52 protein-coding genes (1 of these 52 running past the window's edge) are annotated in these 56,117 nt (G+C 71.4%); 17 read left to right on the top strand and 35 right to left on the bottom strand.

The genetic code is table 11. The annotated features are described in order from the left end of the window. Positions 1-539 carry the 3' portion of a TetR/AcrR family transcriptional regulator gene (locus ACIA8K_RS37035; protein ID WP_396068080.1) on the top strand. It extends 79 nt beyond the left edge of the window, so 539 of the gene's 618 nt are visible here — the last part of the coding sequence; its start codon lies beyond the left edge, outside the window; it ends in the stop codon at positions 537-539. A gap of 7 nt (positions 540-546) precedes the next feature. Here ACIA8K_RS37035 and ACIA8K_RS37030 read toward each other — a convergent pair whose 3' ends face one another. Genes ACIA8K_RS37030 through ACIA8K_RS37005 form a run of 6 tightly spaced genes read right to left on the bottom strand, consistent with a single transcriptional unit; the run spans position 547 to position 7,068 of the window. After that, positions 547-1,863: a glutamate mutase L gene (locus tag ACIA8K_RS37030; protein WP_396068115.1), complete on the bottom strand. Its 1,317-nt coding sequence runs from the start codon at positions 1,861-1,863 to the stop codon at positions 547-549. After that, positions 1,863-2,234 (bottom strand): hotdog domain-containing protein, encoded by a 372-nt coding sequence (locus ACIA8K_RS37025; protein ID WP_396068078.1) that lies wholly within the window; start codon positions 2,232-2,234, stop codon positions 1,863-1,865. The genes ACIA8K_RS37030 and ACIA8K_RS37025 overlap by 1 nt, the downstream gene beginning before the upstream one ends. Then, positions 2,231-2,962 carry an OAM dimerization domain-containing protein gene (locus tag ACIA8K_RS37020; RefSeq protein ID WP_396068076.1) on the bottom strand — a complete coding sequence of 244 codons (732 nt, stop codon included), beginning with the start codon at positions 2,960-2,962 and terminating at the stop codon, positions 2,231-2,233. The genes ACIA8K_RS37025 and ACIA8K_RS37020 overlap by 4 nt, the downstream gene beginning before the upstream one ends. Continuing rightward, positions 2,959-4,527: a lysine 5,6-aminomutase subunit alpha gene (locus ACIA8K_RS37015; protein ID WP_396068074.1), complete on the bottom strand. Its 1,569-nt coding sequence runs from the start codon at positions 4,525-4,527 to the stop codon at positions 2,959-2,961. The genes ACIA8K_RS37020 and ACIA8K_RS37015 overlap by 4 nt, the downstream gene beginning before the upstream one ends. Positions 4,528-4,546: 19 nt before the next feature. Further along, entirely contained in the window at positions 4,547-6,064 is a 1,518-nt protein-coding gene (locus ACIA8K_RS37010) for an amidohydrolase (RefSeq protein WP_396068072.1), read from the bottom strand. Between the two features lie 5 nt (positions 6,065-6,069). Further along, entirely contained in the window at positions 6,070-7,068 is a 999-nt protein-coding gene (locus ACIA8K_RS37005; protein ID WP_396068070.1) for an L-erythro-3,5-diaminohexanoate dehydrogenase, read from the bottom strand. A 64-nt stretch (positions 7,069-7,132) separates the two neighbouring features. On the opposite strand from ACIA8K_RS37005, the gene ACIA8K_RS37000 reads away from it, so the two are divergent. Together ACIA8K_RS37000 and ACIA8K_RS36995 are read left to right on the top strand one after the other, a co-directional pair. Continuing rightward, entirely contained in the window at positions 7,133-8,500 is a 1,368-nt protein-coding gene (locus tag ACIA8K_RS37000; RefSeq protein WP_396068113.1) for a KamA family radical SAM protein, read from the top strand. Between the two features lie 26 nt (positions 8,501-8,526). Beyond that, complete coding sequence (locus tag ACIA8K_RS36995; protein WP_396068068.1) at positions 8,527-9,510, top strand: flavin monoamine oxidase family protein; 984 nt, start codon at positions 8,527-8,529, stop codon at positions 9,508-9,510. A gap of 135 nt (positions 9,511-9,645) precedes the next feature. Here the strand turns inward: ACIA8K_RS36995 and ACIA8K_RS36990 are convergent, their stop codons facing one another. Then, complete coding sequence (locus tag ACIA8K_RS36990; RefSeq protein ID WP_396068066.1) at positions 9,646-9,843, bottom strand: CsbD family protein; 198 nt, start codon at positions 9,841-9,843, stop codon at positions 9,646-9,648. 150 nt (positions 9,844-9,993) lie between these two features. Then, complete coding sequence (locus ACIA8K_RS36985; protein WP_396068064.1) at positions 9,994-10,347, bottom strand: nuclear transport factor 2 family protein; 354 nt, start codon at positions 10,345-10,347, stop codon at positions 9,994-9,996. Between the two features lie 295 nt (positions 10,348-10,642). Between ACIA8K_RS36985 and ACIA8K_RS36980 the strand changes: the two genes are divergently transcribed. Beyond that, a complete protein-coding gene (locus tag ACIA8K_RS36980) occupies positions 10,643-11,209 on the top strand; it encodes a histidine phosphatase family protein (RefSeq protein ID WP_396068062.1) in 567 nt (188 codons plus the stop codon). Here ACIA8K_RS36980 and ACIA8K_RS36975 read toward each other — a convergent pair. From ACIA8K_RS36975 to ACIA8K_RS36965, 3 genes are read right to left on the bottom strand one after another with little or no spacing between them, the layout of a single operon-like run. Beyond that, positions 11,184-11,645, bottom strand: coding sequence for an Lrp/AsnC family transcriptional regulator (locus ACIA8K_RS36975; RefSeq protein WP_396068060.1), 462 nt, complete (start codon positions 11,643-11,645; stop codon positions 11,184-11,186). The two genes, ACIA8K_RS36980 and ACIA8K_RS36975, sit on opposite strands and share 26 nt — an antisense overlap. 10 nt (positions 11,646-11,655) lie before the next feature. Then, on the bottom strand, positions 11,656-13,941 hold the full coding sequence (locus ACIA8K_RS36970; RefSeq protein WP_396068058.1) for a hypothetical protein: 2,286 nt from the start codon (positions 13,939-13,941) through the stop codon (positions 11,656-11,658). A gap of 51 nt (positions 13,942-13,992) precedes the next feature. Beyond that, complete coding sequence (locus ACIA8K_RS36965) at positions 13,993-14,970, bottom strand: aldo/keto reductase (protein ID WP_396068056.1); 978 nt, start codon at positions 14,968-14,970, stop codon at positions 13,993-13,995. Between the two features lie 52 nt (positions 14,971-15,022). Here ACIA8K_RS36965 and ACIA8K_RS36960 point away from each other — a divergent pair, with 52 nt between their 5' ends. Then, complete coding sequence (locus ACIA8K_RS36960) at positions 15,023-16,156, top strand: acyl-CoA dehydrogenase family protein (protein WP_396068054.1); 1,134 nt, start codon at positions 15,023-15,025, stop codon at positions 16,154-16,156. Positions 16,157-17,424: 1,268 nt separating this feature from the next. Here ACIA8K_RS36960 and ACIA8K_RS36955 read toward each other — a convergent pair. The 4 genes from ACIA8K_RS36955 to ACIA8K_RS36940 form a co-directional block, all read right to left on the bottom strand. Continuing rightward, on the bottom strand, positions 17,425-18,183 hold the full coding sequence (locus tag ACIA8K_RS36955) for a DUF4253 domain-containing protein (RefSeq protein WP_396068052.1): 759 nt from the start codon (positions 18,181-18,183) through the stop codon (positions 17,425-17,427). Positions 18,184-18,263: 80 nt separating this feature from the next. Beyond that, positions 18,264-19,277: a methyltransferase domain-containing protein gene (locus tag ACIA8K_RS36950; protein WP_396068050.1), complete on the bottom strand. Its 1,014-nt coding sequence runs from the start codon at positions 19,275-19,277 to the stop codon at positions 18,264-18,266. Between the two features lie 45 nt (positions 19,278-19,322). Then, a complete protein-coding gene (locus ACIA8K_RS36945; protein WP_396068048.1) occupies positions 19,323-19,853 on the bottom strand; it encodes an RNA 2'-phosphotransferase in 531 nt (176 codons plus the stop codon). A gap of 89 nt (positions 19,854-19,942) precedes the next feature. After that, positions 19,943-23,410, bottom strand: coding sequence for a PA14 domain-containing protein (locus ACIA8K_RS36940; protein WP_396068046.1), 3,468 nt, complete (start codon positions 23,408-23,410; stop codon positions 19,943-19,945). A gap of 201 nt (positions 23,411-23,611) precedes the next feature. On the opposite strand from ACIA8K_RS36940, the gene ACIA8K_RS36935 reads away from it, so the two are divergent. Continuing rightward, a complete protein-coding gene (locus ACIA8K_RS36935; RefSeq protein WP_396068044.1) occupies positions 23,612-24,817 on the top strand; it encodes an MFS transporter in 1,206 nt (401 codons plus the stop codon). Here the strand turns inward: ACIA8K_RS36935 and ACIA8K_RS36930 are convergent. From ACIA8K_RS36930 to ACIA8K_RS36895, 8 genes are all read right to left on the bottom strand, one after another. Beyond that, positions 24,810-25,988, bottom strand: coding sequence for an alpha/beta hydrolase (locus tag ACIA8K_RS36930; protein WP_396068042.1), 1,179 nt, complete (start codon positions 25,986-25,988; stop codon positions 24,810-24,812). The genes ACIA8K_RS36935 and ACIA8K_RS36930 overlap by 8 nt on opposite strands. Positions 25,989-26,283: 295 nt before the next feature. Then, entirely contained in the window at positions 26,284-26,949 is a 666-nt protein-coding gene (locus ACIA8K_RS36925) for a hypothetical protein (protein WP_396068040.1), read from the bottom strand. 69 nt (positions 26,950-27,018) lie between these two features. Next, the gene (gene sodN / locus ACIA8K_RS36920) at positions 27,019-27,423 is read right to left on the bottom strand and encodes a superoxide dismutase, Ni (RefSeq protein ID WP_396068038.1); all 405 of its coding nucleotides are present in this window, start codon (positions 27,421-27,423) and stop codon (positions 27,019-27,021) included. Between the two features lies 1 nt (position 27,424). Beyond that, on the bottom strand, positions 27,425-27,910 hold the full coding sequence (locus ACIA8K_RS36915) for a flavin reductase (protein WP_396068036.1): 486 nt from the start codon (positions 27,908-27,910) through the stop codon (positions 27,425-27,427). A gap of 80 nt (positions 27,911-27,990) precedes the next feature. After that, the gene (locus ACIA8K_RS36910) at positions 27,991-28,167 is read right to left on the bottom strand and encodes an Imm1 family immunity protein (RefSeq protein ID WP_396068034.1); all 177 of its coding nucleotides are present in this window, start codon (positions 28,165-28,167) and stop codon (positions 27,991-27,993) included. After that, a complete protein-coding gene (locus ACIA8K_RS36905; RefSeq protein WP_396068032.1) occupies positions 28,164-28,583 on the bottom strand; it encodes a YbaB/EbfC family nucleoid-associated protein in 420 nt (139 codons plus the stop codon). Before ACIA8K_RS36905 ends, ACIA8K_RS36910 begins: the two co-directional genes overlap by 4 nt. A 63-nt stretch (positions 28,584-28,646) precedes the next feature. Next, on the bottom strand, positions 28,647-28,904 hold the full coding sequence (locus ACIA8K_RS36900; RefSeq protein ID WP_396068030.1) for a YbaB/EbfC family nucleoid-associated protein: 258 nt from the start codon (positions 28,902-28,904) through the stop codon (positions 28,647-28,649). A 47-nt stretch (positions 28,905-28,951) separates the two neighbouring features. Then, positions 28,952-29,710 carry a sulfite exporter TauE/SafE family protein gene (locus tag ACIA8K_RS36895; protein WP_396068028.1) on the bottom strand — a complete coding sequence of 253 codons (759 nt, stop codon included), beginning with the start codon at positions 29,708-29,710 and terminating at the stop codon, positions 28,952-28,954. Positions 29,711-29,798: 88 nt separating this feature from the next. On the opposite strand from ACIA8K_RS36895, the gene ACIA8K_RS36890 reads away from it, so the two are divergent. Continuing rightward, the gene (locus tag ACIA8K_RS36890; protein WP_396068026.1) at positions 29,799-31,364 is read left to right on the top strand and encodes a flavin monoamine oxidase family protein; all 1,566 of its coding nucleotides are present in this window, start codon (positions 29,799-29,801) and stop codon (positions 31,362-31,364) included. On the opposite strand, the gene ACIA8K_RS36885 is transcribed toward ACIA8K_RS36890, so the two are convergent. Together ACIA8K_RS36885 and ACIA8K_RS36880 are read right to left on the bottom strand one after the other, a co-directional pair. Beyond that, a complete protein-coding gene (locus ACIA8K_RS36885) occupies positions 31,351-32,529 on the bottom strand; it encodes an EAL and HDOD domain-containing protein (RefSeq protein ID WP_396068024.1) in 1,179 nt (392 codons plus the stop codon). The two genes, ACIA8K_RS36890 and ACIA8K_RS36885, sit on opposite strands and share 14 nt — an antisense overlap. 206 nt (positions 32,530-32,735) lie before the next feature. Next, entirely contained in the window at positions 32,736-33,974 is a 1,239-nt protein-coding gene (locus ACIA8K_RS36880) for a saccharopine dehydrogenase family protein (protein ID WP_396068022.1), read from the bottom strand. Between the two features lie 113 nt (positions 33,975-34,087). Between ACIA8K_RS36880 and ACIA8K_RS36875 the strand changes: the two genes are divergently transcribed. After that, positions 34,088-34,789: a TetR/AcrR family transcriptional regulator gene (locus tag ACIA8K_RS36875; protein ID WP_396068020.1), complete on the top strand. Its 702-nt coding sequence runs from the start codon at positions 34,088-34,090 to the stop codon at positions 34,787-34,789. Between the two features lie 14 nt (positions 34,790-34,803). Here the strand turns inward: ACIA8K_RS36875 and ACIA8K_RS36870 are convergent, their stop codons facing one another. The 3 genes from ACIA8K_RS36870 to ACIA8K_RS36860 form a co-directional block, all read right to left on the bottom strand. Then, positions 34,804-36,501 (bottom strand): DUF4331 domain-containing protein, encoded by a 1,698-nt coding sequence (locus tag ACIA8K_RS36870; RefSeq protein WP_396068018.1) that lies wholly within the window; start codon positions 36,499-36,501, stop codon positions 34,804-34,806. 177 nt (positions 36,502-36,678) lie between these two features. After that, on the bottom strand, positions 36,679-37,701 hold the full coding sequence (locus ACIA8K_RS36865; RefSeq protein ID WP_396068016.1) for a BadF/BadG/BcrA/BcrD ATPase family protein: 1,023 nt from the start codon (positions 37,699-37,701) through the stop codon (positions 36,679-36,681). 5 nt (positions 37,702-37,706) lie between these two features. Beyond that, positions 37,707-38,612, bottom strand: coding sequence for an N-acetylmuramic acid 6-phosphate etherase (locus tag ACIA8K_RS36860; RefSeq protein WP_396068014.1), 906 nt, complete (start codon positions 38,610-38,612; stop codon positions 37,707-37,709). Positions 38,613-38,784: 172 nt separating this feature from the next. On the opposite strand from ACIA8K_RS36860, the gene ACIA8K_RS36855 reads away from it, so the two are divergent. Genes ACIA8K_RS36855 through ACIA8K_RS36845 form a run of 3 tightly spaced genes read left to right on the top strand, consistent with a single transcriptional unit; the run spans position 38,785 to position 41,554 of the window. Further along, positions 38,785-40,152 carry an L-serine ammonia-lyase gene (locus ACIA8K_RS36855; RefSeq protein WP_396068012.1) on the top strand — a complete coding sequence of 456 codons (1,368 nt, stop codon included), beginning with the start codon at positions 38,785-38,787 and terminating at the stop codon, positions 40,150-40,152. Beyond that, positions 40,146-41,147, top strand: a complete 1,002-nt coding sequence (locus ACIA8K_RS36850) for a 2-dehydropantoate 2-reductase (RefSeq protein WP_396068010.1) — start codon at positions 40,146-40,148, stop codon at positions 41,145-41,147. The genes ACIA8K_RS36855 and ACIA8K_RS36850 overlap by 7 nt, the downstream gene beginning before the upstream one ends. A gap of 32 nt (positions 41,148-41,179) precedes the next feature. Beyond that, the gene (locus tag ACIA8K_RS36845) at positions 41,180-41,554 is read left to right on the top strand and encodes a hypothetical protein (RefSeq protein ID WP_396068008.1); all 375 of its coding nucleotides are present in this window, start codon (positions 41,180-41,182) and stop codon (positions 41,552-41,554) included. Between the two features lie 145 nt (positions 41,555-41,699). Here the strand turns inward: ACIA8K_RS36845 and ACIA8K_RS36840 are convergent, their stop codons facing one another. Together ACIA8K_RS36840 and ACIA8K_RS36835 are read right to left on the bottom strand one after the other, a co-directional pair. Beyond that, complete coding sequence (locus ACIA8K_RS36840; RefSeq protein ID WP_396068006.1) at positions 41,700-42,335, bottom strand: SAM-dependent methyltransferase; 636 nt, start codon at positions 42,333-42,335, stop codon at positions 41,700-41,702. Positions 42,336-42,379: 44 nt separating this feature from the next. Then, positions 42,380-42,871, bottom strand: coding sequence for a hypothetical protein (locus ACIA8K_RS36835; protein ID WP_396068004.1), 492 nt, complete (start codon positions 42,869-42,871; stop codon positions 42,380-42,382). A 70-nt stretch (positions 42,872-42,941) separates the two neighbouring features. Here ACIA8K_RS36835 and ACIA8K_RS36830 point away from each other — a divergent pair, with 70 nt between their 5' ends. Continuing rightward, the gene (locus ACIA8K_RS36830; protein ID WP_396068002.1) at positions 42,942-43,238 is read left to right on the top strand and encodes a hypothetical protein; all 297 of its coding nucleotides are present in this window, start codon (positions 42,942-42,944) and stop codon (positions 43,236-43,238) included. Here the strand turns inward: ACIA8K_RS36830 and ACIA8K_RS36825 are convergent. Beyond that, the gene (locus tag ACIA8K_RS36825; protein ID WP_396068000.1) at positions 43,222-43,518 is read right to left on the bottom strand and encodes a metal-sensitive transcriptional regulator; all 297 of its coding nucleotides are present in this window, start codon (positions 43,516-43,518) and stop codon (positions 43,222-43,224) included. The genes ACIA8K_RS36830 and ACIA8K_RS36825 overlap by 17 nt on opposite strands. A gap of 104 nt (positions 43,519-43,622) precedes the next feature. Here ACIA8K_RS36825 and ACIA8K_RS36820 point away from each other — a divergent pair, with 104 nt between their 5' ends. From ACIA8K_RS36820 to ACIA8K_RS36810, 3 genes are read left to right on the top strand one after another with little or no spacing between them, the layout of a single operon-like run. Continuing rightward, positions 43,623-44,510, top strand: coding sequence for a hypothetical protein (locus tag ACIA8K_RS36820; RefSeq protein WP_396067998.1), 888 nt, complete (start codon positions 43,623-43,625; stop codon positions 44,508-44,510). Beyond that, positions 44,503-46,713, top strand: coding sequence for a heavy metal translocating P-type ATPase (locus ACIA8K_RS36815; protein ID WP_396067996.1), 2,211 nt, complete (start codon positions 44,503-44,505; stop codon positions 46,711-46,713). Before ACIA8K_RS36820 ends, ACIA8K_RS36815 begins: the two co-directional genes overlap by 8 nt. A gap of 22 nt (positions 46,714-46,735) precedes the next feature. Continuing rightward, positions 46,736-47,179 carry an oxidoreductase gene (locus ACIA8K_RS36810; RefSeq protein ID WP_396067994.1) on the top strand — a complete coding sequence of 148 codons (444 nt, stop codon included), beginning with the start codon at positions 46,736-46,738 and terminating at the stop codon, positions 47,177-47,179. A gap of 41 nt (positions 47,180-47,220) precedes the next feature. On the opposite strand, the gene ACIA8K_RS36805 is transcribed toward ACIA8K_RS36810, so the two are convergent. The 3 genes from ACIA8K_RS36805 to ACIA8K_RS36795 form a co-directional block, all read right to left on the bottom strand. Further along, a complete protein-coding gene (locus ACIA8K_RS36805; RefSeq protein WP_396067992.1) occupies positions 47,221-48,666 on the bottom strand; it encodes a discoidin domain-containing protein in 1,446 nt (481 codons plus the stop codon). Positions 48,667-48,756: 90 nt separating this feature from the next. Then, positions 48,757-48,978 (bottom strand): hypothetical protein, encoded by a 222-nt coding sequence (locus tag ACIA8K_RS36800; protein ID WP_396067990.1) that lies wholly within the window; start codon positions 48,976-48,978, stop codon positions 48,757-48,759. Positions 48,979-49,128: 150 nt separating this feature from the next. Next, positions 49,129-49,779: a DUF998 domain-containing protein gene (locus ACIA8K_RS36795; protein WP_396067988.1), complete on the bottom strand. Its 651-nt coding sequence runs from the start codon at positions 49,777-49,779 to the stop codon at positions 49,129-49,131. A 392-nt stretch (positions 49,780-50,171) separates the two neighbouring features. Between ACIA8K_RS36795 and ACIA8K_RS36790 the strand changes: the two genes are divergently transcribed. After that, positions 50,172-53,699 carry an AfsR/SARP family transcriptional regulator gene (locus ACIA8K_RS36790; protein ID WP_396067986.1) on the top strand — a complete coding sequence of 1,176 codons (3,528 nt, stop codon included), beginning with the start codon at positions 50,172-50,174 and terminating at the stop codon, positions 53,697-53,699. Here ACIA8K_RS36790 and ACIA8K_RS36785 read toward each other — a convergent pair. Beyond that, complete coding sequence (locus ACIA8K_RS36785) at positions 53,688-54,776, bottom strand: site-specific integrase (protein ID WP_396067984.1); 1,089 nt, start codon at positions 54,774-54,776, stop codon at positions 53,688-53,690. The two genes, ACIA8K_RS36790 and ACIA8K_RS36785, sit on opposite strands and share 12 nt — an antisense overlap. Positions 54,777-54,917: 141 nt before the next feature. Here ACIA8K_RS36785 and ACIA8K_RS36780 point away from each other — a divergent pair, with 141 nt between their 5' ends. Beyond that, positions 54,918-55,823 carry an NmrA/HSCARG family protein gene (locus ACIA8K_RS36780; RefSeq protein WP_396067982.1) on the top strand — a complete coding sequence of 302 codons (906 nt, stop codon included), beginning with the start codon at positions 54,918-54,920 and terminating at the stop codon, positions 55,821-55,823. The last annotated feature ends 294 nt before the right edge of the window (positions 55,824-56,117 follow it).

The raw sequence follows: 56,117 nt of genomic DNA, 5'->3' as shown, positions 1-56,117 counted from the left end.
TGGGCTACGACCGGGCATCACTCGCGCGCATCGCCGAGGACGCCGGGGTGTCGAAGGCGACGCTGTTCAAGCAGTTCCCGACGAAGGCCGCCCTGTTCGACGCCATAGTCATCGACTCCTGGGCCGGCGACGCCGACGCCGAGGTGCCGCCCGCGGGTGACCTGACAGCCGGCCTGACCGTGCTCGGACGGCACTACGCGGCACTGCTCGGCCGGCCGGGGATGGTCGACCTGTTCCGCATCGTCATCGCCGAGTTGCCCCGCTTCCCCGAGCTGGCCAAGGCCCACTTCGCCGAGGGCAAACTGCCGTACTTCGAGACGGTGCGCGCCTACCTCGTGGCCGAGCGCGACGCCGGCACCGCGGACATCGCGGACCCGCAGACGGCCGCCACCCAGTTCCTCGGGATGATCTCCAACTACCTGTTCTGGCCGCGCCTGGTCGTCCCGGGATGGACCGTCACCCCGGAGCGGGCGATCGCGGTGGTGGACGACGCCGTCCACACCATGGTGGCGCGGTACGCCCGGCACGGCAGCAGGTAGACCCGGTTCAGGCCGGCGCGAGGGCGCGGGCCAGAAGGCGCCGGGCGGCCTCCGGATGATCGGGGGCGAGCAGGCCGGCCGCGGCGAGGACGTAGGCGGCGTCCACGCTCACGTGCGGGTGCGCGGGCAGCGCCCAGCCGCCGGCGTGATCGGTGAGGGCGGTGTGCAGGGCGGCGGGACCGTGGTGGCGCAGCACCCCGCCGGAGCCGACCACGAGCGTGACCGCCCGCAGATTACGTGGCACCCCTGCATCGGCATGACGGGCGTGCCGGCGCAGCGCCACGGTGAGTGCGAGAGCGGCCAGGCGCTCGTCTACGGCACGTTCCGCGGCGGTGGCGGGCAGATAGGCGGGGGTCGCGGAACGCGCCGCAGCGGCGCGCTCCCACTCCTCCACGGCCGTGGCGCCGTCCTCGGCCAGCAGCCGCTCGGTGCGGGCGGCGGCGATGACGCCGGGCGCCCCGGCGCGCAGGCCGAGATCCCCCTCGACGGTGCGCGCGCACCAGAGCACACCGGCCGCCGGGCGCGCCCGCGCGGGATCGGGGCTGACAGCGGAGTAGACGTCAGTGGTCGCCCCACCGACGTCGATGACGATGAGATCCCTGGACGGGGTGTGTGACGTCGGCGCGAGGGGAGTCTCCGCGAGCAGGATGACGGCGGTGAGGACCGCGTCGGGCGTGGCGGCCCGGACCAGCCGCCCGAAGCGGCGGCCGCGGGACAGGCCACGGCCGCCGATCACATGGCGCAGGAACATGGCACGCAGCGCGTCCCGCGCGGGTGCGGGGTCGAGCACGCCGAGCCGGGGCACGATGTTCCCGCAGACGACCGCGGCCGGCAGCACCTCCCGGACGAATCCGGCACACGCGGCGTTCCCCGCGAACACGGTCGGGACGCGAAAGCGGGCGGCGGCGAGCCGGGCCGCGTTGTGCCGCACCACGTCCTCGTCCCCGCCGTCGGTGCCCCCGGCGAACAGCAGCACATCCGGCCGCGACCGCCGTAGTGCGGCGATCCCGGCGGTGTCGAGCGGCCCCCAGGCGACGTGCACGATGTGCCCGCCTGCGGTGAGCGCGACCCGCCGCCCCGCGTCCGCGGTGATCAGCCGCTCCTGCCCGAGCACCGCGATGCGCAGCCCACCCCCGGCCGACGAGCAGGCCCGCACCGGCGCCCGCACGGCCGCCGGCCCGAGGAGCGCGACCGCCTGGCCGAGTCCGTGGAGCACGTCGCTGCCGGCCGTCGTCGGAACCGCGGACGTCGCCACCAGCTCACCGTCCGGCACCCGTACCAGCGCGGCCTTTGTCCAGGTGGAACCGACGTCCACGCAGACGATCACGGGACGACGACGGTGCCGGACGCGGTGACGGCCAGCAGCGGGGGGTCGAGGACCTCGGCCGCGGACGGGCGCAGATCGGGCCGGCCGCGACAGACGACTGTCAGCCGGAGATCGAGGGTACGGGAGCGGGTGCCGACCCGGGTCACCACAGCCGTCGCCTCGACGACGTCCCCGGCCCGGACCGGCGCCAGGAAACGCACGTCCGCGTACCCGGCGAACAGGCCCTCGTCCCCGTCGGTACGGATACACACCTCGGTGGCCACGTCCCCGAACAGGCCCAGCGCATACGCCCCGTCGACGAGATTCCCGCCGTAGTGGGCGTGCGCGTACGGCACATACCGCCGGTGGCTGACCGTCAGCCCGATCATGACCGGCCGGCCAGGCGGTGCACCAGGTAGGACGCGACCTCACGCGGTGTCGTCCCCCGGCCGAAGATCCGGTCGACGCCGAGGTCCCCGGCCATCCCCTCGTCGAACCGCGGACCACCGACGATCAACAGCGGACGCCGGGCAGCCGGCAGCGCCTCCCGGAACGCCGCGGACATCTCCCGCGTGTTGTGCAGGTGCGCGTCCCGCTGGGTGACGACCTGGGACACCAGCACCGCATCCGCACCGGCGGTCACCGCCGCATCGACGAGGTCGGGGACGGACACCTGCGCGCCGAGATTCGTCACGGCCAACTCCCGGTAGTACTCAAGGCCCTTCTCCCCCGCGATGCCCTTGACGTTCAGGATCGCGTCGATGCCGACCGTGTGCGCATCCGTGCCGATGCACGCACCCACGATCGCGAGCTTGCGCCGCAGACCCCGCCGCACCGCCGTGTTGATCTCGGTCGTGGACAGCAGCGGGAAGTCCCGCTCGACCACCGCCACCGTGTCCAGGTCGACCACGTGCGACACCCGGCCGTAGACGACGAAGAACGTGTGCCCGTCCCCGATCGGCCGCGAATGCACGAGCATCGCCGGCGCCAGCCCCATCGCGGCGGCAAGCTGCAGCGCGGCCCCGTCCGCCCGCCGCCCGGCCGGCACCGGCAGCGTGAACGACGTCTGCACCATGCCGTCCCCGGCCGTGTCCCCGTACGGCGTCACGGCCGTCACGGCAGCAGCTCCGCGAACGGGCTGAAATAGTCGTCGGCCATCAGCGCCACCCCGTCCAGGCCGCGACCCCGATCGGGCGGCCGCTTCATAATCCCGAACGTGCCGTCCGCGATCGCCCCCAGCAACGACCCGCCGGCGATCCGCTCCAGCAGGCCCACCGCCTCGGACAACACCAGATGCGCACGCCGCTGAACGAAACCACCAGGCGCGGGCACGAAATCCTCGGCCATGCTCCCCGCCGCCGACAACACGTACCGCACGTTGCGCAACGCGACGTCCCGGTCGGACAGCCACGGCGTCACCACCGCCTCGGTCATCATCCCGACAAGCAGAATGCTCTGCCCGGTCAGCGCACCGACCAGGTTGAACATCCCGTCCAGAAGATTGCCGCGGAACACGTCGCCGGTCATGTGCCTCGTCGGCGGCATCCACTTCAGCGGCGCGTCCGGGAACAACTCCCGGGCCAGCAGCGCATGCGCGGTCTCCAGCCGCAACGAATCCGGCAGATCCGGATCGATCTCGAACGCGTGCCCGAGCCCGAGCTGAGAGTCGGCAAGCCCCGCCTCGTGCGCGAAGTACTCGTTGAGCAGCTGCGACACCGTCACGGTGTGCGCGTCCGCCACCGCGTCCGCAGTGGTCAGGTAGTTGTCCTCACCGGTGTTGATGATGATCCCGGCGCGCGCGTGGACCTGCCGGGAGAACCGCTGGTCGACAAAGGTACGGAGCGGGTTGATGTCCCGGAACAGGATCCCGTACATGCTGTCGTTGAGCATCATGTCCAGCCGCTCCAGGCCGGCGAGCACCGCCATCTCCGGCATGCACAACCCGGACGCGTAATTCGTCAGCCGCACGTACCGGCCCAACTCCCTCGACACGCCGTCGAGCGCGGCCCGCATCAGCCGGAAGTTCTCCTGCGTCGCATACGTACCCGCGAAACCCTCCCGGGTCGCACCCTCCGGCACATAGTCGAGCAGCGACTGACCTGTCGACCGGATCACCGCGATCACGTCCGCCCCGGCCCGCGCGGCGGCAACGGCCTGCGGAACGTCCTCGAAGATGTCACCTGTCGCCACGATCAGATATATCCACGGCCGGCGCGGCGCGTCACCGTACCGCCGGATAAGCTTCTCCCTGGTCAGACGCGTAGCGTCGAGGTGTCCGACAGCCCGCCGCGCCGCCCGTTCCGCCGCGAGCCGCGCCGTGCCCGACGCCCGGCCGGACGGCAGGCTGAACGTGACAGACCCCGCCGCCTTCTGCGCGAGCATCCGCAACCCGTCACCGAACGACGCACCCCGCAGACTCCCGAACCCCCGCAGCGCGTGCATCGCCGGCAACACCACACCATGCCGCAAGCCGGTCTGCGCGACGATCTCGTCGACCAGACGGTTCACCCACGGCGTCCCGTCCGGATCCGCACCCGTCAGGCCGAACAGGCGCAACATCGCCCGCTCCACCGACACCGTCGTATGCGTACGCGCCAGATCGACAACCGGCCGCCCGGCCTCCGAAGCCAGCTCCCGGGCCCGCGCCACAAGCACCGGATCGAGGTTGAGTTTCCCGGCCATCGCACCCTCCCGTGACGAGTCAGGATTCGTGGATCGTCGTGCCGTGCACCACAGTCCGCCGGCACACCGGCGTCCGCTCCACCGCCTCGGCCACACTGCCCACCGCATCCCACACCGCGAACGTCGCAGGCGCACCCGGCTCCAGCGCACCCGCGGCGACCGCACCGGGCAGCGCCCGCCAGCCGCCCCGCGTGTGCGCGGCGAACGCGGCCCGCACACCCATCCGGCTCGACGGCGTGTGATGACGCACCGCAGCCCGGACCGTGCCCCACGGATCAAGCGCGGTCACCGGCGCATCAGAACCGAACGCCATCGGCACACCCACGTGGTGCATCGCCGCGAACGGATTCGACGCCACCGCCCGCTCCACACCCAGCCGCGCCGCATACATCAACGCCTCACCACCCCACAGCCGGTCGAACGCCGGCTGCACCGACGCGACCACACCGTGCTCCACCATCCGGGCGATCAACACCCGGTCCAGCAGCTCCGCATGCTCGATCCGATGCCGCGCCGCCCGGACCGCCTCCACACCCACCCGCGCCGCGACCTCCCCGATCCCGGTCAGGACCGTGCCCACCGCGGCGTCCCCGATCGCATGGAACCCGCCCTGCATCCCATGCGCATGACAGTCGAGCAGATGATCACGGACCTGCGCGACGGTCAGATAACCATGACCACGGCTGCCCGGCTCGTCCGCATAATCCTCGCCCAGAAACGCCGTCCGGGAACCGAGCGCACCGTCCGCGAACAGGTCACCACCCGCACCGACCGCACCCAACTCCCGCGCCTTGCCGGCCGCCCCCAACTCACCCCAGTACCCGAACACCTCCGGATGGCCGTGCGCCGGGCCACCCGCCGCAAGCACCTCGGCGAAATCGTCCTCACTGGAGATCCGCGGGCCGCCGCACTCGTGCACCGAACCGATCCCGAGCGACGCCGCATGCACAAGCGCGGTCCGCTGCGCCTGCCGCCGCTGCACCGCAGTGACGGAACCGAGCGCGAGATCCCGCACCACGTGATGCGCGTCGACCCGCAACCAGCCGGACGAATCGAAACCAGACGCCGCCGCTATCGTCGGCGACGCCGCCAGCAACGCGTCCGAGACCAGCGCGGAATGCACCGACACCTGCGACAGGTAGACGCGCCGGCCGCCTGCTGCAACACCGATCTCAGCCGCGGTCGGCAACCGCGGTGACGGCCAGGTCGACTCGTCCCAGCCGTGCCCGAGCAACACCGCATCGGCCGGCAGCTTCCGCGCCGCCTCCGCGACCGCCACGAGAACATCACCCGCCGACCGCACCCCGGTCAGATCCAGGCCGCCCAGATTGAGGCCCGTCGACGTGGCGTGCACATGCGCATCCACGAACGCGGGCGTGACCAGACCACCGTCCAGATCGACCACCCTGTCCGCCACGGGCGCGTCCGCGGCGTCGCCGAGCCAGGTCACCAGGCCGCCGGAGACCAGCAGCGCGGTCGCCCCCGGCACGGCGGCGGAATGGACGGTCCCGCCCCGATAGAGCACATCGTCAGTCATGGACATCAGTCTGCCCCGACCCGGGCCGACAGAAGTTCCCGCAGGCCCGGCGTGGTGCGCACCAGACCGAGCGCCGACTCCGCGTGGCCCGGCACGAAACCGTTCCCGATCAGCAGCGTCACGTCCGCGGCCAAGCCCTCCGCACCCAGCGCGGCGACCGCGAAATCCGTCGCCATCGAGAAGAACACCACTGTCCCGCCGGGCGCGGTCGCGAGAATCGCGCCGTGCTCACAACCGGGCACGTCCACACAGACGACAGTCACGTCCGCCCGCACCACCGCCGCGAGCGCCACCGGGTCCCGCGCGTCCGCGACGATCACCTCATCGGCCAGGACCGCCTCCCTCAACAGCGCCGCCTGAGAAGCATCAGGACAGACGCCGAGGGTACGGCCGGCGCCCGCGTTCCTCGCCGCCACAAGCGACAACGACCCCGACTTCCCGGAACCGCCGATCACCGCCACCGTGCAGCCGGGCCGCTGCCGCACCAGGCGGGCCGTCAGCGCGGGCGCACCGCACACGTCCAGCACCGCCAGGGCCAGCGCCGGGTCCAGATCGTCCGGGAGTGCGGCGGCGATCGTCCGGCCGTGCAGGATCGCATGACCCGCACACGGGACCTGCTCGGAACGGCCGTCCCACCGGCGCAGCCCATCCGTGATCACCAGCGGGGTCAGCGTCAGACTGACAAGCGTCGCGATCCGGTCACCGGGCCGCAGGCCGTGCGTGGCGTCCGGGCCGGCCTCGTCGACCACGCCGATCAGCATGCCGCCGGAACCCGTCACCGGGTTCTGCATCTTGCCGCGCTCGGCCACGATCCGCAGCACCTCGTCGCGGATGCCGTCACCGTGCGCCGCCCGCAGCTGCCGGAAACTCGCCGCGTCCAGGTTGAGCCGCTCCACGCGTACCCGCGTCTCGGCGGAGTTGATCTCGGGGTGCGGGTCCAGGCGCCAGGCCGCCTGAGGCAGCACGCCGGGCGGCGACACCACCCGGTGCAGACCGATGTCCATGACCGCCCTCCCTGACGTAAAACTTACGGCAGAATATTAACTTTGCAGGAGGATTTCCAGTAATCTGCGGCCATTGGAAGAAGAATCTTTGCGGGAGGCCAACGTGACGCAGACCCTCACCCGGCAGCCGTACACCTACGGCCGCCACACCCTCACCGAACCCGACTGGACCCGCTTCCCCGGCTGGCGCCACATCACCCGCGACCAATGGGAATCCGCCCAATGGCAACGCGCCCACTGCATCAAGAACATCCGCCAACTCCGCGACGTCCTCGGCACCCTCGTCGACGACACCTTCTACGACGACCTCGCCACCGACCAGACCACCGGCGCCACCATGTCCATGCTGGTCCCACCACAAATGATCAACACGATGGCGGCCGACACCACCGACACGTTCCGCGCCGACCCGATCCGCCGCTACATGATCCCCATCCACAGCGACCGGCGCACCGACCACCCCTCACACCCGATGGCCAGCCGCGACTCACTCCACGAACACGACATGTGGGTCGCCGACGGACTCACCCACCGCTACCCCACCAAAGTCCTCGCCGAACTCATCCCCACCTGCCCGCAATACTGCGGACACTGCACCCGCATGGACCTCGTCGGCAACAACACCCCCGCCGTCACCAAACTCAAACTCGCCCTCAAACCCGCCGACCGCCACCAAGCACACCTCGACTACCTCCGCGAACACCCCGAAGTCCGCGACATCGTCGTCTCCGGCGGAGACGTCGCCAACGTGCCCTGGCGCCAACTCGAGTCGTACCTCATGCGACTCCTCGACCTCGACACCATCCGCGACGTACGCCTCGCCACCAAAGCACTCGCCGCACTACCCCAGCACTGGCTCCAACCCGACGTCGTCGAAGGACTCGAACGCGTCGCCCGCACCGCCGCCCGCCGCGGCGTCAACCTCGCACTCCACACCCACGTCAACCACGCACAGACCCTCACACCACTCGTCGCACGCGCCGCCCACACCGCACTCGCAGTCGGCGTCCGGGACGTCCGCAACCAGGGCGTCCTCCTCCGCGGCGTCAACGACACCACAGGCGACCTGCTCGACCTCTGCTTCGCCCTCCAAGGCGAAGCCGGCATCCTGCCCTACTACTTCTACATGTGCGACATGATCCCCGGCACCGAACACTGGCGGCTCCCCGTCCACCGCGCACAGGAACTCCAACACGACATCATGGGCTACCTCCCGGGGTACGCCACGCCACGCATCGTCTGCGACGTCCCCTACGTCGGCAAACGCTGGGTCCACATGGCCGCCGACTACGACCGCGAACGCGGCATCACCCTCTGGAGCAAGAACTACCGCACCCCACTCGACAACGACCTCGACACCCTCCACCCCTACTACGACCCGATCGACACCCTGCCCGACAAAGGCCGCGCCTACTGGGCAGCACGCTGCTAACGTCCCCGCCCACCACCCGCGCCGGCATGACCCACGGCGCCTACGAGACCGGCCTCCACGCCGCGAACTGGGCGATCACGGCAGGACACCAGCACGTGATCATCGTCGGAGCCGGCATGGCCGGACTCGGCGCGGCCCGGCAACTCCTCGCCCACGGCGTGACCACAGAAATCCACGAAGCCCGCGAACGGACCGGCGGGCGCACCACAGGCATCGACGTCGGTGGGTTCACCTTCGACCTCGGCGCGAACTGGCTGCAGCAGTACGACGACAACCTGCTCGCCCGCCTCGCCGAACAATGGGAGCTCCGAGTCGTACCCACTGATTTCGGGTCTGAAGATTGTGAAGGTGAACTGCGGGAACGGCTCGCTGCCGCGCCCGAGCACGCCTCGGTCGCCGACGTGCGCGACGCCTGGCTTCACCCGGCGCACCGGCGGCCGACATCCACCGGCTCATCGACGCGGCCATCACCATCGACTCCGGCGCGCCACTCGACTGGCTCAGCGCCCGGCACGGCTTCGAACCCGGCGTCGGCGACGGCGACCGCTGGATTATCGGCAGCTACCGGCTACTCGTCGACCGCCTGGCGGCAAGGGCTGCCCATCTCACTCGACACGCCGGTCCGCGACATCCGGATCGACGCGGACGGCGCAGTGATCAACGAAGACGTCCGGGCCGACGCGGTGATCGTGACCGTGCCGCTCGGACCGCTGCGCGACATCACGTTCACACCCGCGCTCCCGGAACAGCACCGGACGGCTCTTACGCACCTCGGCGCCGGACGGGTCGAGAAGATCATCATGCGCCTCGACAGGCGATTCTGGACCGCACCCTACTTCCGCATCCACGGACCGGCGTCCGGCTCGATCAGCGAATGGCTCGACGCCACCGAGGCGGACGGCACCCCCACCCTGGTCGGGCTCTTCGCCGGACCCTGGCTGGACGACCTCTGGACCGGCGACGACATCGCGGGCCGCATCCTCAGCGACGTGCTGCGCGCCGGCGGGTGATCGCCGCATCAGGCCCGCGTGCAGCACGAGTCACGGTCCGGAAATAGCGCCGGGGATACGACGCTCCAGCTACGACGAAAGGCCCGGGGCTGGTTGTCCCGGGCCTTTCCATCGCGCTTTATGTGGCGTCTCCGGTCAGCGGTGTCCGAATGCCTCGCCGACCTCGTGGGCCGCGTCCTTCACGTGCTCGCCGGCCTGGCGGGCGCGGGCCTCGGTCGACTCGACGGCACCTTCGGCCTGCAGACGCTCGTTGTTCGTGGCGTCGCCGACGTGCTCCTTGGTCTCGCCCTTGAGCTCGTCGACCTTGTTACGAATCTTGTCGGTGATGCTCATGTCTCAACCTCCGGTTATGCGCTGTCGAACGTGCACTCAACAGATCTCCACTCCCCCGGAAAGCCAAACAAAGTTCTTTGGGATTGGTGCCGTAGGCACCTTATTTGTGGTTGTGGTGCGGAGCACCACCTGCAAGGGCTTCCTAGGAAGCTAGTTCAATGGAATGACCCAGGCGCGGCGCTCGGCGATCAGGCCGTCGCGCATCACGAAGACCTCGGCCATGGACAGGGTGACCGTGCCACCGCCGGCCTGCAGGGGGACGACGCCGCGCAGCTCGGCCATGACTGTGTCGTCCTGCTCGACCATGCGGACCACCTCGAGCTGCGGCGGGCCCACCCAGCCGGGACCCTCGATCGCCTCGTCGTAGGCCTCCTTCCCCCGCAGATGGAAGTGGCCGAAGACGGTCCACTCGATGTCCTCGGTCAGGCAGGCCAGAATCTGCCCGTGATCGTTACGGCGAAAGCCGTCCAGGTATCGCTCCACGGTTTCCCGGTTCCTCGACATGCCGGCGACTCTGCCAGGTGGCGCACACCGCTTAGGGCATCCTAGGAGGCTAGGTGTCGTGGGTAGGCAGGTCGCCCTCAGCGTCAGGGCCGCGATGCCCTGGCTGGCCCGTTCGTCCTCGATGTCCCGCGCCGCCGGGGCGGACCACGACGAGGATCCGCGCGCCTACCGCTGCGGAGCCGACCCGGCTGCGCAGTTAGCCGCCGCTCCCCGGATCAACACCGACCCCCCGTCCCGCAACAGAGTCGGGAGCGGGCGGGCCGTCACCGCCGCGGGGTCTGGTTGACTGGGGATCATGGCGGAGATCGTGCTGGTACGGCATGGGCAGACTGAGTGGAGCAAGGCGGGGCGGCACACCGGCCGGACCGATATCGGGCTGACCGAGGAGGGGGAGCAGCAGGCGCGCGAGATCGGCGCGAAGCTTGCGGGCCGGGCGTTCGCTGCGGTGCTGTGCAGTCCCCGGGAGCGGGCGCAGCACACGGCACGGTTGGCCGGCCTCGAGGTGACCGCTGTCGACGAGGATCTGGCCGAGTGGGATTACGGCGACTACGAGGGGATCACCACGAAGGAGATCCACGAGACGAGTCCGGACTGGTTCCTGTGGGACGACGGCGTGCCGGGCGGGGAGTCGCCGGAGCAGATCGGCGCGCGCATCGACCGGGTGATTGCGAAGGCGAGAACGCACCTTGAGCGCGGTGACGTCGCGCTTGTCGCGCACGGGCATGCGCTGCGGGTGGTCGGGGCGCGGTGGATCGAGGAGCCGGTACGCGTCGGCGGGCGGCTGCGGCTGGACACCGCGACGATGTGCCGGCTCGGGTTCGAGCACGGCCGGCCGGTCATTCTGGAGTGGAACTCGCGCTGATCACGGGCGGGCGTCCCTCGTACGGCGTGGACAGCACCACAGTCGTACGGGTCGTGACGTTCGCGGCGGTGCGGATCTGCTGGAGGAGCCGTTCCAGTTCACCGGGGCTGGCCACCCGGACGAGCAGCATGTAGAAGTCCTCGCCGGCGACCGAGTAGCAGGACTCGATCTCGGAGAGGTGGGCGAGCTTGTCCGGCGCGTCGTCGGGCTGGGACGGGTCGAACGGGCGGATCGCCACGAACGCCGTGAGCTGCAGGTCTATCGCCTCGAAGGAGACGCGCGCGGTGTAGCCCTTGATGACGCCGCGCTGCTCGAGGCGGCGCACCCGCTGGTGCACGGCCGACACTGACAGCCCGACGCGTTCCGCGAGGTCGGTGTACGACAGCCGCCCGTCAGCGGTAAGTGCCGTCACGATCGCCCGGTCGATCTCTTCCACATCGGAAAACTTACCCGACACTGTCGTCGACGGGTGCGGCGGTCACTGACGGCACCGGGGAGGACGACGGGGCGGGCATCGCGCCGCCGCCGGTTTCGAGAAGTGCGGCGCGCAGCACCTCCGCGCCGGCCTTGAGGCGTTCGGTGTAGTAGACGCGGGTCCACGGCTCCCAGGCGACCTCGTCTAGCGGTTCGAGTCTGCCGTCCGCGGCCAGGCGTACCCGCACCCCGGTGGCGGTTCTGGTCGTGGCCACGTTGCCGTCCGGGACCAGGACCTGCAGCGAGGACGGGTCGGCGAAGCCGGCGAACGCCCACGGGATGCGCATGGTCAGGGTGCCGTCGTCGGTGAGCCGCCACAGGTTGCGGTCGTCGGCGTTGCGGGCTGCCGGGTCCCAGACGCCCTGGTCGATCGCGCCGACGTCGAACAGCTCAGCCTTCAGTGCACGACCACTCGACGGTACGGTCAGGTCCCGGTTGATGATCAGTTGGTACTTCTGCCAGCCGTTGACGGGCGCGGCGCGCAGCCCGGCCGGCAGCTGGTAGTCGAGCGGCATCGGGTCGAGCTGTTCGCGGACCCACACCTGCCCGGTCTGCTTCTCCAGGTCGAGCTGGACGGCCAGGTCCGCGCCCTCGTCGGTGGAGCCGGGCGGCGGGCTGCCCGCGATGTCCGGGAGCACGTCGAGCCCGAGCGTGAGCGCCTTCGGGGCGGGCTTCGCCAACTTCAGGCCCAGCTCCAGGTACGACTCGTTGACGGCCGCGACCGCGTGCGTGGCGATCGCCGACTCCGGCGCGTCGAGCACCTGCTGCGGCCAGCCCTCCGGCGGCCCGCTCGCGTCGGTGGCGATGATGCCGAAGTACTGCTCGTTGGTGAGCGGGTCGTGCCACAGTTGCCGCCGGTCCGCGGGGAGCTGGTGGGCGATCGTGTTCCAGGTGAACTTGAACCACTCGTCGGTCCAGCCGAACACGAACCCGCCGGCCATCCCGGTGCCGCGGATGACGCGCAGCAGGTCCGCGTCCATGGTCATCGCCTCGCGCTCGCTGTGGTCGCCCTGGCCGCGGCCGAGCGGGCCGGCGTGGGCGGTGCCGAGGCTTGACGGCACGCCGAACTCGGTGATCATGACGGGCATGCCCGCGTGGTGCCGGCGCAGCGCGGTCAGGTAGCCGGCGTACGGGTCCGGGCGCCCGTTGAAGATGGCCTTCTGCAGCGACGGGTCATGTCGCTGGAAGTCCGGGTAGTACGGGTACGCGTGGTAGCTGGCGAACGTACCGCCGGGCCAGCTCTCCGTGGCTTTGATGTGGTTCGCGTCCACGCCGGCCAGGTCCTCCTGCGGCAGCGGCTCCTCGGGGTGGCGCAGCGGATCGGTGGTCGGCCAGTTGACGAACGCGACTGGCGCGCTGCGGCCCCGGGCTGCCTCGGCCGACGCGAGGTTGTCCATCCGGGTCGCCAGCCAGCGCTCGGTCGGCGACGCGTCCGGCGTGCTCTGGAAGTAGGTGCCGTCGAAGGCGGGCCGGGTCGCGTTCTTCAGGTCGGACTCGTGGGTGCCGCTCGGGTCCCACTCCACGCCGATGATCCAGGCGGCCAGCCAGGGGCTGACGTCCGCGGTCCACTCCCCCGACGCGCGGCCGGGCGTCGTCTCGCGGTCCAGCGTGCCGGAGACCGCGGCGGACGCGTCCTTGAGTTCGCGGATGAACGAGGTGGTGACCGCGTTGTCGTAGATATCGCCTTTATCCGCATAAGACTCGTCAGGCAGGTACACCCCTTGCACGAGGTAAAGGGATTTTTCCGGATATTTCCGGTTATGGGCGGCCAGCTCCTGGTAGAACGCGGGCGGGTGGATGGTGTACACCCGCACCACCCGGATCCCCAGCCGGTCCATCGCGGCGAACCACGCCCGGTAGTCCTCCGCGGTGATCGCCAGTTCCCCCGGCTGATGCCCAGGCGTGGTCGAGCCGAGGTTCACCCCCGGCAGGAACGTCTTGTCCCCCGACCTCGTGTGCAGCAGGAACTGCTCGCCCATCACCTGCGCGGCGACCTTCAGCCCGTTCGGCGCGATCTTCCGCTGCGGCTCCCAGCTCGGCAGCCCGGCCGGGAGCGCGTCCAGCCCGTTCATCCCGGCGATCCGGCTGACGAACTCCTCCACCGGTGGCACCGGCGTGGTCTCCTCGGCCATGACCTGGTGGACCCCGAGCGCGCCGAGCGCGATCACCGCCCCCATGCCGACGAGCCAGCGCCAGCGCGCGTTCCCCGCGGGTTGAACCTTGTGGTGCCGTCCCGGCGAGCGATGAGATCCGGTCACCGGTTCATTTTGTCGCTTTATTCGCCTTTTCCCGGGTGTTTCACCGAAGTCCTACGAATGATCCGTCACCGGGTGCGGCCGGTACGGCGCCTCAAGCGCTGTGACCTCCTCGTCTGACAGCGTCACCGCAAGCGCGGCCACCGCGTCCTCGATGTGCGCGAGCTTCGAGGCGCCCACGATCGGCGCGGTCACCACCGGCCGGGACAGCACCCAGGCCAGCGCCACCTGTGCGGCCGGCAGCCCGCGCTCGTCAGCGATCCGCCGCACCTCGGACGCCACCTCGAGGTCGTCGTCCGAGTACAGGTCGCGGGCGATCGCGTCCGTCCGGGCCCGCGTGGTGTGCTCGCCGTCCCTGGTTCGCGACCCGGCCAGCAGCCCGCGGGCGAGCGGGCTCCACGGGATCACGCCGACGCCGGAGTCCGCGCAGAGCGGCAGCATCTCCCGCTCCTCCTCGCGGTAGACCAGGTTGTACTGCGGCTGCATCGACACGAACGGCGTCCACCCGTTGCGGGCCGCCACGTGCTGCGCCTTCGCGAACTGCCAGGCGAACATGCTTGACGCGCCGAGGTACCGGGCCTTGCCGGCGCGCACCACGTCGTGAAGCGCCTCCATGGTCTCCTCGATCGGCGTGTCGTAGTCCCAGCGGTGGATCTGGTACAGGTCCACGTAGTCGGTGCCGAGGCGCCGCAGCGAGTCGTCGATCGAGGCCATGATGTGCTTGCGGGACAGGCCGCCGTCGTTCGGCCCGTCGCCCATCGGGTGGAAGACCTTGGTGGCCAGCACGTAGTCCTCGCGGCCATGGAAGAACGCGCGCAGCAGCCGGCCGGTGACCTCCTCGCTGCCACCCACCGAATACATGTCAGCGGTGTCGAAGAACGTCACGCCCAGCTCGACCGCGCGGCGGACGATCGGCTTCGCGGCGTCGCCGTCGAGCACCCACTCCCGCCAGGACGGCGAGCCGTAGGTCATCATGCCGAGGCAGATGCGGGAGACCTTGAGACCTGTGGCGCCGAGCCGCACGTAATCCATGGCCGGAGACGTTACTCGCCCGTATGGCTTAACGTCCGTTAACCTGACTGACATGTGGATCCCGCCCACCGACGAGGCCCGCGACCTGCTCGGCCTCGTCGAAGAGATCGCCGACGGTGAACTCACCCCGGCCACCGCCGCCGCCCACGAGGCGAGCGGCGAGTTTCCCCGGGACATCGTCCGCACGCTCGGCCGCGCCGGCCTGCTAGGACTCCCCTACCCCGCCGAACTCGGCGGCGCCGGCCAGCCGTACGAGGTGTACCTGCGCGTGCTGGAACGCCTCGCCTACCGGTGGCTTACCGTCGCCGAGGCGGTAAGCGTGCACACGCTCTCCTGCTACCCGGCCGCGATCTTCGGCGACGACACAGTGCGCAAGCTGGTCCCCGACCTGATCGGCGGCGAACGGCTCGGCGCATACTGCCTCTCCGAGCCGGCCGGCGGCTCCGACGCGGCCGCGCTCACCACACGGGCCGTCCGCGACGACACCTCCTACACCGTCACCGGCACCAAGGCATGGATCACGCACGCGGGCAGCGCCGACTTCTACACAGTCTTCGCCCGCACCGGCGGCCCCGGCCGCGACGGCATCTCCTGCCTGCTGCTCGACGCCACCACACCAGGCCTCACCCCGCAGCCGCGCGAGCGCCTGATGGGCCTGCACGCGGGCGCCCCCGCCCAGGTCGTGCTCGACGACGCCCGGGTCCCCGCGGACCGCTTGATCGGCGCCGAGGGCCAGGGCTTCCACATCGCCATGTCCGCGCTCGACGCCGGCCGGCTCGGCATCGCCGCCTGCGCGGTCGGACTCGCCCAGGCCGCACTCGACTACGCCGTCGCCTACGCTCGCGAACGGACGCAGTTCGGCTCCCGGATCGTCGACTTCCAGGGCATCGGCTTCATGCTCGCCGACGCCGCCACCGGAATCGCCGCCGCCCGCGCGCTCCTCTACACCGCCGCCCGCCTCCGCGACGCCGGCCTGCCGTTCCGCATCGAGGCCGCCCAGGCCAAGCTCTTCGCCACCGACACCGCCATGCGCGTCACCACCGACGCCGTCCAGGTCCTCGGCGGCGCCGGCTACGTCACCGACCACCCGGTCGAGCGCTGGTTCCGCGAGGCCAAACTCCTCCAGATCGTCGAGGGCACCAACCAGATCCAACGCCTCGTCATCGCCCGCAGCCTGGCCAAATAGCCCCCACCAGATCAAGGCCCAATTCCTCTTCCCGCACCCACGGTGGTGCGGCCCGCACGCTCCCGACTCTGTTGCCCATTCGCATGCGGCGGTCTGGGGCCTCACGATCGAAGGCTGGCATCGAGGCCAGGAGCCTGGCGGGCCGTTCCGGCTGGTCGGCGGTCTCGCGGCACGCGGGGGCAGCACGGGCATCGCCTAAGCGGTGGCTGGTCTCGGCGGCTGCGGCCTGGGTGGTCGCAAGGGCCGGCGCCGAGAGAGCGATGTGGCCGGGAGGGGCGGTTGATCTCGGCCTGGGTGGTCGCAAGGGCCGGCACCGAGAGAGCGATGTGGCCGGGAAGGGCGGTTGATCTCGGCCTGGGTGGTCGCAAGGGCCGGCACCGAGAGAACGATGCGGCCGGGAAGGGCGGTTGATCTCGACCTGGGTGGTCGCAAAGGCCAGCACCGGTGCCGAGGCTTGCGGGAGGGCGGTTGGGCTCGGCCAGGGCGGTCGCAAAGGCCGGCACCGAAGCCGGGAGCCGCCGAAGGATCAGTCGATCTTGGCTCTCGCGTGTCGCCGCGCCAGGGTCACGGCAGCTCGGGCGCTCCGCGCCGCGATGGGTTCGTTATGTGGGATCTCGCGTCCATCTGGCGGGATGCAAGATCCTTGCGGCTCTGGTGGCCCTTATTACGCTCGGATAAGGACCACCAGAACCGCAAGGATCTTGACGTGGGCCTTTCCTGACCCTTCGACGTCAGGAAGAACGCACAGGGAGGCACTCAAATAGGGAAATGTCCGGCGCGTAGCGCGCGAACCTGTGCACTTATCGCGGATCTCCACCTGACGCGGGTCGCGAGCGCCGGCTGTGTCCTGACATATGCGGACCCGGTGTAGCTCCGCGTTCATGCCCGGCCCTGAGACCTGCCGAAGTGCCGCGACAGACCCGCACACCTGCGGAACTCGCGGCCTCGATGCCGGCCCTTGCGCCCACCCACGCCGCAGTCGCCTCGGTCCGCAGTCGCCTCGGTCCGCAGTCGCGAGACGATAGCCGTGCTGCTCTCGACCTCCGCAACCACAACGACCAGGCGAAGCCACTCACCACGCCCCAGCCCTTTCGACGCTGGATCCCCAGGCAGCCAATGGGCAACAAACTCGCTCCCGCGGGCAAACCGGAGCGCCGGGCTCCGCTGGCGCTCCGCACGTCGCTCGAAGCCGGCCCCGCCGCACAAACCCAACCCCATGCTGGTGATCGCCGCCGGTGATCGCGGGCCCCGGATCTTGGGCTGGGTTCTCAGTCCCACCAGAAGGACCAGATCGGGGCGTTGACGAGCTGGCCGGCGTAGGTCTTGAGGGAGCCGGCGCCCTGGTAGACCTGGTCGGGGCAGAAGGCGAAGTGTTCGGCGGCGAGCGGCCGGGCAGCGGCGGCGGACGTGGGCGGGGTGGGGACGCTGAGGTGGAGTTCGGCGAAGCCGGCGCCGATCAGGACGGCGCCGAAGCGGTCCTCCCAGGAGCGGAGCACCGCGGAGAGCTGGGCACTGTCCGCCACGTAGTTGATCGCGCCGGTCCAGCCGATCGTGGTGACCGCGTCCGCGGGGCGGCCGGCCGGGATCAGTCCGAGACGGCGGGCGGGGCGCATCCGCAGCCACTCGGTCGCGGCGTCGTCGGCGGTGCGGGCGGGATCGCCGAACCGGATCGCCGGCGCGAGGCCGGGCCAGCCGCTGCCGTAGGGCGCGAGATCGTCGCTGTCGCCGTCGGGGCTGGTGTTGTCGTCCCAGCCGGTGGCGAGCAGCGCGGCCGGGTCGAAGGCGGCCGGATCGGACGCGTCGGACGGGCTGAACTCGCCGTCGTCCCAGGGACGGGTGCTGCCGTCGTCGTCGCCGAGCGCGTCGAGCAGCAGCGGCCACAGACCTGACGTGGCGTGGGCGGCCCGGAGCGTGGGCCACAGGCCTGCGGGCGCGGGACCGTCGCTGACCCACATCGCGGGCTTGTCGTCGCCCTCACCGGTGACGAGCTTGCCGGGTGGAAGGGGTACGGAGAGTGAGTCAAGCATGGTTTTGGACGCTAGCAGCGCCGCGGCCGATATCGGGGCCGGTCGGAAGGACGCCTGCGCAATCGGTCACGAAGGCGCGGTCACCCGGCCATTCTGTTGCGGAACGCCTGCTTGCGGCGCTCGCGTTCCTCCCGGTCCCGGCGCCGCCACTCGTCCATGTCTGCCTCGGACCGGGCGCGCACCTCGCCGGCCGGGTCCCAGTCCAGGCCCGCTGCCTGGGCCGCGGTGACGATCTGGTCGAGCGCCACGCCCATCCGCCGCAACCGGGCGATCTTCTCCAGCGAGTCGTCGGGCATCGGCACGCGTGCCGGCCGCCCCGCGCCGTCGTCGACGACCGCCCACAGCCGGTCCGGGCGCGGGTCGAAGCGCAGCGCGGACGCCTGGCGCGGCGGACCGGCCGTGGCCATCACGACAAGGCCCGGCGCGTCGTCGTCCGCCGGGTCGACGCGGAAGCCGGTCTCCTCGAGCACGCTCAGGTACCAGGCGTCGGATCGCAGCCGGATCTCCCGCTCCAACTCGATCTCGGTGCCGTCCGCGAACCGGTAGCCGGCCTGATAGCGGATCCGGTCGCCGAACACGCGTGGATCGTCCCGCCAGGCAGCCGCCCCCGCGGGAAGCTCCTGGTAGGAGGCGGCCCGCGTCCAGCGCGTCCAGTCGCGGGCCGTGAACCGCCGGGCGTCGAACGCCAGCCGCCCACCGGGTCGCAGGGCACGCCGCGCGGCCGCGAAGGTGGCGATCAGCTCCCGGTCGTCGGTGATCTCCGAGACCACCCCGCCGGAGAGCACGACCAGCTCGAACGCGGAGGTCGGCAGCGCGAGCGCGTCCCCGTGGATCCAGGTGATCAACGCCCCGATCGGGTGACGCCGGGCCACGTCGAGCATAGCCCGGGACGGGTCGACAGCCGTGACGCGATGCCCGCGCCGGGCCAGCTCGGCCGCGAGTCGCCCGGTCCCGCACCCGACGTCCGCGACCGACACCGCCGGCAGCTGGGCGGCCACGTCGACGTAGAACGGGTGCTGGGGCGGTTGTGGGTGTCGCGCATCATGCAACGCCACGATCCGGGGATCCGTGAACTCCGCGGATATGGCGCTCATCGGCACAGTCTAGGCAGCGATGATCGGCCGCTGCTGAGCGGTCTTTCAGCCGTTTTCGCCGAGGTAGCCCGGCGGCACGGCGTCGGTCAGCCAGACCCCGTTCACGCTGCGGAAAAAGGCGTGCCCGTCGGCCGCCATCCGGGCCGCGTCGACGGTGAGCACGACGGGCCGGCCGTGGCGCGCGCCGACCGTGCGGGCCGTGACCGGGTCCGGGGAGAGGTGCACGTGGTGGCGATCGCCTCTGACCAGGCCCTGGGCGCGGATCGAGGCGAGATTCCGGTCCGCGGTGCCGTGGTAGAGCAGCTCCGGCGGGTCCTGCGGCGCGTAGCCGAGGTCGACAGTGACGGAATGGCCCTGGTTGGCGCGGATCCGCTCGCCGTCCGGAGTCTGCTCGATCGTGAACCGCTGCTTGTCATTCTCGGCGACGACGCGGCCGAGCTGCTCACGGGTGAGGTCGAGCGCTTTCAGCAGCGTGGGGACGGGCACCCAGCCGGCCGGGGTGAGCGTGATGCCCGCGCTGTCCGGCCGATGCCGCAGAACCAGAGCGATGCGTTTGCTGGTACGTCTGATGTCCATGTCCCGGGCAGGATAGCCGGGCCGGCCGGCTCGGAGCACCGCATTTTCGTCGGGCTCGCCGGAACACGCCGGCGAGCCCGTTCTCCCTGCTAGATGAGCGTCTGCCGGAAGCGGACAAGCGCCGCCACTCCATGCTCGTAGTACTCGACCACCACCGTGTGCTCGCCCGCCGTCAGCACCACATCGGCCGTGTACGTCGTCGGCGCCTGGTCACGCCAGGCGTCGATGACAAGCCGGCCGTCCACCCGCACGCGTACGCCGTCGTCCGCGGTCGCGGACAGCCGATACGTGCCGGCGGCGTAGTCGGAGGTGCGGGTCCAGCGGGCGGAGAAGTTGTCCGCCGGGAGGCGCGGGTCCGGGGAGCCGGCGCCCCAGTCGAAGTCGACCGCATCCGTGTCCCGGGTGACGAGTGGCGCACCTGTCAGGCCAACGTTCCCGAAGTACTCGCCGGCCCACATCTCGGTCGGGCCGGCGTCCGCGATCCGCTGGTAGCCGAACTGTGCCACCGCGTCGCCGCCGTTCTCGAAGTATTCGATGCGGATCTCGTGCGGGCCGGCGAGCAGGATCCGGTCGGTGCTGAAGGCGGCGTGCTGATCGAACCAGCGGTCCACCACAGGCGCGCCGTCGACGAAGATCCGGAGGCCGTCGTCGCTGAGGCCGCTGAACCGGTAGACGCCGGCGGGCAGCGTGTCAGTGCGCGTCCACCGGGCTACGAAGTCGTCCGCGGTGATGGCCGGCGCGGGCGAGCCGGTGCCCCAGTCGAAGGTCAGCGCGGGGTCCTGACGAACAAGATCAGGAGCCCTCGCGGGTACGGCCGGAGTCGTCGAATTCCAGTACTCGGCGTGCCAGGCCGGCGGGTCCACCGGGTCAGCGGTCTGCCGCCAGGACAGCTTCGCCACCGCATCGCAGCAGTTCTCGTAGTATTCCATGACGATCGTGTGCGGCCCGCCGCCGAGCACGGTCCGCGCGGTGCGGGTGGTGGCGCCGCTGTCCGCCCATGCGTCGATCACCCGCAGGCCGTCGACGCTCAGGCGTACCCCGTCGTCAGCGGTCGTGGTGAATTCGTACTCGCCGGGCGCCAGGCTGATCCGCCGCGTCCATCGGGCCGCGAAGTGCTCCCCGGTGATCGTCGGGTCGGGTGAGCCGGTGCCCCAGTCGTGGTCGACGGCCGGCTCCGGGCGGGTCACGTTCGGCGGTGTGCGCGGGATCGCTGGTGCGCTGCCCGCCCCGGGCGTGTTCCAGTACTCGGCGGTGAACTGCTCGTGGGCCTGGTCGGTGGTGGCGGTCCAGGCGAGTTTCGCGAGCGCGTCGCCCCCGCCCTCGTAGTACTCCATGGTGACCGTGTGGTTGCCCGCGCTCAGGTCGCCGATCCATTCGTGCGCGCTTCCGGACTGCGGCACCCAGCTGTCGATCACGAGTTTCCGGTCGATGTAGAGGCGCACGCCGTCGTCCGAGACGGTGGTGAAGCGGTAGCGGCCGGCCGCGAAGTACTGCCGTTTCGTCCACCGGGCGGAGAACTCGTCCGCGCGTACGCCCGCGCCGGGGCTGCCGAGCGCCCACACGAAGTCCACGGCCGGGTCGGACCGGGTCAGCGCGGGCGTACCGGCGAGGGTGGTGTTGTTGAAGAACGTGGCGGTGAACGACGGCGACGGCGCATAGGTGGCGGTGTAGGTCCTGGCGGTGTCAGGTGTGGTGATCGTGTGCCGGATCCCGCCGCCGTCGGACCAGCCGGTGAAGTGGTGGACCCGGCCGTCCGGCCCGGTCGCGGTGGGTGGGGCGTAGAGCTCCCGGTGGAAGCCGGAGACGCCCTGCACCTGGTGGGGCGTGCGCACCGGGATGCCGTCCAGCTGCGCGGTGAGGCCTGGCGGGTCGGTGGTGACAGTGATCGGCGCGGTGATCGGCCGGATCTCGATCGTCTTGGACGTGCTGAGCCCGCTGGAGTCGGTGGCGGTGACAGTGATCCCGTACCAGGTGTCCGCGGCCGTCTCGCCTGTTACCGGGATGGTGAACGAGCCGGCGCGGCCGATCAGCGGACCGGCGAACGGGTGCGTGTGCGTGCCGTGATGAAGCAGCACAGTGGTCCTGATGTCCTTATCGTCCAGGTCGAACCCGGCGCCGTCGATCGCGAACGCGTTGTACGTGATCGTGTCCCCGGCCCGGTAGCTGGACTCGTCCGCCGGGACCGCCACGGTCACCGTCGGCGGAATCCCCACCTGGATCACGATCGGGACCGCCGATGAGGTATGCCCCTGCCCGTCGCTCACGGTCATCGAGACCGTGTACACGCCGACCCGGTCGTAGGTCTTGACCGGCTTCGCCCCGGTGCCGGTGGTGCCGTCGCCGAAGTCCCAGGCGTAGGTGAGGGGGTCGCCGTCCGGGTCGGTGCTGCCGGAGCCGTCGAACCGTACCGTGAGAGGGTTCTGGCCCTTGGTCACGTCCGAGACGGCCTGGGCGCTCGGCGAGTGGTTGCCCAGCTCGTAGGAGATCCGGTAGAGCCGACCGGGGAGGTAGGTCAGGTAGTACAGCGATCCGTCCGGCGCCTCCTTGAGGTCGACCACCGGGCCGGCCGCCGTGTCGAAGTCGTGCACCGCGGTCACGGTCCCGGCCGCGCTGAGCACCGCGCGGCGGATGACGTTCTTCGCGTAGTCGCCGAAGAACAGGCTGCCCCGGTACGCCGCCGGGAAGTTCCCACCCCGGTAGACAGGCCCGCCGGTGACTGCCGCGCTCGCGCCGGAGTGGTGGTAGGCGTGGATCGGGTCGGTGTAGCCGCCGCAGCCGGACGTGCAGACGCCCTCCTGGACCGGCCACCCGTAGTTGGCGCCCTTGACGATCCGGTTGATCTCCTCCCAGGTGTAGTTGCCGACGTCGCCGCCGTAGAGGAACCCGGTCGCGGTGTCGAACTGGAACCGCCACGGGTTGCGGAACCCGTACGCCCAGATCGCCTGTTCCTTTCCGGCCTGCCCGTAGAACGGGTTGTCCGCCGGAATCGAGCCGTCCTTGTTGATCCGCAGGATCTTGCCGTGCGGGTTCGTCAGATCCTGCGCGTTGGACGGGAATCCGTTGTCACCGACCGCGAAGTACATCTTCCCGTCCGGCCCGAACCGGATGCTGCCGCCCACGTGAAGCTGCTGGGACAGCGACTGGGTGTGGAAGATGGTGAACGGCCCCTCGGTGCCGACGTCGCCTGACGCGTTGAACCGCACCAGCCGGTTGCGCAGATCCAGGCCTGTGTAATAGAAGTAGACATAGTGGTTCGTCACGCCGAATTCCGGGTCGAAGGCGATGCCGATCAGCCCCCGGTCACCACTCGGTTCGGACGGCAGATCGGCGAACGGCGTCGGCAGCAGCAGTCCGTTCTTCACTATCTTGACCGTGCCCGCCCGTTCCAGGACGAATATCCGCCCGTCCGGCGCTATCTCGAATCCGGTGGGCCCGTCCAGCCCCGCGCCGACCACAAGTGACGTCTGGAAGTCGGCAGGTGGCGCCGCCCGCACGGGCAGCGGAAGCAGCACCGCGACAAGCAGGCAGGCGAGCAGGGCGAGCAGTCTGACGCGCACGGTTCCCCCTTGTGACTCAGAGGGAACAATTCGACACCGCCGGTCAGTGCCGGCACAATCGCGCAAACGCGCAGAACCTGGTTGCCGGCAGGCTATTGCGCATTGACGGTCCACTGTGCTTCACGCAAGATCCCTTGTATGTTGCAAGCACTGCGAGCTGCGCTACCCGCGCGCCCCGAAGCCCGGCGCGTCCTGATCGGCGTGTTCATTTCCGCCCTCGGACGCGGCCTGACACTACCGTTCCTGTTCATCTACCTGACCGACGTGCGCGGGCTCTCCGACGCGCTCGCCGGCCTGGCCATCGGCTGGTACGGCGCGGTCGTCCTGGCGCTCTCCCCGCTCGCCGGCACGCTGATGGACCGCTACGGCGCCCGCCGCGTGGTGCTCCCCAGCCTGGCCGTCGAGGCGGCCGGCACCGCCTGCCTCGCGCTCGTCGACGGGCCCGTGACCGCGTTCGGCGTCGCCACGCTGGTCGCGGCGGGCGGCGCGTCGGTCTACTCCGGCCAGTCCGTGATCCTGTCCTCGCTCACCGCTGACGACGAGCGGCAGAGCACGTTCGGCCTGCAGTTCACGCTTCTCAACCTGGGCATCGGCATCGGCGGCCTGATCTCCGGCGCGGTGGTCGACACGGCGCGGCCCGGCACGTTCGAGGTGATCTACCTGGTGGACGGCATCACGTTCCTGGCGCCGCTGCTGATCCTGCTCGGCATGCCGTCGGCCGGCCGCCGTCTCACCGGGCCGGCGTCCACCGGCTCCGGTGGCAGCTACCTGGCCGTGTTGCGCGACCGTACGTTCCGCCGCGTCGTGCTGTTCGGGCTGATCCTCACCACCTGTGGATACGCCCAGATCGAGGTCGGTTTCGCGGCGTACGCGATCCGGGTCGCCGACACCACGCCGCGGATCGTGGCCTGGGCGCTTGCCGCGAACACGGTCACGATCGTCGTCTCGCAGCTCCTCGTGCTCCGCTTCCTGCACGGCCGGAGCCGCAGCCGCAGCCTGGCCGCGGTCGGCGTCATCTTCGCGGCCAGCTGGCTGATCCTGGGCGCGGCAGGCGTGGCCGGCCGGGAGGCGCCGCTGCTGGCCGCCGCCGGTGTGATCCTCTGCTCGATGGTCTTCGCCTCCGGTGAGACGTTCCTGTCGCCGGTGCTGCCCGCGGTGACGAACGCGCTCGCCCCCGACGCGCTGCGCGGCCGCTACAACGCGGTCATGTCGATCAACTGGGGGATCAGCGGCATCCTGGGACCGGTCACCGCCGGCCCGCTCATCGGCGCGGGCGGAGGCGCGCTGTGGGTCGGGCTGACGGTCGGCGGGTGCCTGGTCGCGTCGCTCATCGCGCTGTCGTTGCGCGGGCTGCTGACGCCGGCGGAGGACGGCCGGGCCCTCAGCCTGGCTCCCGCCCTCAGGTGAACAGCGCGGTGAGCGCGGCCGGGAGGAGACGGCGCCAGTTGACGTAGTCGTGGCCGCCCAGGTATTCGCGGTAGACGAGCGGATAGCCCCGGGACACAAGCACGTCACGGAACCGCCTGTTGACGTCGAGCTGGGGTGGGGCGCCCGCCGGGCCGGGCATGGTCTCGCGGTCGCCCACGTCGGCGTAGAAGCGGAGATCCGCGCGCGGCAGCGAGGCGAACCGGGAGGTCAGCCACTCCGGCTCGCCGTCCGGTCCGGGACGCCAGAAGCTGCCGGACTGGGAGAGCACCCGGCCGAAGACGTCCGGGGCGCCTAAAGCGACGTGGGCGGCGGTCAGGCCACCGAGCGAGACGCCGGCCAGACCGGTGCGCGCGGGGTCCGGCGTGGTGCCGCACTCGCGCCGGGACCAGGGTATGAGTTCGCGCGCGACGAACTCGGCGTAGGCCGGATCGGTGCCGAGTTCGTCGTCCCGGCCGGCGTCGACGACGTGCACGAAGAGGCAGATCATCGGCGGGATCCGGCCCGCCGCGATCAGCCGGTCCAGCAGCGTGGGCATTCTCAGCACGCGCTGGGCGAGGTGGCCGTCGAAGACGACGAGCGTGCCGAGCTCCCGCGCCGGTACGCCGGCGGGCCGGTAGACCGTGACATGGCGGGGGCCACCGAGCGCGGCACTGTGGACCTCGGCGGCGGACAGCGCCCCGCGCGGCACCCGCGGGCCGGTCAGCCAGGGCTCCGGCGGCGCATCAGGCAGCTCGAGAAGCGAGGCCCAGCAGTCGCGGTCGGTGGGATCGATCGGGTCGCGCGGAAAGGGGAACCGGTGCGGATTGAGCGGGTCGACATGCGTCTCCCCCACACCCGTGTCGTCGTGCGGCGATCCGGCCGCGTCACCGTGACCCAGGTAGTAGAGCGTGCGCAGCCGGGACGGGAGCGCCACTGTCGCGTGCCAGACGTCGGTGCCGGGCGTGCGCACGAGCGTGGCCCCCGCGCCCCAGCGCACCGTGGTGGTCTCCGCCTCGCCGCGCCAGCAGAACGTCACGCAGGACGTGCCGGGCGGCCCCGGCGAGATCAACGGCCCACCGCGCGTCTGTGCGGTGTTCCAGAGTCGTTCTGCCGCCTCGGGCACGCCGGCTCGCACAGTGTCCAGCAGCGCGCCGATCCGGTCGTCGATCATGAGCCGCTCCCCGGGTCGGTCCTCCAGGGATCACCATCGTCGATCCGGCCGCCCTGAGTCACGGGCTGAACACGCATTGTTGCCGGGTTGTCATAGATCAACAGGCATCGGTCGCGCGCTACGGCAGCTACCACCTGTGCTTCTGCGCGTCCCGGAACGGCCCGGCGTGGCGGTCGCGGACCCCCCGCCGGGCCGTTCCAGGACGCGTGCGGCGAACCGCTTGTCGCGGCCGGGCGTACCCCGATCCAATGGTCTTCACCGACGACGACGGCGCGATCGCCCCGATGTGGGTCTCCTAGAAGAGCAGCGCCGTCAGCGTCGCCGCCACGCCTGTCAGCACCAGACCCACGATCAGGACCCGTCGACGGTACGCCGAGAAGCGCCCTCGAACCTCCGCCGGATCGCCCTCGGCGGTGCCGTCCGCCCAGCCGCCCCGGACCAGCCGCCGCGTGCCGTCCGCCTCGATCAGCAACGTGCCGGTGACGATCATCGCGGTCGCCGGGCGCACCACGTCCTCGGTCACGGAGTAGGGCCGCTTCAGCCCGTCCCGCTCCCGGCCGTTGTCCTGATAGGACCGTGCGATCATCGGTGCCCGCAATGCGAACAGCCCTTGCCGCGCCAGATCCTCCGCGACCTCGACCCGCACGCCACCGTGGCGGATCCCCCGGTCGCCCTCGCCGCGCTCGACGTCGGTGCGCCAGTCCACGTACCCGCTGCCGTCCCGGTGCCCGCGCCGCACCGTCTCCCCGTGCCACACGCACGGCGTCCGCGACCAGGGGCCCACCGCACCGCTGTCCGGCGCGGTGCTGCCGCCCACGGTCACCGGGCTGCCGTCCTTCACCGAGTCCAGCTGGTCACACCGCAGCACCGGCCGGCGGCGCAACCTCAGCCACCGCATCCAGGACCGCGTCCACACCAGCGCGGCCACCCCCACCCCGACCCACGCAACGACGACAGCCACGATCACCCCGACAGCATGCCGTGTCCGCCGCCGCGCCCGACACCGGGGCGGCGGCGGACACGGTGCCGGTCAGGCCTGCTTGGTCTCCCAGAAGATCGTGGAGATCTCCTCGATGGTGGCGAGGAGCTGGTCGGCAACGGCCGGGTCGGCCGTACCCTTGGCGCCGCCCGCGCCGGCCAGCTTGGTGGCCTTGTTGAAGGGGCCGTGCAGCTGGGGGTACTTCTCGAAGTGCGGGGGCTTGAAGTAGTCGGTCCAGAGCACCCACAGGTGGTGCTTGACCAGCTCGGCGCGCTGCTCCTTGATGATCAGCGCGCGGGTACGGAACTCCGGGTCGGAGCTGGCCTGGTATTTCTCGGCGATCGCCTTGACGGACTGGGCCTCGATGCGGGCCTGTGCCGGGTCGTAGACGCCGCACGGCAGGTCGCAGTGCGCGCTGGCGATCAGGGTCGGGGTGAGGAAGCGCGGGAGACGCAACTCAATGTCCTTTCGCGGTGGTGAAGGTACGGTCGAAGTGGATCAGGCGGTCTCCGAGGTCGCCGAGCACCACGGAGAGCACCTCGGCGACGACAACTGTCGAGGTGCCGACCGGCAGCAGGTGCAGCGGCCGGCACCTGAGCGCGGCCTGCGCGCCGGCCAGCAGCGGCTCGCCGGTGGGCAGCGTGTCCCAGCCCTGTTCCGGCGTGAAGCGCGGCGCGCCCGCGGTGGCGAACGCGGCTGCGATCCCGGCGTGCGACGGCCCGAGCAGGTGCACCACGAACGACGGCGCGTCCACGATCACCCGGGCCGACGGCGAGCCCATCACCGAGAACGAGAGCGCGGGTGGCGCGACCGACACCGACGCGACGCTTGACGCGGTCAGGCCCGCGGGCCCGTCCGGCCCGGCGGCGGAGATCAGCGCCACGCCGGTCGGGTAGCCGCGGAAGGCGTCCCGGAACCGGGCGGAGATGTCGGTGGTGATCACGTGGTTCCTCGTTCGCCGCGGTGCTGTGCCGGGAAGAACGGTAAAACCTCAACCACGCTTCACGTCAACCGAGACCAGCGTCACCCCGCCTCGGGCACCCACTCCAGGCCGCCGGGACGCTCCCCGGTCGACAGATAGGCACCCACCGCGCGCCGGGCCGTCGCCACACTGACCCTGGCTGTCTCGCCGGGCAGGGTCAGTCCCATCGCGTCACCGCCGGTGCGGAGCTGTTCCGGCTCCACCTGGAAGCCGGTCACGGCCGCGATCCGAGACGGTTCATCACGTCGGTGAGCGCGCCGGTGAAGCGGGCCATCTGCCGCATGCCCTCGTCCTGCACGCGCTCGACCTGGGCGGTGAGCGCGACCAGGTCAGGTGCCGCGCCAGCGGCGGCGCCGGCCTGCGCGGCGGCATCATCGAGTGCGGCGTTGACGGCCACCGTCACCGCGGCCGCGATCTCGTCGAACGTCAGGCGCCGCAACTGCGCGTCGAGACGGACCCCGGCGATCCGGCCGCCGGCGCCGGCACTCACCACCACCAGCCCGTCCTGTGCCTCGCCCCGGCCCTCGACCGGCGGCTGATCCGCATCGGGCGCGGCGGACCGTGCCGCGCCAAGCATGCGGCGTGCCTCGGCCAGCGCGCCTTCCAGCTCCGCGGCCTCACGTTCGATCGCCATGCGCACACCCGGATCGATGATTCGACGCATCGTTGTCATTCGATCACGCGACCGCAAGGATATCTATGGGGCCGGCCGCCCCAGGTGGTTGAGCGCGTCGGTGAACGCGCCGGTGAAGAGCTCGTCGCGGGCGCCGCGGACCGCGTCCTCGAGAGCGGCGTTCACCGCGCGGACGACCGCGTCTGCCATCTCGTCGTAGGTCAGGCGGTGCAGGCGCGGGTCGATGGCGATGTGCCGGATCCGGCCGTCGCGCCCGGCGACCACCCTGACCAGTCCGTCTAGCGCTTGGCCACGTCCTTCGTACTCGATTTCGGTCGTCATGACGACCACCCCCCGCGTGTCATGACATCACGGGCATGCAAGCGCGTCTATGGAAATAGGACGAGTTTGCCGATCGCGATCAGACCGACCGAGACGATGATCGTGCGCATCACCAGCGGGGACAGCCGGCGGCCGAAGCGCGCGCCGGCCACACCGCCGAGCGTGGCACCGGCCGCGATTAGGGCGACTGCCTGCCAGTCGACCGAGTCCCAGGCGACGATCATAAAGGTGACCGCGGCGATCGCGTTGACGCCCGTGGTGAGCAGATTCTTCAGCGCGGTGATCGACTGCAGCGCGGTGGTGGTCAGCACGCTCATCAGGCCGATGATCAGCACGCCCTGGGCCGCGCCGAAGTAGCCGCCGTAGATGCCCAGCACGTAGATGCCGGCGGTCAGCGCGAGGCTGTGCGGCGTACCCGCTGATGGCCGGTGTTTCTTGATGAACCTCTGCAGTGCGGGGCCCCAGATCACCATGACCAGGCCGAGGCCGATCAGCGCCGGGACGATCGCGCGGAACGCGGAGTCGGGCAGCACCAGCAGCAGCGCCGCGCCGGTGAGGCCGCCGGCAAGTGACGCGGGCAGCAGGCGGCGCAGTGCGGGACCGTGCGCGGCCAGCTCGCGGCGGTACCCGATGGTGCCGGTGATGCCGCCGCCGACCAGGCCGATGTTGTTGGAGATGTTCGCGACGAGCGGCGGGTAGCCGAAGAACAGCAGCGTGGGGAACGTGACAAGGGTCCCGGACCCGACCACCACGTTGATCATGCCGGCCCAGAAGCCGGCGGCAAGGATGGCGAGCGCCTCGATCACATGATCATGATAGTGAATCGAGGTTTCGACATATCTCGTTAACGACTGTTATCTGGTTCACGCAATGCGGCGCTCGCAGACTCCCGGAATGACGACGAGACGAGACTTCCTGCGTGCCGTCGGCGTCTCCGGCGGGGCGGGCGCCATGTTCGCCACGATGGGGGCGCTCGGCCTGGCGCCGGACGCGGCGCACGCGGCCACCCCTGCCTACCGGGCGCCGAGCCCCGGCGACTTCACGCTTACCGGGCGCGCCGCGAAGAGGGTGGTGGTGCTCGGCGGCGGCGTCGCCGGGCTGGCCACCGCCTACGAGCTGGGCAAGGCCGGCTACGACTGCACGGTCCTGGAGGCGCGGGAGGTGGCCGGCGGCCGCAACCGGACGATCCGCGGCGGCGACACCGAGACGGACCTGGACGGGCACACCCAGCGGTCCACGTTCTCCGGCGGGCAGTACCTCAACGCGGGCCCGGCCCGGCTCGCCCAGTGGATGGTGACGCTCGACTACTGCCGCGAGCTGGGCGTGCCGATCGAGGTCTTCACGAACAGCAACGCGGACGCGCTGATCTACAACGCCGGCATGAGCGCGCCGGTGCGCTACCGCACGGCAAAGGCGGATTTCTACGGGTACGTCGCGGAGCTGCTCACCAAGGCCACGAACCAGGGTGCGCTTGACGCCACGCTCACCGCGGAGGACAAGGCGCGCCTGGTGTCCTTCCTGAGCGGCTTCGGCGCGCTCACCGGCGGCGCCTACCAGGGCACGAGCCGGCGGGGGTATGCCTCCGACCCCGGCGCGGGCAACGACGCCGGGACGCCGCTCGGCGCGCCACCCGCCCTCTCCGACGTGCTGGCCTCCGGCGCGGGCCGCTACTTCAGCTTCGAGTTCGGCTACGACCAGGCGATGCTCATGTTCCAGCCGGTCGGCGGCATGGACGCGATCCCGCGCGCGCTCGTGGGTGCGATCGGTGCCCGGCGGGTGGTGCTCGGCGCGGCCGTCACCTCTGTCACCACGACCGAGGGCGGCGTCACCGTCGCCTACACGCGCGCGGGCCGGCCCGCGCAGATCACCGCCGACTTCTGCGTGGCCACGCTCCCGCCGCACCTGATGGCCCGGGTGCCGCACAACCTCGGCACGGACGTCACCGCGGCGCTGGGCACGTTCGGTGTGACCGCGTCCGGGAAGATCGGCCTCGAGTACCGCGGCAGGTGGTGGGAGAACGAGCTCGGCATCTACGGCGGCATCACCGAGACCGACCTGGACCTCGCGCACGTCTGGTACCCGTCGTACGGCTACCACGGGCGGCGCGGCGTGATCGTCGGCTACTACAACACCGGGGCGAATGCGGTGTCGTACGGCGCGCTCACCCACCCGGAGCGGCTGGAACGCGCGCTCACCCAGGGCGCGAGGATCCACGGCGAGCGGTACCGGCAGGATCTCGCGTCGTCGTTCTCTGTCGCGTGGCAGAAGGTGCCGTACCTGGAGGGCGCGTGGACCGGCCCGCCGTACGGCACGCCCGGCTACGACCTGCTGCTCCGGCCGGCCGGGAGGGTCTACTTCGCCGGGGACTGGCTCAGCCACGCGGTCGCCTGGCAGCACGGCGCGCTCGTCTCCGCCCGTGCTGCCGTGACCGCGCTGCACTCCCGTGTCATGACGACGTAGGCGGATCTATCACCTCGTAGGCGGTTATCAGGCCGAGGAGGTTGCCGAGCGCGCCGCTGCCGTCGGTGAGCGCGTCGGTCAGCTCCGCGTTCAGCGACAGCCGCGGCGCCAGCTCGCCCGGGGTCGTCCCCAGCACCTCCGCGGCGGACGACACCAGCCCGACCGCGAACGCCTCGTCCGCCGGCAGGTTCAGCCGGCGGGCCAGGTTCTGCGCCATCCGCGCCCGGCCCAGCCCGGCGGGCGTCTGGCGCGGCACGTCCTCGTCGCCGACCGTGTCGCCGGCAAGCATCAGCGTGGTCCAGTCCCGCAGCCGCTCCTCGCCGAGCAGCAGGATCGCCTCCTGCACGGACTTGACCTGCACGGGCAGGCCCAGCGGGTCCGCGTTCGCGGCGGCCAGGACCCGCATCGACAGCGTGGCGTCCGAGGTGATCAGCGAGTTGACCTGGGAGGCCGGCAGGTTGTTGTCGACGAGCATGCCGAGCAGTTCCATGCCGCGCAGCCGGGGCGCCGGGAGCGCGGCCGCGGAGACGACCTCCGGGCGGGCGGCCGCGTAGCCCTGGAAGCCGTCGAACCCGGCATCAAGCGCGAACTCCATGTGCTCGTCGTTCTCCACCCGCTCCGCGATCACCTTGACGTGCGGGTACTCCCGGCACAGCGCGAGCGTCTCAAGGATGAGGTCGCGGGACGACTCCAGCACGTCGACCTTCACGTAGGTGGCCAGCGGCAGCAGGCGGTCGGCGCCGGTGCCCGGGATGAAGTCGTCGAGCGCGACCTCGTACCCCTCGTTGACCAGGTGGCGGACGCCGTTGACCACCTCGTCGTCGACGTCGATCGTCTCCAGGATCTCCAGCACCACCTTCTCCGGCCCGAACGGCAGCGGCAGCGCGCCGGTGACGAACTCACGCGTCATGTTCAGGAAGCACCTGCCGCCGCCGCCAAGCGACTCCAGCCCGATGTCGGTCATCGAGGTGACGATCACCTGACTGGTCGCGCCCGAGTCACGGTGGGTCGCCTCCAGGGCCGTGGAGTTGCGGCGGAACAGCAGCTCGTGGCCGATGACCGCCCGCTCGCGGTCGAGGATGGCCTGGCGGCCCACGTGTACGGTGCGCGCGAGGCGAGCACCTTCCGGGGAGTTGGACATGGCCGCCGTATCGGCCTCCGGCACGGGTAACTGAACCTTTCCCGCACCGCCCCCGCTACTTTTCGGCGAACCCGGCGTTCGTCTCCAGGCCCGCCGGCTCCAGCCCGCGACGGTTTTTCGGGACCAGCCGCGGGGCCGGCAGGGAGGAGCCCTGGCGACGACCGGTGCCCGCGGGAGCGACGGGCCGCACCACGCCGGGACCGGGAAAGCCGGCTCTTGATCGTGGGTTGTCAGGCCGCCGCAGGGAGAGGCGTCGCGGCCGGGAGTTCGCGCAGCCGCCACGGGGAGCCGTAGGCGGTGAGGAGGTCGAGGAACGGGCGGGCCGGGAACGCCTCCGGGCCGAGCACGCCGGTGCCGGTCCAGGTGCCGGCCGCGATCAGCTCGAGCGCGACGACCGGGTTGATCGCGGTCTGCCAGACGACCGCCTGACAGCCGTATTCGGACATCGACCACTCGTTGTCGACCACGTGGTAGAGGTAGACCTCGCGCGGCGCGCCGCGGAACGTGCCGCGGATCCAGGTGCCGGCGCAGGTCTTGCCGCGCATGCGGGCGCCGAGCGTGGCCGGGTCTGGAAGCGCTGCCGCGACCACGTCGCGCGGGGAGACGGTGACCGGGCCGTGCGGGCCGGGGACGATGATGCCCTCGGTGCGGTCCAGGCCGATCTGGTGCAGCATCCTGAGCGTGCGGATGAACTCCTCGCCGAGGCCGTACTTGAACGTGACCCGGCGGGCCGGCACCCAGCGCGGGATCAGCAGCACCTCCTCGTGCTCCACGTTCACGCACTGCACCGGCCCGATGCCCTCGGGGAAGTCGAAGATCTCCGGTTCGCTGAACGGCGCGGTGGTGAACCAGCCGCGGCCACGCTCCCAGACCACAGGCGGGTTCAGGCACTCCTCGATCATGGTCCAGATGTTGAACGACGGTGCGAATTCGTGCCCGTCGACTGTCAGATTCCCACCGTCGCGCACGCCGATCTCGTCGATCTCGTCGAACAGCTCGTCCGCCGCATGCCGTGCGAACACGTCGGACAGCCCCGGCTCGACACCCATGCCGACAAGCGCCAGGTTCTCCGTCCACGCGCCGGACTGCGCGAACTGCGCGTCGCCGAGCTTGACGCCGCACCGCGTGTAGGGGCTGTCACGGTCCGGCCGGGACAGCGACATCGCCATGTCCAGATAGGTCACGCCGGCCACCCGCGCCGCCTCGAACAACGGCATCACAAACCGAGGATCAACGGCATTGACAAGCACATCCGCCCGGGTACGCCGGATGAGCGCGACGATCGCCGCCGAGTCACCCGCGTCGACCCGCTCCGCAGTGAAGCGCGCGTCACCGACCGCGTGCACCGCCGCCTGCGCCCGGCCGAGGTCGTAGTCGGCCACCACCATCTCATCGAAGAACATTCGCCGGGCGGCGATCCGGGTGATCGCCGTGCCGACACCGCCTGCACCCATCAGCAGGACACGCATGGGGGAGAGACTCCAATCGAACCGGTGTCAATGTTGCGGGGCCCCGTCGCTGATCAAACGCTTGCCGCGCGCGTAAGGTCAACTGTGTTGGCATAAGAGGGCGGGAGATTCCGGTGCCCAAGGCGGTAGTCCCCGAGGAGAAGCGGCGGCGGCGCAGACCGACCCGCAGCGGCAAGGTCCTGTCCGAGCAGATCATCGTGGATACCGCATTACGGCTGCTCAGAGAGCACGGGGCGGCCGGCTTGACGGCGCGGCGCCTCGGACTGGCGCTCGACTGCGACCCGAGCACCCTGTACCGGTATTTCCGCGGCATGGACGAGCTGACGCTCGCGATCGGCGACACACTCATCGGGCAGGCGCTGCACGGGTGGCGGCCGACCGGCTCGTGGCGGGACGATCTGCGCATGCTCGGGCTGCGCATCCACGCGGCATACGTGGCACACCCGCAGGCGGCGGTCCTGACGACCAGCCGGGTGACCGGGCGGGCGAACGAGCTGGCCGCGGACGAGGCGGTGCTGACCGTATTGCGCGCGTCCGGGCTGCCGGTGCCGCAGGCGGTGGGGGTCTATCACGCGTTCATCGATCAGACGCTCGCCTTCGCGGCGCTGGATGCGGCGTCGCTTGCCCTGCCGAACGCGGCGCTGCTGGCGGAGGAGGAGGTGTGGCGCTCGACGTATTCCCGGCTGCCGTCGGCCACGCATCCACACATCGCGGAGGCGGCGCCGTTGCTGGCGACGCAAATGGTGGCGAGCGCGTTTCCGGCGGCGCTGGAGTTGCTTCTGGACGGGGTGGCGGCACGTATGGGGCAGGGTTGAGTCTTGGCGCGTGGTCAGTTGTCGGTGTAGGGATCGCTTGCCGGCGGCAGTGTGGGTTCCTCGGCCGGCGCCTGTCCGGTGACGCGTCCGGGGGTGAACGGCACGGCCGGTGTGGCGGCGGCGGTCTGCCGGCGGTGCCAGAGCAGGCCGAAGACGACAAGTGCGGCGCCGGCGGCACCCGCGAGCCCGGCCGCGGCGGTGGTCAGCACGGTCTGGCGGAGCGGCGACGACTGTGCCGCGAGGTCCGGGGCAAGCGCGGCGCCGGCGCCCTGGTCGGCGGCGGGTGCGGCGGCGGCGGACTTCGACACGGTCGCGGTGTTCGGCAGCGCCACGTAGGGGAACGTGCCGGAGAAGCCCTGGTCGTTCGCGTCGACCCGGTCGCCGGTGCCGAGCGCGTCCACGAGCTTCCCGGTCTGTGCGGCGCCGGCCAGCGCCTGAAGCGAGATGTCCAGGACGTCGTCGGTGAGCCGGCGGCCGTTCGGGAAGCCCTGCGGGTCGCCGCCGAGCACGCCGAGTCGGGACGGTCGCGCGGTGACAGGCGTGCTCAGGTTGAGGCGCAGCATCTCGGACGGGCGGAACGCATCCGGGTCGGCGTCGGGGTTGGCGAGCTGAGAGTTCAGGTCCGTCCTGATCGGGCCGCCGGCCTTGGTGGTGAGCCCGGTCAGGAAGAGCTCGGCAAGGTCGGCGCGGGGTGTGGCGGGCGCGGGGATGTTGTAGATCTTCTGTAGCAGCCGCGGCACCTCGGGGTCGTTGAACCGGGCGGCCAGCGCGGGATTCCCGGCGTCCTGGTCCGGCCTGGACGCGCTGAACGTGTCCTTCAGGCCGGCCGGCACGATCATCTCGTTGATCAGCGGGTTGCCGAGCCGGGACACCTGCACGGTCTCGCCTGTCACGCCGCGGTTCTCGCCGGTGATGCGCACCTTCGGGCGTTCGGTGGTGGCCCAGGCGCCGATCACCGGGTTGCGCGTGCCGTCGTGACCGAGCGCGACGTCCATGTACGGCACCTCGAGCGCGATCGTGTTCACGTTGAAGCCGCGAAGCGAGTCGTTGCCGGTCTCGCTCAGGTCACCGCCGTAGAGCAGGTCGAACACGCGCAGGTCAAGGAAGGACGGGTCGTCCGCCTGGCCCGCGAAAATGCGCCAGCCGCCGTCGAGCGTGACCGAGGCCGCGTCGCGGAGCTTTCCGTAGTCGGGCATCGACGCGTTCCCGACCCGGGACGGCGCGACCGGCGCGCTCGCGGCCGCGGTCTGCCACGGACCGCCGTCGAACGTCGCCTCGAGCTTGTACGACTGCCGGACCAGCAGGTTCTCGTCGTCGAGCGCGGTGACCGGCCCGTCGTTGTAGAGGAACGTCGAGTTCCCACGCCGGTCGTCGGTGCTGAACGTCCACCTGAAGGTCACGTCCGGCTCGGCGTCGCCGTCGTTGTCGACCTTGATGTTGTAGGTGGCGTCAGTCGCGAACGGGAAGAAGTCCGGCCCGCCGTCCGGCGCCTCGAACGGCATCACGGTGAGGAGGAACGTGACGAAGCCGGGCCGGTCCGGGCTGGTGAACGCGTACAGGTCGGTGGTATCCACGGCCGGGTCGGACGCGATCAGCGGCGCCTCGCGAGGGCTTGACGCGTCCGCAGCGGGCGGCGCCAGCAGGTTCAGCCCGGTGCCGGCTATCAGCGCGGCGGCGGTGGCTGCCGCTGACCTCCGCAGTGTCGTGGACATGAAAATCCCCCTGCACATCGAGAAACGTGGCTGGTCCCACGGGCAGGTTCGGTCCCGGGTCCGCCCTGGATGGGACGGTGTTGGCTTCCCGACAACCCCCATCCACCAGGGGGTACGGCGACGAATCCAGGTGTCGACCCGAACTCCGCCCTGGGTGATATTTCCGGAAAATCTCCGCTATCGGTGCACGGTCAGGGCACCGGCAGCAGCGAGCGCGCCCGGGACGGCACCGTGGGTGGCGGCGAGCACGACCGCGCCGTCCACGGGTGATCCGGCGGCCGGCCCCGGCGTCAGGCCGCGGGCGCGGAACGCCTCCTCGACGCGCGCGGCGAGTCCACCACCGGGACGTACCAGGTTGCCGACGACAACGACGCCCGGCGAGGGGAGAGTCGGCGCGAGGCGACCGGCCGCCCCCGCCGTGTCCGCGGAAGGGCGATCACCTGCCGCCCGGGCCGGGTCCGCGGACGCCTGCCGCACGACCGCGCGGGCCGTGTCCGCGAGATGCCCGGCCGCCCGGTCAAGGATCGCCGCCGCCACCGGATCCCGCACCGCCGCCGAGATCACCGCGGGTGCGAAGGCCGCCATCATCCCCGCCCGATCCGCCCGCCCGGTCAGCTCCGCCACCACCGCGGACGGCTCCCCCACGCCCGCCAGCAGCAGCTCCAGCAGCACGGCGGACCCGCCCGGCCGCCCGTCCCGAGCCCGCAACGCCGCCCGCATCCCGGCCCGCCCGATCCACGCGCCACCGCCGTCGTCGCCGAGCAGGTGCCCCCAGCCGTCCGCCCGGCGCCACCCCGCGGCCGCCGATCCGCCGAACGCCACCGCCCCGGTCCCGGCCGCCAGCACCACGCCCGCGCCGCCGTCACCCGTCACCTCGGCGGCGGTCAGCCCGAGCCCGCCGACGTAGGCGATGAGCAGGTCGGAACAGACAAGCACCCGCGCCGTCTGTGGCACGGCGGCGACAAGCGGATCCCGCAGCGCGGCGCCGAACGTGGCCACCCCCGCGCACCCGATCGCCACCGACCTCGCATCGCCGGCAAGCGCCCGTACCAGCTCGCCGACCCTCGGCGCCAGCGACTCTCCCGAGATCCGCACCGGGCCCGGCACCGACAGCTCCGCGACCACCAGGTCACCACGCACGGCCCGCCCGCGCAGCCCCGACCCGCCGACGTCGATCCCGACGACCGATCCGGCGGACACCGGTGTCAGGCCCGGCCGAGTCGGGTGAGCGCGTCCCGGACCACCCCGCCGCACGCGGTCAGGGCGGTGCGCGCCGCCGGTGGGTCGACGTCCGCAAGGAGCGCGGTAATCGCGACCTTCAGGTCGCCGTCCGCGGCCGACAGCGCGGCCCGGCATTCCGGCTCGTCCGCGCCGGTCGCCTCCGCGAGCGTGGCGAGCATCCGGCCGCGCAGCTTCGCGTTCGTGGCGCGGACGTCGACCATCAGATTGGAGAAGGTGCGGCCCAGCCGGACCATCACCGCGGTCGAGAACGTGTGCAGCAGCATCTTCTGTGCCGTCCCGGCCTTCATCCGGGTGGAGCCGGCGATCGCCTCGGGCCCGGTGTCCGCGCAGACCAGCACGTCGACCACGAGGGGCGCGCCAGGGTTCGCGGTGATCAGCACGGTCGGCACGCCGGCGGCCCGCGCGGCGTCGAAAGCCCCTGCGACATAGGGGGTACGCCCGGAGGCCGCCAAACCTACGACCAGGTCCGGCCGGGTCACCACGGCGAGGTCCGCGCGTCCCCGGGCCGGATCGTCCTCGACCTCCTCCACCGCCGCGGTCATCGCCGCCGGCCCGCCGGCCAGGTGCGCCACGAACCGGTCGCGCGGAAAGCCGTAGGTGGGCGGGATCTCGGCCGCGTCAAGCACGCCGAGCCGCCCGGACGAGCCCGCGCCGACGTAGTGCACCCGACCGCCGCCGCGCAGCGCCGTCACCGCGAGGTCGACAGCGCGGGCGAGCTGCGGCAACGCGTCCGCCACCGCGCCGGCAACTGTCGCGTCCTGCGCGTTGACCAGGCGTAACACGCCGAGCGTGTCCAGCCGGTCGATCTCCGCGGTCGCCGGGTTGCGGTCCTCGGTGGGTGAGACCACCCTCACGGCCGGCCTGCTCATCGGACTCCCCCAGACGGGAGTTCACCGGGCGAAGACCGGGAATCCCCTACGACAACGTTGCGCATCAGCCGGGAACCTATCAACGCGCCCGGGATACCGTGTCTACGGATCACCCGGCACAACCGGGCTCCGCGGAAACGTAACCCGGCATACCCTGACGGAGACAAACAACGTGGCCATCTCGGTCTTTGACCTCTTCTCGGTCGGCATCGGCCCGTCGAGCTCGCACACGGTCGGCCCGATGCGGGCGGCCAGGATGTTCGTGTGCCGGCTCAAGGACGAGGGCCTGCTGGCACACACCGTAAGCGTGCGGGCGGAGTTGTTCGGGTCGCTCGGCGCGACCGGGCACGGGCACGGCACGCCCAAGGCGGTGCTGCTCGGGCTGGAGGGCGACGCGCCGGACACGGTCGACATCGCCACCGCGGACGAGCGGGTGCAGCGCGTGCACGCGACCGGCACGCTGTCGCTGCTCGGCGCGCACGAGATCCGCTTCGATCCGGGGACGGACCTGGTGCTGCACCGGCGGCGGTCGCTGCCGTACCACGCGAACGGCATGACGCTCCACGCGTTCGACGAGACCGGCGGCACGCTGCTGGAGAAGACCTACTACTCGGTCGGCGGCGGTTTCGTTGTCGACGAGGAGGCGGCCGGCGCGGACCGGGTCAAGCTTGACGACACGGTGGTGCGGCACCCGTTCCGTACCGGCGACGAGTTGTTGCGGTTGACCCGGGAGACCGGTCTGTCGATCTCCGCGTTGATGATGCGCAACGAGACCTCGTGGCGGACCGAGGCGGAGATCCGGGCGGGTCTGCTGGGCATCTGGCAGGTGATGCGCGAGTGCGTCAGCAACGGCACCAGCAACGAGGGCCTGCTCCCGGGCGGGCTGAAGGTGCGCCGCCGGGCCGCGACCACCGCCCGCCAGCTGCGGGTGGCAGGTGCACCGCTTGAGCACGCGATGGAGTGGCTGACCGTCTACGCGATGGCGGTGAACGAGGAGAACGCGGCCGGCGGCCGGGTGGTGACCGCGCCGACGAACGGCGCGGCCGGCATCATCCCCGCGGTGCTTCACTACTACGAGAACTTCGTGCCCGGTGCGGACGACGACGGGATCGTGCGGTTCATGCTTGCCGCCGGCGCGATCGGCCTGCTGTTCAAGGAGAACGCGTCGATCTCCGGGGCGGAGGTCGGCTGCCAGGGCGAGGTCGGCTCCGCGTGCGCGATGGCGGCCGGCGGGCTGACCGAGGTGCTCGGCGGCACGCCCGCCCAGGTGGAGAACGCGGCCGAGATCGGCATGGAGCACAACCTGGGCCTGACCTGCGATCCGGTCGGCGGGCTGGTGCAGATCCCGTGCATCGAGCGCAACGGCATGGCCGCGGTGAAGGCGGTGACCGCGGCGAAGATGGCGATGCGCGGCGACGGCCGCCACCACGTCTCGCTGGACAAGGTCATCAAGACGATGAAGGAGACCGGCGCGGACATGAAGGTCAAGTACAAGGAGACCGCGCGCGGCGGCCTCGCGGTGAACGTGATCGAGTGCTGAACGTCTGCGTGGTCGGCGCCGGCGCGGTCGGCGGCGTGATCGGCGGGCGGCTCGCGCTGGCCGGGGTGCCGGTCTCGGCCCTCGCCCGCGGCGCGACGCTCGACGCGCTGCGCACCCACGGCTGGCGACTGAACGACGACGCCGCGCCGGTCGCGTCCGCGAGCGCGGATCCGGCCGACCTCGGCCCCCAGGACGTGGTGGTGATCGCGGTCAAGGCGCACCACCTGCCCGGACTCGCACCCGCGCTCGCGCCGCTGCTGACGCCGGACACGGTGCTGATCCCAGCACTGAACGGCGTGCCGTGGTGGTTCTTCCACGGCTTCGGCGGCACGCTCGACGGCACGGTGCTTGACGCGACCGACCCGGGTGGCGTGATCACCGCGGCGCTGCCGCCGAACCGGGTGCTCGGCTGCGTGGTGCATCTCGCCGCCCGGCAGGCCGCGCCGGGCCACGCGCTGCTCACCGCGGGCGACGAGCTGATCATCGGTGAACCGTCCGGCGTGGCCTCCCCGCGCGCGGACCAGGCGGCCGGCCTGCTCCGCTCCGGCGGGTTCACGGTCACGGTGAGTGACGCGATCCAGCGCGACGTGTGGTTCAAGCTCTGGGGCAACATGACGATGAACCCGATCTCCGCGCTGACCGGCGCGACCGCGGACCTGATCCTGGACGACCCGCTCGTCAACGCGTTCATCACGCGCGTGATGACCGAGGCGGCGGCGATCGGGGCCGTGATCGGCACGCCGATCACGCAGAGCACCGAGGAGCGGATCGGGGTGACCCGGCGGCTCGGCGCGTTCAAGACCTCGATGCTCCAGGACGCGGAGGCCGGCCGCGCCATCGAACTGGACGCACTGGTCACGGCCGTACGGGAGATCGGCGTCCGGTCCGGGATCGCCACGCCGAGCATCGACGCGCTGCTCGGCCTGACCCGGCTCGCCGCCCGCCGGCGCGGCCTCTATACACCCGAACGGGTGACGCCCGCCGGCCCCGTTTGATTTGCCTCCCGGCTGACCTCACCATTGTCCGCGTGCGCCGCCCCGCTAGATCGACGATCTTCATAGCCACCGCTCTGCTGGCCTCTGCCTGCGGTAAGCCGGTGGCGTCCGCAGCCAAGCCCGCGGAGGAGATCCGCGGGGCGGACCTTTTCATCTCATGCGCGGAGATCTTCAAGCCCGGTAAGAACATCGACGCCAAGAAGGCGGCCACCGCCTGCCACGACATCGACGGCAGGGTGCTCACGCCGCAGTACATGCGCTGCGTCGACGGCCGCAACCTCTACCGCATCGACGCCACCATGAGCGAGACGCCGGGCTGGGGCTTCACAAACGGGAAATTCACCGCCTCCGACGATCTGGAGAACGACCCGGCCGTCGCGGACGCCATGAGCGAGTGCCGGCACTGAGCTAGTGCCGGCACTGAGCCGCCCGGCTCTTCCCGGCCACGGCGGGTGGTGAGCCCGCGGGAGCATGCGGGCAGCACCACCCACAGAGTGGGAAAACAAGCTTCTGGGATTGCGCGCAGCGCACCTCAGTGCGCCTCAGCGCGGCTCAGCGCACGAACGTGAAGATGCGGCCGGACGTGAGCGCGGACGGTGGCACGGTCAGCCGGTGGACGCCGACGGAGAAGGTGGCGTTCGGCGGGGCCTCGAAGGCGAGTTCCTCGAAGCCCTCCCCGGACAGCCAGCCGCGGATCGCGGGCGTGAGGTCCGGGTCCGCGCGGGTGCGGGTCCAGATCACCGTGCCGCCGGCAGCACAGAGCGCGGGGAACGCGGCCACCGACCGCCGGGCGTCCGCGTCAGTCACGTTGCCGAGCACGCCTGCGAAGAGGACCAGGTCGGCCGGGATCGCACCGGAGTAGTTGCCCAGGTCGCCGGCGTCCGCGCGGAGGACCTCGACGCCGGTCAGCCCGGCGCGGGCTATGTGGGCCTCGGCCGCGGCCACGTTGCGCGCGTCGGACTCGATCAGGCGGGCACGGACCCGGCGCGCGTCCGGCCTCGACTCGAGCACGCCGAGCAGGTCGCGGCCCTGGCCGGCGCAGGCGCTTACACAGGTGAGCAGCTCACCGGGGCGGGTGTCCAGCCAGTCGGAGATGTGGCGTTGCACGACGAGGAGCCGGGCCGCGAGCGGCGAGCCCGGGTCGTCGTACGGCCGGTGCCACTCATACCAGTCCTCATCCACAGCCATGAATCAACCATGGCGGGTACGCCTGCGATGGTCAACGGCTACGGTCAGGCGTGCGACTCGAGGTCCTTGAACTCGTCCTCGGTCACTGTCACCACGCCACCGCGCCGGACGCCCGCGGGCATGCCGTCCGGGCTGGCCGGCTGCCAGGCGCCGCCGGCCAGGTTGCGGGTGACGTAGGGGCGCAGGCCGCCCGCGGTGGCGGCCAGCAGGTACCAGGTGCGGCCACCGAGTCCGGCGAACACGATCGCCGACTCGCCGTCGCCGATGCCGTGCTTGACAAGCGCACCGTCGCGCTCCTGCACAAGCACGCCGTTCTCCGAGCGGAACGTGTGCACCGCGCCGGCCGCGTGCAGCCGCGTCACGTCCGAGCTCTGCACAAGCGCCGACCGGGCGGGCGCGGTGGTGACGTCAGTGGTCCGCACGCTGTCCCGCAGCACTCGCCACCGCAGCGCGTCGGCGCCCTCGGAGAGGGCGAACCGGATGTCACCGGCGTCGTCGCCGCTGAAGGCGAGAAGGAATCCGAACGGCTCTGTCACGGCCCGATCATAACGGCCGTCCCCCGAAGTTGATCTAGACCGGGGTCGGCGGACGCGGGAGAATTCTCCCATGCTTGAGAACCCGGTGTGGGCATCGCTGGTCCACGGCCCGCACGCCCGTCTTGCGGAGCGCACGGGCGCCGCGGCGCGGTACGTGGCCGAGGCAAGCCCTTTCCACGCACTCGCAGATCTGTCCGATGAGGAGTCGTGGGCGGATCTGGCCGCACTCGCCGGCGCCGGGGCGGAGGTGCTGGTGACCGGGCCGGTTATCACCCCACCCGCCGGCTGGACTGTCGTGGAACGGATCGACGGCGTGCAGATGTCCGACACCGGCGGCCTGACGGCAGCGGTCAGCCGCGCTTCATGAGACGCCCGACGGCGGCCATCATCTCGGTGGCCATGTCGTCGGCGCGGCCGTCGGCGGCGCCCTCCTGCATGCAGTGGCGGGCGTGGCCGTCGAGCAGGCCCAGCGCTACCTTGTCGAGCGCCGCCTGGATCGCCGATATCTGGGTGAGGACGTCGATGCAGTAGCGGTCCTCGTCGACCATGCGCTCGATGCCGCGGACCTGGCCCTCGATGCGGCGCAGGCGCGCTTGGAGGTCTCCCTTGGATGCGGTGTAGCCCCTGGTCGGCGCGGTTTTGCTCATGAGAACGGATGATACAACCCCCTGGGGGTATGACGCGGCGGCAACAGGACATGCGGCGCGGCTCACCTCGTACCCCCCGGGGGTATGGGGGTAGAGTGCCGACCATGGTGAACACACCGGTACGGCTGGCCGGGTTCGGCTTGGGCCTGGTGGCGGTCTTCGGCGCGGCACTCGGGCTCGGGCGGGCGGCCGGGCCTGACGCGCGCCCGAGCCCGGCGGCACACGGCGCCGACCAGCACGGCGCTGACCAGCACGGCGCTGAGCCGGCCGGCTCCACGAAAATCCCGGGCGGTCTGCAGGTCGCGCAGGACGGTTACCGGCTGGCGCCGCTCACCGACGCGCTGAGCAGCACCGGCGCGCAGCCGTTCCGGTTCCGGATCATCGGGCCGGCGGAGGAGACGGTCACGGCGTTCACGACTACGCACGAGCGCGAGCTCCACCTGATCGTGGTCCGCCGCGACCTGACCGGCTACCAGCACCTGCACCCGCAGCGGGCGGCAAACGGCACCTGGGAGGTTCGGCTCGCGGTCGCCGCGCCGGGCGGCTACCGCGTGTTCGCGGACTTCCAGCCGGCCGGGCGGGACGAGCCGCTGACGCTTGGCGTGGACGTGCCCGCACCTGGCGACTACCAGCCGCGACAACTGCCGGGGCCGGGCTTCGTCAGCACCGTGGACGGCTACACGGTCACGCTTGACGGCGACGTCACGCCGGGCGAGGAGTCGCAGCTCACGGCCACTGTCAGCCGGGACGGTGCGCCGGTCGCCGGCCTGGAGCCGTACCTGGGCGCGCTCGGGCATCTGGTCGCGCTGCGGGACGGCGACCTCGCGTACCTGCACGTCCATCCGGAGGCGGGAAAGCTCGCGTTCACCGTGGAGTTCCCGTCGCCGGGCACGTACCGGCTGTTCCTTGAGTTCAAGCACGGCGGCACGGTCCGGACCGCGGAGTTCACCCTCACCACCGAGCACGGGGAGCCGGGGCACACGCATGGCTGACACACGCGGGGCCGAGACACAGCGGATCGAGCTGGCGATCGGCGGCATGACCTGCGCCGCCTGCGCCAACCGGATCGAGAAGAAGCTCAACCGGATGGACGGCGTGACCGCGACGGTCAACTACGCCACCGAGAAGGCCACGGCCACCGTGGCGCGCGGCGTGCACGCGGACGACCTGATCGCCACCGTGGAGAAGACCGGCTACACGGCGGCACTGCCCGCGGCGGAGACCGTGGAGACGCCACCAGGTGACCCGCTCAAGACCCGGCTGATCATCTCGGCGGTGCTGTCCGTACCCGTGATCCTGTTGGCAATGGTTCCGGCCTGGCAGTTCACCTACTGGCAGTGGGCCTCGCTGACGCTTGCGGCGCCGGTCGTGGTCTACGGCGGGTGGCCGTTCCACCGGGCGGCGGCGATCAACCTGCGGCACGGCGCCGCCACGATGGACACGCTCGTGTCGCTCGGCACGATCGCGGCGTTCGGCTGGTCGCTGTGGGCGCTGTTCCTCGGGACGGCCGGCGAGCCTGGCATGACGCACCCGTTCCGGCTGGACATCGGGCCGTCCGACGGCGCGGGCAACATCTACCTCGAGGCGGCCGCGGGCGTCACCACGTTCCTGCTGACCGGGCGGTACTTCGAGTCGCGGTCCAAGCGGCGGGCCGGGGCGGCGCTGCGCGCGCTGCTGGACCTGGGCGCGAAGGACGTGGCGGTGCTCCGCAACGGCGCGGAGACCCGGATCCCGGTGCAGGACCTGACAACCGGCGACCTCTTCGTGGTACGCCCCGGAGAGAAGATCGCCACGGACGGCGTGATCGAGGACGGCACCTCCGCCGTGGACGCGAGCATGCTGACAGGCGAGTCGGTGCCGGTCGAGGTGCGCCCCGGTGACGCGGTGACCGGCGCGACGGTGAACGCGGGCGGCCGGCTGACCGTGCGGGCGACCCGGGTCGGCGCGGACACCAGGCTGGCGCAGATGGCCCGGCTGGTCGAGGAGGCGCAGGCGGGCAAGGCCGGTGTGCAGCGGCTGGCGGACCGGATCTCCGGCGTGTTCGTCCCGGTGGTGATCGCGCTCGCGGCCGGCACGCTCGGCTGGTGGGTCGGGACCGGCGCGGGCTGGACCGCCGCGTTCACCGCCGCGGTCGCCGTGCTGATCATCGCGTGCCCCTGCGCGCTGGGCCTGGCCACGCCGACCGCGCTGCTTGTCGGCACCGGTCGCGGCGCCCAGCTCGGCATCCTAATCAAGGGCGCGGAGGTGCTGGAGCAGACCCGGCGGGTGGACACGATCGTGCTCGACAAGACCGGCACGGTCACCGAGGGGCGGATGACGCTGGCCGCGACAGTACCCGCCGACGGTCAGGATCCCGGGGAGTTGACGCGGCTCGCGGCGGCGGTCGAGGCCGCGTCGGAGCACCCGATCGGGGCGGCGATCGCGTCCGGCCAGGCCGATCTGCCCCAGGTGACGAACTTCCACAACATTCCCGGCCTGGGGGTACGGGGAGAGGTCGCCGGACGGGAGATCGTGGTGGGGCGCCTCGGGCTGCTCGAGGAGCGCAGCTTCGCCGTACCCCCGGCGCTTGTGGAGGCTTGTGAGCGTGCGGAGGCGCAGGGCAGGACCGCGGTCGTGGCCGGGTGGGACGGCCAGGCGCGCGGGCTCTTCGCGGTCGCGGACCGGGTCAGGGCGACAAGCGCGGACGGCATCGCGCGGCTGAAGCGGCTCGGGTTGCGGCCGGTGCTGCTGACCGGCGACAACGAGGCCGTGGCGCGCGCGGTCGCGGCCGAGGTCGGCATCCCCGCCGCGGACGTAATCGCCGGGGTGCTGCCCGCCGGAAAGGTCGACGCGGTCAAGAAACTCCAGGCCGAGGGCAAGATCGTGGCGATGGTGGGTGACGGGGTGAACGATGCGGCGGCGCTCGCGCAGGCCGACCTCGGGCTCGCGATGGGCACCGGCACTGACGTGGCGATCGAGGCGGCCGACCTGACGCTTGTCCGCGCGGACCTGGGTGCGGCCGCGGATGCGATCCGGCTGTCCCGGCGCACTCTGGCGATCATCCGGGGGAACCTGTTCTGGGCGTTCGCCTACAACCTGGCCGGGCTGCCGCTCGCGGCCGCGGGCATGCTGAACCCGATGATCGCGGGCGCGGCGATGGCGTTCTCCTCAGTCTTCGTGGTGGCGAACAGCCTCCGTCTGCGACGATTCCGGTGACGATCTGCGACATCATCAGGGCATGACCTCTGTATACGACGCCGCGGGCGGACACGAGGGCCTGCTGCGGCTGGCCCACGCCTGGCACACCCGCGCGCTCGCGGACGAGGTGGTCAGCCACGCGTTCAGCCATGGACACCACCCGGACCACAGCGCGCGCCTCGCCGCGTACTGGTCGGAAGCGCTCGGCGGTCCGGCCCTCTACACCGGCGCCTTCGGCGACGAGACCTCCGTGGTACGGATGCACAGCGGCAACGGCGTGCACGAGGAGATGGACCGCCGGGCGATCGCGGCGTTCGACCTCGCGCTGTCCGACGTGGGCCTCACGCCGCCGGTGTCCGAGGTGCTTCACAACTACTTCGCGTGGGCGACAACCGGGCCGATGGCCAGGTACAGCGCCTCCGCGGACGACGTGCCGGACGGGCTGACGATTCCGCGCTGGCCGCGGCCCGCCCCGCCCGGGTAGACCGCGGCCCCCTTCCGGCTCCGACTCGACTCGCTCGCCACCTAACCGCTGTACACCTCGAACTCGTAGATGCGGGCCGCCGCGCTCCCGGACTGCTCCGCGGTGATGATGCTGAGGCGGGCATAGCGCGCGGTGGCAGAGAGCGTGTGGACCGTGACGGCGGCCGTGTTGCCGCGCGCCTGCGCGACGGTCTGCCAACTGACGCCGTCCTGCGAGGTCTGCACGTCGTAGTCACGGGTGTTGTAGGTCGACGGCTCCCCGCCGGCCGCCGCGTGCCGGACGACGAACCCGTTCAGCGCGCGGGACGAGCCCAGATCCACCTGCAATGACTTGGTGGCCGCGAGCGAGCACCACTTGTCGGCGGTGCCGCCGTTGACTGTGCCGTTGACCGCCTTCGCCGGCGTCTCCGCGGTGGTGCACGACGCGGACCCGGTCGCCGGCCGGTTCACTGCCACGTTCTGTCCCGGCGGCACGGCCGGTGGCGTGGTCGTACCGGTGGCGTTGTTGATCGCGGCGGCGTATGCCGCGGGCGAACCCTGCGCCGCGCACGCCTGCATGTCGTCGTAGAGCCACATGAAGCCGCCCTGGATGCCGGCCGACGTCTGCCAGGAGCGCATGCGGCTCTCCACGGTGGCCGGGCTGTCGCCGGACGCGCAGTTCGTGCCGTGCCGACTCCACAGTCCGGGATCCACAGGCATGCCGAGACTGCTCGCCCAGGTCGCGGGGTTGTTGCCGGCGCCGCCCGCGTACCCCTGCAGGTACACCCGGTCCACCGCGTCGCCGAGGTTGGTCTTGATCGTGCGCCAGAACGCCATATTTGTGTACGGAACAAGCGTGAACCGGTAGCCCATCGCGATCACCATGCGGGCGAACGCGGTGGTGCTGTCCACGTCGTAATGCTGCTCGTCGTCATCGTTGATCGCGTCCGCGCCGGTGATCGTCCTGAGCGTCTGGAAGTTGCGGTAGAGGACGCTGCCCGAGCCGGTGCCGGTCCGGTCGATTAGGCCGTCGATCGCGCCCCAGTCGTCCGGCCCGGCCGACCCGACCGACACCTCGATCCGGTTGACCGACGTCGGTGACTGCTTCAGCGTGCGCAACTGGTCGGGCCAGGCCGCATTGCCGACGTAGGCGCCGTCCGCGATGATCCGCTCGTCGTTGAGCCACAGGTCGCCGGTGTCCGCGCGGACGTGGATCGCCCAGAGGACGACCGTGGTGAAGCCGGAGGCGCGCAGCGTGTCCATGACCGGCTGGCCGCCGCTGTAGAACGGGCCGCCGCCGTAGACGGCCGAGCGGCCGGTGGCGGCGAGCGCTGCACTGTCGGGCGCTGCTTCGGCGGGCGCTGCTTCAGTGCGGGCTGCTTCGGCGGGGGTCGATGGAATGACGGCCGCCAGGGCGAGGGAGGCGATCAGGGCTCGGAGGACTGTGGATCGACGTTCCCGCTTGACCACTGCAGCACGCTCCCGGCGAGTGACGAAATATGTCGACACGGCAGGCATTGATGATCGTGGAACTGCGCGCGACGGTCAAGTAGCCGCCCCTGCCGCCGTGCCGCTCAGGACGACACGGCGGCAGGCCGTTCAGCTCGCGGAGGTGAGCGCGACAAGCGCGGCCGCGGTCCGGAAATACGGGCTACGGCCCAGATCCCCGACGGTACGGATGTTGAACGCCTTCTTCAGCAGCTCAGCGTCCCCCTCGCTCACCCCGGCGAGCGCGGCGACCGGCGCATCGACAAGCTCGGCAAGCGACGCGTCGTGGTAAGCCTTGTCGACCGTCTTGGCCAGGTCAGCGGTGATCGGCATTGATCCTCCGTAATCGGTGATGAAGACATGAAACCCTTTGCCGGTACGTCCCTTGTGGAGTACTTTGTACCGCCACGGAGCGTAGCGAGCCGCCCTGAAAGATTGCTGTGAGTATCGCTTGCACTACTTCGGGTGATTGACACGCGATGATCAGGTTCGAACACGCCGTTGCAGAGCCGCTCCCACAACGATGAATCCGATCAGGAACGGGTAGATGATGCCGCGTTCTGCCAGGCCGATGAGGATGCCGGCACCCGACGCCAGCGTGCCCGCGAACGCCCCGATCGACAGCAGGCCCAGAACCCCGCACGCCACGAGCGTCCGGCCCAGCCCGCGGGTGATGCCGAGGAACCGGTGCGCACGCCCGATCAGCACCGCGAGCACATTGCCGAAGACGAACGCCAGCAACGCTCCCAGCCCGTGGTAATCGGCAGTCCCGTCGTCACCGGACCCGGGGAACAGCCCCACGAGCACTCCCCCGGCCGCGAGCAGCACCGCCGTCCCGATCATCACCACCCGGCGCCGCCCCGGCAGCCCTCGCAGCAGCAGGACACCGCCAAGCGTAAGAACGCCGAACAGAATGAAGCCGGTATTCATCACCCACGCGAGCGGCGAGTACATGAACTGATCGAACGCGGTCACCGGTCCGTGCACGCCGAGGTTGCTGATGAAATGATGCGTGTAGCTGTAGGGCGGATCCGTCCACGCCGCCGCCGCAATGAACTCGGCGGCGAAGAAGACCCCTCCCCCAGCGATCAGCGCCGCCCCCGCCGCGCGGCTGCCATTGTTCGTCTCGGTCATCTGGTGCCTCCGTATCGGTGTTCCGCGTTGCAGCGAGGGAAGACTGCGGCAGCCCACTGACACGGCCCAAACACCGCACTGACGTCGGCCGGTGGCTTTCCACGAACGCGGGCCATCGTGAGCCGGTGCTTCAGATGTTGCTGAGCAGGAGTTCGACCGCGATGTACAGAACCGCGTGCAGCGCAGCAGCGGTGGCGGGGCGGGCACAGACCTTGCAGGATCGGCGCGGCCCGGAAGAGTGGGAACAGACCTCGCAGGATCGGCGCCGCCCGGAACAGCGGGCACAGACCTCGCAGAATCGGCGCCGCCCGGAACAGCGGGCGCAAGCGACGCGGGCGGCCGGAGGAAGCCCTGGCGTGCGGTCCTTCGGGCGTCTGCGCGAAGATCGGGGAATGGACCGGGATGCACGGGTGCGTATCGCGCTGCTCGGCGCGTTCCGGGCCACGCGAGGCGAGATCGTCCTGACCGTCCCGGGTGCGCGATTGCAGGGACTGCTCGTGCGGCTCGCGCTAGCCGGTGGGCGCGCGGTCGAACCGGGCGTGCTCGTCGACGCGATCTGGGGCGCGGAACCGCCGTCCGGGCCCGCGGCCGCGCTACAGACTCTCGTCTCACGGCTGCGTCGCGCGCTTGGTGAAGCCGAGGCGATCACGCAGGTCACAGGCGGCTACCGGCTGGCGGTGGACCCGGCCCGGGTGGACGCGCTCCGCTTCGAACAGCTCATCGCCGCGGGCCGGGAACGGTTGCGGGCGGGCGACGCGCGGCCCGCGGCGGCCGGCCTCACCGAGGCGATGACGTTATGGGGCGACCCGGTCGGCACGGAACCGGCGGTCATCGCGGCGGTCGCGCCCACAGTCGCCACCAGGTTGGCGCGGCTGTCGGTCGAGGCTGTCGTGGACCTCGCGAGCGCCGAGTTGTCGCTGGGCCGGGCCGAGACGGCCGAGGAACGCCTGACCGGACTGCTGGCCGAGCATCCCGTGCAGGAGCGGGCGGCGGCCCTGCTGATGGACGCGCTTGCCGCGCAGGGGCGGCAGGCGGAGGCGCTCGCCGCCTACGAGCGCATCCGCGGGGCGCTCGCCGACGCGCTCGGCGCCGACCCCGGCACCGCACTACGGGACCGTCACCTGCGCCTCCTGCACCCGTTCCCTGCGGCGGCGGACGCGGAGTTCGGACTGCCGCCCCACGGCACAGTCGACACCCCAACGGGCGCAAGCACTGCAGGGGCAGGCGCTGCAGGGGCAGGCGCTGCGGGCGCAACCGCTGCGGGCGCAAGCACTGCGGGCGCAAGCACTGCGGGCGCAAGCACTGCGGGCGCAAGCACTGCGGGCGCAAGCACTGCGGGCGCAAGCACTGCGGGCGCAAGCACTGCAGGGGCAACCGCTGCGGGCACAAGCACTGCGGGCACAACCGCTGCGGGCACAAGCGCTACAGACACAAGCCTCGCGGGCACTCGCTCCGGGAGCGGGCCCGCCGAGCCGGCAGCCGACCGGCCTTCGACAGCCGATTTTCGCCGAACCACCCCCTCTCGCCTCCCCGCGCCGCTGACCAGCTTCATCGGCCGGGATGACGATCTTGCCCGGGTCGGGATGCTGCTTGGGGCCGGCCGACTCGTGACAGTGGTCGGGCCTGGCGGGGCGGGGAAGACGCGGCTGGCGATTGAAGCCGCGCGCGGACGGGCGTACCCCGATGGCGTCTTTTTGATTGATCTTGCTCCGGTGACGGATGCGGACAAGGTGGCCGGGGCGGTGCTCGCCGGGATCGGGCTGCGTGGGGGTGCGCTGTTCGATGCCAGGTCGCGGGCCGGCGGGGACGAACTCGACGTGCTCGCGGGCCGGGAGTGCCTGCTGCTTGTCGACAACTGCGAGCACCTGATCGACGCGGTCGCGCATCTGGTCGCCGCGGCGCTGGCCCATTTCCCCGGGCTGCGCGTGCTCGCCACCAGCCGGGAACCGCTCGCGATCGACGGCGAGTCGCTGGTGCCGCTCGGCCCGCTGCCGCTGCCCGCCGCGGGCGACAATGCCACAGAGGCCGACAGGGCCGCGTCGGTACGGCTGTTCGCCGCGCGCGCCGCGGCCGTGCAACCGGGCTTCCGCGTCGACGAGTCCACTGTGGATGACGTCGTGCGCGTGGTGCGCGGGCTGGACGGGCTGCCGCTCGCGCTTGAGCTGGCGGCGGCCCGGCTGCGCACGATGTCGCTGAGCGCGCTGGCCGGCGGGCTGTCCGACAGGTTCCGGCTGCTCACCACCGGCCACCGCACCGCGCCGGCCCGGCATCGCACGCTGCGCGGGGTCATCGCATGGAGCTGGGGGCTGCTCGACGCGGACGAGCGCACGGTCGCGGAGCGGATCTCCGTCCTGCCCGGCGGCGTGACGACCGCCTCGGCCGCGGCGGTCTGTGCGGGCACCGGCGTGGCGGCCGACGACATTCCGCACCTGCTGGCCGCGCTCGTCGACCGGTCGCTGCTGCAGCTCGCACCGGGCAGGTACCGCATGCTCGAAACCATCCGCGAGTACGGCGTGGAGCGGCTGACCGCGTCCGGCGCGCTCGGCACGGTCCGCGATCTGGCCGCGGCACATGTCACCGCGCTGATCGCCCGCCACGACCCGGAGCTGCGCGGACCCGGCCAGCTGACCGCGCTGCGGGTGGTCGGCGACGAGTACGACAACACGCTCGCGGCCCTGCGCCACCTGTGCGACGTGCGCGACTCCCCCGGGGCGGTCTCGCTCGCGCTGAGCCTGACCTGGTACTGGCAGATGGCAGGGCGGCACCTGGACGGCGGCCACTGGCTCGGTGCGGCGCTTGCGGTGCCCGGTGGTGAGACGCCGGGGCGGGACTGTGCCCGCGCGATCGTCCTGTTGAACCGGGCCGACCTCCTCTCCGGGATCACCACGGGCGAGGCCGCGGACGACAGCGCGGAGATGCGCGTGCTGGCCGGCCGCCTGCTGGCGCACACGGAGCTGCCGAGCCACTACCGCCTCTTCGGGCCGATCCTGCTCTTCCTGCAGGACGAACCGGCCGCGCTCAACGCCTTCGCGCGCCTGGCGGACGGCTCCGAGGTCTGGCCGGCCGGGCTCGCCCACATGTTCCTTGCCGAGATGGCGGAGAACGCGGGCGCGCTCGACCGGGCGCGCGTGCATGTGGACGCGTCGCTGGCGTTCTTCCTGCGTGCCGGTGACGGCTGGGGGCGGGCCGCCGTGCTGCCGATGCGGGCGCGGCTACGGCGGTACGACGACCTGGACGGCGCGCGTGCCGACCTGGAGGAGGCGCGGACGCTCGCGGCCGGGTTCGGCGCGCTGAGCCTCGGCGACCAGCTTTACAGTGACCTGCGCTGGATCGATCTGCACATCCGGGGCGGCGACACCGTACTGGCGTCCGAGCTGCTCCAGGCGGCCCGGGAGCGGGCGCTGCGCGCGTCGTCGGCGGAGATGCTGGCGCTCGTGGACGCGCAGGAGGCCGCGCTGCAGGTACGGCTCGGCGACCTGGACCGGGCGGGCGCGCTGCTCGACGACTTGGACCGGGCGGATGCACTGCACGACGGCCTGCCGGCCGGAGCGGGGGTGGCGCGGGTGCTGGCCGCCGGCGCACGAGCCGCGCTCCGCCTGGCCCGGGGCGATCTGCCCGGCGCGGACCGGGCGCTGCGTGAGGCGCGGGCGGCCGCGGTGGAGACCCGGGAGCTGCCGGTGCTGGCGCTTGTGACGGTGGCGGAGGCCGAGATCGCCGCCGCGCGCGGTCTGGCGCACGAGTCGGCGGTGCTGCTCGGTGTCGCGGCCCGGTTGCGCGGCGCACACGACCGCACGGATCCGCAGGTCCGCGCGCTCACCCGCCGGTGCGAGGCCGCGCTTGGCGTCGAGGTGTTCGCCGCCGCGTACGACTCGGGCCGGCTCACAGTGACTCCGGCCCCTATGCGGTCGTCACCCGCGTAGCCGGCTCAGCGTGACGCCTGTCGCGCGTTTGCACAGGTACTCGGCCCGCTCGTAGGAGAGACGGCGGCGTCCGGTGTCCGGGCACAGGTCGGCCGGGTCCGCCGGGGTGCGGGACGGGCCGGGGCGCCGGTCGGTGAGGAAGAGCGGGCCACGGGTGCGGGCGCCGATCAGGTCCGGGAGCAGGCGGGCGGTGGCGGAGCGCCAGGTGACCTGCCGGCCGGGCGCGTGGCGGTCGTCGAGGTCGAGATCCTGCACGTCGAGGCCGAGGACGGTGTGGACGGGCGCGCCGGACTCGTGCAGCAGCAACCACAGCGTGCGGTCGCGAAGCGGGTGATCGCGGAGCGCGAGAAGCGTGTCGCGGGACGTCGGCGCGGCGGGCGGGCGCGTGTCGTCCCGGCGCTCCAGGCCGGCGGCGAGCGCGGGCGCGCCGGCCCAGGTGGCGAACGAGCGGAGGGCGGCGCGATGCCGGTTCCAGGTGGCGGGGGCGGCGTCACCCCAGGCGGTGCGGCAGACGCGGGCGATCCGGTCCGCGGTGAGCTCGGTGAGTGGGGTGTCGTCGCCGAGCGTGCGGCGAAGGCGGTCAAGCGTCTGTGCGTAGGAGCGCCGGGTGCCCGCATCGCGTGGGGCCAGGAAGTCGAGGGCGCTGTCGCGGAGCGTACCCCCGCGAAGGTTGTCGGCCGGAAGGCCGGGGGTGGCCTCCATCAGGGCGAGCAGCGCGTGCACGTCGGGCTCGTCCGGAAGCATCTGGGCCAGCATCCGGCCGAGGCGCAGCGCCTCCGCCCGCAGACCACCCTGGTTGACGATCAGCTGGACGACCTCGAGGACCGCGCGCAGCCGGTCCGCGCGCTCGGGGCCGGCCGGCAGCGCGAACGGGACACCGGCGGCCGCAAGAGTGCGCTTCCCGGAGCGGATGCGGCGCGCGACGGTCTGCTCGGGGACCCGGCAGGCGTGCGCGATCCGGGTGGTGCTGAGGTCGCTGACGAGCGAGAGCGTCAGCGCGACCCGGGCGGTGACGGGCAGTACGGGGTGACAGGTGACGAACATGAGCCGCAGGGCGCGCTGATCTTCGGCCTTCATCGTTCTCCTCGGTAGAGGATCGAGCTCCTCGGTAGAGGATCGAGCCTATGCCACAGAGAATGCCGCCGTTCCCTGTCACATGACTGTCGCGGTAGTCACTAAACTTGATAGTCAATATTGGTGACTACTATGGTTCGTGACATGAAGATTTCGGTGGTGGGAGCGACAGGCCTACAGGGCGGCGCGGTGGTACGGGCACTACTCACGGACGGCGGGTTCGAGGTGCGGGCGATCACCCGCGATCCCGCGTCCACGAAGGCACGGGCACTTGCGGAACTGGGCGCGGAGGTGGTCGCGGCGGACCTCGGCGACGAGGCGAGCCTGCGTGCGGCGTTCGCCGGGACGGACGGCGCGTTCCTGGTCACGCCCTACTGGGAGCACATGTCGCCGGCCGCGGACCTGGCCGAGATGGCGAACATGGTCAGCGCCGCGCAGGCGGCCGGGCTGCGGCACGTGGTCTGGTCGACGCTCGAGGACACCCGCGCGGCCATCCCGGAGACAGACCGGCGGATACCCGTCATCGACGGCTACCGGGTGCCGCACTTCGACGTGAAGGGCGGCGAGGGAGACGCGCTGTTCGCCGCGTCCGGGCTGCCGGTGACCTACCTGCGGCTGTCGTTCTACTGGGACAACCTGCTCGGCGCTGCCGGGCCGGTACGCGGCGAGGACGGCCGCCTGGCGCTGCACCTGCCGATCGGCGACACCCCGATGGCCGGCATCACCTCGGACGACATCGGGCGGGCGGTGTTGGACGTGTTCCGGCGCCCGGCCGAGACGATCGGGGCGACGCTGGGGGTGGCGACCTCCACGCTCACCGGGGCGGAGATCGCGGAGGCACTGAGCGAGGCGTTTGGTGAGCAGGTTGGATACCAGCCGCTCAGCCATGACGCGTACCGGGGGCTTGGGTTTCCGGGCGCGGTGGAGCTGGGCAACATGTTCCAGTACTACACGGAGTACCCGGCGTCGTACTCCGGGCAACGCGAGATCATGACCGGCGGTCCGAGCCTCACCGAGTTCCTGGCCAAGGAGCGGGCCGGGCGTTACTGAGGTTTCACGGACGGGGTGCGAGTCGGGCACTCAGTGCCTGAAAGTGGAAGGTCAGTGCCGAGTTCGGTGGTCATGGGTTCGGCGTGGGGTGCTGTAAGGCGGGTTGGCTGCGGTTCTTTCGCCTCCGGCGGCCCTCCGGGGGGAGCGCTCCGGCTCCGGGGCAACCGCAAGCGCAGGTCAGCTTCGCTGGTAAAGCTTCGTCGGTGGTCGGGTTTCGTGTGGCCTGTCTGCCCCGTCTGCCATCGACCCGGGCAGAGCCGAGCAGATCATCGGCAGGGCCGCCAGGCTGGGTGG

The organism is Catenuloplanes sp. NPDC051500 (genome assembly GCF_044454585.1).
Classification (GTDB): Bacteria; Actinomycetota; Actinomycetes; order Mycobacteriales; family Micromonosporaceae; genus Catenuloplanes.
This window is presented reverse-complemented; position numbering and strand designations above follow the sequence as displayed.

Bases quoted from the DNA above. Each gene is read 5' to 3' on its own strand.
- ACIA8K_RS37025 (WP_396068078.1), bottom strand. From the start codon at position 2,234: ATGATCGGGCTGACGGTCAGCCACCGGCGGTATGTGCCGTACGCGCAC.
- ACIA8K_RS37015 (WP_396068074.1), bottom strand. From the start codon at position 4,527: ATGGCCGGGAAACTCAACCTCGATCCGGTGCTTGTGGCGCGGGCCCGG.
- ACIA8K_RS37010 (WP_396068072.1), bottom strand. From the start codon at position 6,064: ATGACTGACGATGTGCTCTATCGGGGCGGGACCGTCCATTCCGCCGCC.
- ACIA8K_RS37005 (WP_396068070.1), bottom strand. From the start codon at position 7,068: ATGGACATCGGTCTGCACCGGGTGGTGTCGCCGCCCGGCGTGCTGCCT.
- ACIA8K_RS36995 (WP_396068068.1), top strand. From the start codon at position 8,527: ATGACCCACGGCGCCTACGAGACCGGCCTCCACGCCGCGAACTGGGCG.
- ACIA8K_RS36990 (WP_396068066.1), bottom strand. From the start codon at position 9,843: ATGAGCATCACCGACAAGATTCGTAACAAGGTCGACGAGCTCAAGGGC.
- ACIA8K_RS36985 (WP_396068064.1), bottom strand. From the start codon at position 10,347: ATGTCGAGGAACCGGGAAACCGTGGAGCGATACCTGGACGGCTTTCGC.
- ACIA8K_RS36980 (WP_396068062.1), top strand. From the start codon at position 10,643: ATGGCGGAGATCGTGCTGGTACGGCATGGGCAGACTGAGTGGAGCAAG.
- ACIA8K_RS36965 (WP_396068056.1), bottom strand. From the start codon at position 14,970: ATGGATTACGTGCGGCTCGGCGCCACAGGTCTCAAGGTCTCCCGCATC.
- ACIA8K_RS36960 (WP_396068054.1), top strand. From the start codon at position 15,023: ATGTGGATCCCGCCCACCGACGAGGCCCGCGACCTGCTCGGCCTCGTC.
- ACIA8K_RS36955 (WP_396068052.1), bottom strand. From the start codon at position 18,183: ATGCTTGACTCACTCTCCGTACCCCTTCCACCCGGCAAGCTCGTCACC.
- ACIA8K_RS36950 (WP_396068050.1), bottom strand. From the start codon at position 19,277: ATGAGCGCCATATCCGCGGAGTTCACGGATCCCCGGATCGTGGCGTTG.
- ACIA8K_RS36945 (WP_396068048.1), bottom strand. From the start codon at position 19,853: ATGGACATCAGACGTACCAGCAAACGCATCGCTCTGGTTCTGCGGCAT.
- ACIA8K_RS36930 (WP_396068042.1), bottom strand. From the start codon at position 25,988: ATGATCGACGACCGGATCGGCGCGCTGCTGGACACTGTGCGAGCCGGC.
- ACIA8K_RS36905 (WP_396068032.1), bottom strand. From the start codon at position 28,583: ATGGCGATCGAACGTGAGGCCGCGGAGCTGGAAGGCGCGCTGGCCGAG.
- ACIA8K_RS36900 (WP_396068030.1), bottom strand. From the start codon at position 28,904: ATGACGACCGAAATCGAGTACGAAGGACGTGGCCAAGCGCTAGACGGA.
- ACIA8K_RS36890 (WP_396068026.1), top strand. From the start codon at position 29,799: ATGACGACGAGACGAGACTTCCTGCGTGCCGTCGGCGTCTCCGGCGGG.
- ACIA8K_RS36880 (WP_396068022.1), bottom strand. From the start codon at position 33,974: ATGCGTGTCCTGCTGATGGGTGCAGGCGGTGTCGGCACGGCGATCACC.
- ACIA8K_RS36870 (WP_396068018.1), bottom strand. From the start codon at position 36,501: ATGTCCACGACACTGCGGAGGTCAGCGGCAGCCACCGCCGCCGCGCTG.
- ACIA8K_RS36860 (WP_396068014.1), bottom strand. From the start codon at position 38,612: ATGAGCAGGCCGGCCGTGAGGGTGGTCTCACCCACCGAGGACCGCAAC.
- ACIA8K_RS36840 (WP_396068006.1), bottom strand. From the start codon at position 42,335: ATGGCTGTGGATGAGGACTGGTATGAGTGGCACCGGCCGTACGACGAC.
- ACIA8K_RS36830 (WP_396068002.1), top strand. From the start codon at position 42,942: ATGCTTGAGAACCCGGTGTGGGCATCGCTGGTCCACGGCCCGCACGCC.
- ACIA8K_RS36825 (WP_396068000.1), bottom strand. From the start codon at position 43,518: ATGAGCAAAACCGCGCCGACCAGGGGCTACACCGCATCCAAGGGAGAC.
- ACIA8K_RS36820 (WP_396067998.1), top strand. From the start codon at position 43,623: ATGGTGAACACACCGGTACGGCTGGCCGGGTTCGGCTTGGGCCTGGTG.
- ACIA8K_RS36815 (WP_396067996.1), top strand. From the start codon at position 44,503: ATGGCTGACACACGCGGGGCCGAGACACAGCGGATCGAGCTGGCGATC.
- ACIA8K_RS36810 (WP_396067994.1), top strand. From the start codon at position 46,736: ATGACCTCTGTATACGACGCCGCGGGCGGACACGAGGGCCTGCTGCGG.
- ACIA8K_RS36800 (WP_396067990.1), bottom strand. From the start codon at position 48,978: ATGCCGATCACCGCTGACCTGGCCAAGACGGTCGACAAGGCTTACCAC.
- ACIA8K_RS36795 (WP_396067988.1), bottom strand. From the start codon at position 49,779: ATGACCGAGACGAACAATGGCAGCCGCGCGGCGGGGGCGGCGCTGATC.
- ACIA8K_RS36790 (WP_396067986.1), top strand. From the start codon at position 50,172: ATGGACCGGGATGCACGGGTGCGTATCGCGCTGCTCGGCGCGTTCCGG.
- ACIA8K_RS36785 (WP_396067984.1), bottom strand. From the start codon at position 54,776: ATGAAGGCCGAAGATCAGCGCGCCCTGCGGCTCATGTTCGTCACCTGT.
- ACIA8K_RS36780 (WP_396067982.1), top strand. From the start codon at position 54,918: ATGAAGATTTCGGTGGTGGGAGCGACAGGCCTACAGGGCGGCGCGGTG.